The sequence below is a fragment of the Microbacterium salsuginis genome (assembly GCF_012524205.1).
Classification (GTDB): domain Bacteria; phylum Actinomycetota; class Actinomycetes; order Actinomycetales; family Microbacteriaceae; genus Microbacterium; species Microbacterium salsuginis.
The window spans coordinates 399444-455571 of record NZ_JABACI010000005.1 but is presented as its reverse complement, the minus strand read 5'-3'; the positions used below and the strand labels follow the sequence as shown (position 1 = coordinate 455571).

Sequence of the window (56128 nt, the reverse complement as noted above, 5' to 3'; positions counted from 1 at the left end):
GACCCTCCGCCTTGATGGTGAGGTGCGCGATCGCGCGCTCGGGGGCGACACGAGTCTCGTGCTCGCCGCGGACCGTGATGACGACGTCGTTCATGACGCCGACTCTACGCGGGCGGGACGCGGTCGATGCGAAGCGGAATGGCGGGGCCGAGGCATCCGTTATAGACTGATGTGCTCGGATGCCACGGCGTCCGGTTTGGAAACTCCACAGTGTGACAGCGGCCCCTTCGCAAGAAGGAACTCTCCTCCAACGAGGATCACGGGGATGATCGGTTTCGACATCGCCTGCGAATCTGCGTGCAGCGGGCCGAGGATGCAGGGTTATCTCGTGAACGCTCCCTGCAAAACAATAACTGCCGAAAAGAAGCAGTCCGCGTTCGCCCTCGCTGCCTGAGCAGCGAGCCCGACGCCGTCAATCCGTGACCGATCCCGTCACGGGTATTGGCGTCATTTAGGGATCTTGCTGTGTGACGTCGCCTGAGCGTCACACGGGACTTTCTTCAGGCTGGGCTTGTCGACTTAGGTGTCTGTGACAAAGGTCGGAGCCGAGTAGAACGCTTTCACAGACTGCGCCCGGAGAAACCGCAGTTACTCAGCGATGGACGGGGGTTCGATTCCCCCCATCTCCACCAACCGCTGTCACAGAAGAGGGGCCGAGAGCCGCGGAATCCCGCGGATCTCCGGCCCTCTTCGTTGGCGTGGAGTGTGGGCCGCGGGTGCGCTTGCCCACAATTTGCCCACACTTGAGGAGGATCGCGCGCCGGTCAGACCGACCACAGCCGAGTCACATCGGCGTCGAGTCCGCCTTGGTTCATCCGCGCCGCGACGTCGGCCAGGTCGTCCTCGAACAGGTCGGCGTAGGTGTCTAGAGTCATCGCCGCGGACTTGTGACCGAGCATCCGGTGCACCGCCTTTACGTTCGCGCCGGACGAGATCGCGAGGCTCGCCGCGGTGTGACGAAGGTCGTGCGGCGTCAGGCGTTCGATACCCGACCGCTCGAGGGCGGCGCTGAACCATGACGTCGTGCCGAGGCTGGTCTTCGCACGTCGCAGATGATTGCAGTCGGGGTCCGCGAACACGAGGTCGTCCGGCCCCTTGCCGTCGCAGAGCTCACGCAGCGGCGCTTCCAGGAACTCCGGGAACGGGACGATCCGCCGCTCCCAGTTCTTCGGCGCCCCGACGACGATGCGTCCTTCGACCTCGACGGCCGCGCGATTGACTTGGATGCGGTCGCGCTCGAAGTTGATGTCGCGCACGTACATGCCGATCGCTTCACTCCATCGGAGGCCGCAGTATGCGAGCACCACGATCAGCGTTCGATAGGTCGGCGTCGACGCCGCTTCGGCGAGCCGCACGACCTCGTCGTGCGTCAGGTACCGTCGCGGCTTCTCGGATCGTTTCGTCGGCAGGTTCTGCGCGCCCCGAGCGACGTTGCGGGGGATGCGTCCGTCACGGACAGCGGTGTCGAGGATGCCGGCAAGAACCCCGAGCGCGCGATAGACGACCGTCGCCGATCGCGGGCTCCCCGCCACGCCGCTGCTCTTCGTGCGGCTCGTGGAGCCGTACCCTCGGAGAGCTCACGAATCCACTGCTCCACCTGCGACGCTCGGATATCGCCGATGCGGGTGTCGGACCAGCGGGGGAGTACGTATACCCGCCACGAAGTCTCCAGCGAGCTGTACGACGAGGCTTTGAGCGAGTGCCGCTTGTTTCGCAACCACTCGGTTCCAAGTTCGCGGACGGTGGCTTTGGCCGCGGCGGGGTTCGTGTAGGAACCATCCGAGCGGGCGACCTCGGTGCGAGCGAGGAAGAGCTCTGCGTCGCGCTTCGTCTTGAATCCGCGCTTCTCGACCTGGCGGTGCGTGGTGTCGTCGCGCCATCTGACGCGGTAGCGCCGGCCCGCCGCTGCCTGATACGCCGCGATGCTTCCCATGCTGACCTCGCAGTCAGAGTAACTCACGGCGCCGACGCGACCCGCTGGCGACGCACTTATATCCGGGGCCCCACTCCGGTTGAGCGCGTAAGCGGATCCGTAAACGGGCACTGCCGAAGGCGGGACCATCGCGGGCGGAAAGATTGCCACGGGCAACCAGAAGAACTGACCCTTCGAGGCTCTGTCAGTATTGCGTCGTGACCGATTACGCGCCCACGTCCGAGGCCGATGCAACGTCGACCGCCGGTAGGCGGCCTTGGTTCCTACGAGGTCCCTTCTGGCAGTCGGTCCTGGGCCAGGCTCTGGGCACGGTGCTCGGCGGCTACCTCGCCGTCACGCTTGCACTGGCGGCGCAGGGCCTCACGCAGTTCACCGGGTGGAAGCTCGTGGGCCAGACGGCTCTTGTTATCGGCGTCATCCTGTTTGGGATCGGTGTGTTGATGATCTTCGCGGTTGGGCTTGGCGCCGTCACATGGCCGCTCCGCAAGCGCCTCGCCGATCGTCCGCTTCTCAAGCTTCTATTCGAGACCGCAATGATCCTCGTGCCTATCGGCGGAACGATGCTGCTCGTCGTTTGGGGCGGAAAATGGATCATCGACCAGATACTCGCATGGTGATCGTGGCGCCCTGACAAAGAGCGAGCGGAGAGAGAAGACTGCGCCCAGGTCCAAGTCGGCTTGAGGGGACACCCGCCGTTGCCCGCGCTCAAACCTGTGGTCGCTGACGCCATCGGCCGCATTCAACCGGTCGAGCACTTTCCGGTGGGTTGCGTCGCCGGAACGAGTGGCAGCACGCAACCCGGTTCGCGATCGACGGGCGAGGATCCATCAGCTTGCGCCGCAGTCGTTGAGGCATAGAAGGAACCCATCACTGTCGCTTCACGGCGCGCATCGGTCGGTCGTTATGGGCTGACACTCACAGTCACGACGGCGACGGCCGGGCCGCCGCATCTTTCGCTTCCACCGATTCGTTCCCAACCGGGTTCCACGTCCGTTTCGCTGACGATTTGCCCGTCGGCCGCCAGCGTACGCACAGTGACTTGATCCGGGGCCATCATGTCTGTTGAGAATGTCCAGGAGTCGCCGTCGTGTTCGGCCGCAGGGGCACATTCTTTCTCGGTGCACAGTCGCACGGAGTCGATCGCGGCTGTCTCGCCTTCGAGCGCGACAGTAAGCGTGTTCACCCAGCCGATAGCGGGACATGCGGACGGCAGGGCTGATGCGCAGCCAGTCAGAGACAGCAGGATAGCTACGCCAGCGAGTGTCGGGATGCTCACCTTCCTATGCACCATCTTCATTTCCTTAGACTCTTCGCTGAGTTGCGAGCATGCAACCCCGGCTTCCGCGCTCTACGGTTTCGTGGATGCTGAATTGGTGTCGAGAGTGGGCGCCCAAGTGATGTCTATCGACACGGTGCCGGTCGGGTGGATGGTTGATGGCGTGATGGAGGCGGGGCTCACGGCGCTCTCCTGGTCTCAGCGACCCTTGTAGGCTCTAGGTGCTGCCGGAGCAGCTCTTTGGCGCGGGCGTGACGGCTTCTGGCGGTGGATGGGTTGATTCCTGTGTGCGCCGCGGCTTGCTCGATGCTGAATCCATCCCAATGCACAAGCCGAATCAGTTCGGCAAGCTGCTCAGGCAGTGCTGCGACTGCGGCGCGCACGTCGTGGACGTCGTCGAGTTCTGAGCGGGAGTCGTGAAGGGCTTCCGTGAGCCGGCGCGTCAGCGCATCGCGGCGGGCTGTGCTTCGGTAGTGGTGACGGAGGGTGTTTCGGGCGATCCCGAAGAGCCACATCCGGGCCGGCTCTGGCTCGGAGGGCGCCCGTCGGGCGCTCTTCAGAGCGGCGATGAGAGTTTCGTTGACTAGATCTGCGGCGTCCTCAGCGACGTCGATGCGGTTAAGGAAGTACCCGAGCAAGCGAGGGGCGGTGTCGCGTAACAGCGACTCCGCGGCGGTCGTCACTGGTCACCGGAATTCATAGAGTCCGTGGTGCACTGGACGTCGCCGGTGGCGGACAGCTTCGGGTCATTCATGGCGGCGTGCATGCCGTCAAGCACCGTGCGCATCAACGCGTTGTGAAGGAGATTGGCATCGGACATCTTCTCCTGCGGCGCCAGACTCCCCGGGTCCTCGAAGTCCGCTGGATCTGCACCCTCGACAAGATCTCCGAGGCGATCAAGCTCACCCTGCCTAGCAAGCCTCATAGCAAGCCACTCGAGGTTTGGTTCTAGGTCGTCGACGTTCACCGTAGCGAGATACGTTCGCGTCGCGGCGACCTGATCCGGGTCCCAGTGGACAACTTCTATGCGACCCTCGCAATAGCCAAGATAGGTGCCGCTTGCGTCGTCCCACTCGCGAGTGAAGACCACATCCGGATTGTCTGCCTCCGTGACCCAGGGAGCCCACTGGGTGGCGACCGCCGCCCCCGCGCCAACCAGTGCCAGCAGCGCGCCCGCGATGGCCGCGGGAACCAAGAACTTTCGGTTCCGACCGTTGGCGTGTACTTCCGAGACTCGCGCATCAATCAGCTGGTGAAGAGCCCCAGTGATGCGTCCCGAGTCGTCTGCCGCCCGACAAGCAGCTGCACTCAGTAGCACATCGAGGTCATCGGACCGTTCGCCTGTTCTCACGTCCATACCGATACATGCCCGGAATCAACCGGTTCGTCCAAATGAGCACCAAGAGAATCCGTCAGGACCGCCGTGCTCCAGTTGCTCCAGCTGCGCTGCGTTCGGCATTGAGACGAATCCACCGATTCGGCGAGGGGATAATCCCACCCTGGCAAGAGCGTAAGCCACCCAGACGATGCCAGCGGCAGCCTCACAGTGACCGCTTCCCCACGCAGATTCCCAGCTCCAGCCGCCGAAGGTATCAGACGGGCGATGCAGGGTCCGTAATCGCGCGGCTGTGAGCCTCATCGGCAGATCGCACGTTGGATGTTCCAGAGCAGACGTCTTGACGTGGTGGTAGACGTCTGCGCTGACGCATACTCAGTGTCATGCGCTTCGCCGGAAGGATATCGGAGGATTCTCCCGACCCAGTGGCCGAGCAGTGGGAACGCATCAATGCGATGCCGTTCCGCGTGTTCGGCCTCGCGCCGCAATCGGGTTTGGAAGAGATGGACCCGTCGGGATCCGGCAGCGGCAGCGACGCCGCCGGTACCAGGGATGGCCATGTCGGTCTCACATACGTGCTGTTTCGCAATCCTGCGAACCGTTCCGACCCGGCCAACTTCGCAGAGCTCGACGATCCGATCCGCGAGGCGTTGGAACAGCGGCCCCCGTGGCCACTGCCCGCATGGTATCTCCGGCAGCTAGATCTGCAGAGATACCCAATGCTGTGGGAGGCGATTCGTACCTCCTGGTACCGCGATGCTGCTACGCCGTCCATCGATGAAGTCCTCGTCGACCACACCAACTACATTTTGATGAATCAGTTCCGCGTCGAGCGCGGCCTTATTGGCTCGATCGGCAGCCTCCCACCCGCCCCTGACGTGACAGCAATCAGCGTCCAACGGGACGCGACTCTCCGCGTCGACGGCATCGACCGACAGGCCGTGCGCATCGACACAGACCCGCACGTATTCGCCATTGGAGCCCCAATCGGCGACACCCTCGTCACCGTCGTGGTCAATCGCGACGAACTACCGCACATCAACATCGAAGTAGTAACTCGCGGCCGGGACACCACCCGCGCCGACTGACGGCACCAGGCAGGTGCCGCCCGGTCACCGGTCGCCGAGCGCGCCGACGTGAGGCTGAGTAACTGGGGGTCCAGGGAAGGGCTGCGCCTGAACCCTTCGAATCAAGCGGCGATAGCGGCGACCGATAGAGAATGGCATATGCGGTATCGGTTCATGAATGACTATGGTGCCCCGCGGCCGTTCTGGGGAGACGATGGCGCGTGTGGCGATGATGAACCGCTGCTACCTAGCGACCTCGAGCGCGAGGTGCGCGCATGGTCGACACAGTTCGAGCAGCTGTTCGATTGGCAGCACGGCTGGCCTGATGAGGCGACAGCGGTTGCGCACGAGGCGGAAGGTCGCCGCCTGTACGACGAGGTCCAGCGCGCGCTTCCCCACGACACCATCACCTTCCAGTACTGGGAAACGGCGTACCGAACCGACCGTTGACCGGTCCCGCCGCGCGCGTCCCATACAACACGGTCCATACACTTTCCACATGATTTCGCTTGTGTTGCCCGATCGATCACGCTGGCCCTCGTGGGTCGACGCGATCGATGAGTTCGGCGGGGCGGTTCTCCACGGCTTCTCGACGTTCGGGTTCGATGCCCAGGAACTACGGTTCCCAGACGCCTTTGATCGCTGGCTGAACCGTGAGATCCGGCAGCGCACCGAAGGCCAAGGTGGATTCGTGCCGGCCACAGTGTGGTGGATCGTGGACGACGTGGATCCGTCCTATGTTCTGGGGTCAATTCACCTTCGCCATGAGCTGAACGACGTCCTCCTCGCCGATGGTGGCCACGTCGGATACGGAATCCGACCCTCTGAGCGTGGCCGAGGTGTCGCGACGGCGGCTCTGGAGCTTTGCCTCTATCAAGCCCAACAGCGGGGCATCACCAGGGCACTCCTCGTCTGCGAAAGCGATAACCCGGCGTCACGGCGGACTATCTTGAGCGCAGGCGGAGTCCTGGAAAACACGTCCGGCACGTTTGAGCGGTACTGGGTCGCACTCAACAAGCCGCGCAATCCGTCGTCCGCCCGGCGAAACATCCGGGAGTAACAGACAGGAACTCGTTGCGCGAAGGCCGGTCCAATAGCGGGCCGGTCCATCCGTACGCCTACTTGGCGGCAAACATGAGTCGCTCCACATGCTCGGCGCCGTCCGTATACCAGACGAAGTCCGCGCTCGTAATGGTCTCCGCTGGCCGCTGTTCGAGGACTCTTCGACAGCGGTCATAGATCCTCGCCCAACTCACCTCATCGAGGCCGCCGGCATAGATGAGGGACATATGGAAAACCCAGTCTTCGAGTGGTAGCTCGCCGATCCGGTGAAAGTCAGTCGAATCAAGTAGTGACGTCAGGCCCGCGTACGCCGAAACAAGCGATGAGGTTCGCTTGAGCTCCGCATGGACAATTTGGAAAGGGGGCGGAAAGCCGTCGATGCCGACGACCTTCAGTTCGATCGGGGGCTGGACCTGAGCCCAGGTTGTGAGGGCCGCCTTCAGCTCGTCGACGCGGTCCGGCTCTAAGAAACCCCGAAGAGTGACGTGACCTGTATGGGGATAGCTAACGGGTTGTGCGATCGACTCCCGCAGAGACTCCCTGCTCACGTCCCAGAACGTCTCGATCTCATCCTCCGGTCGAAGAACCAGATACTGCTGGCCATCGAGCGACTCCAGTAGCGCCGGGTCCGTCATGAATGGTCTGGTCAAGTCCGCGACTCCGGTTCCTACGAGCGAGTGCCTCATGTTAACCCGTTCGCCAGTCAGAGATCCGCTTGCTAGCCCCCCAAAGCTCGGCGTCTGCAAGCCGGTCCTTCCTCGGGCGACCATGCTTCGCACTGCTGTCCGAACCCAGGCTGGACGCCAATACGCACTACGGCGTGATCAGGTCGCCGGGGTCTCGCAAGTAAACCAGCCGCAGCTCGACACCGTCCGGCACGGGTCTGCTGTAAACCCACACAGGCCGCCAGTCGAGAGGTGTGGGGCCGATCTGAATCGGCTGCTCAGATAACCCCATCTGTTCGACGAGTTGATGAGCTTTCTGACCCTCCGCCGGACGAACTGTCACATACGTTGTGGCCCGGTAGGGCTGGCGGTCGATCCGAGGTTCTCCCACGATTGTCGCGCCCGCCGGTGGTGTGATCAGTCATGACGGCGGCACAGCGTCTTTTGCGGTCCAGAGGCCGAGCAACTGCCAGATGACGTACCCGCCGACGATGATCAGGGCGATCGTCCATGCGATGATGCGTCGATCCTTGGCGTTCAAGGGCCGCGGCGCATCGTCGACGTCGTGGGCGTCCGCGTCCCGATGTGTGCTCAACACGCGCTCCCGAGCGATCACCCGCGCCCAACTCTTCATGGCCTCACCGTAGTGGCCCCCAGCTCGGTCGAGGAGCGTGAGCGATTGGTGTGACCAGCCTCGGGCAGTCAAAGACCGGGAGATGCCCGATTACCCCGCCCGATCCACTTGCGCGCCGACGTCCCGCAACGAGCGCGGGAGATGACCCCTCGACGGAAGGCCAGCGAGCACGCCAAGAACTGAAGACAAACAGAAGCGCAATGCACGCAGGCACTTTCTGTGGGCAGCCTGCGACCCCTTGAACCGAGTGCGATCGCGTGTCAACCTGGTTGCATGACTCGCGGGCGCTACAAACAGCGGAAAGTCGCGGCGGAACACGCTGCCGCCGTTGTCGTGGAGAGCGACCCGAGCCCCACTACTCCCGCACCTGCCGGACTAGTGGAACGCGACTCACCGGCGCCATCGCCGGTAGTCGGCGTTCCGGGTGGCAGTTCGTTTCGGCGACCCGGGCCCCTGCCGGACGGGGAGACTCGCGTCGCGGAAACAGTACGTCCGACACCGCGGGCGAAGGGTCCATCGGCGACGCCATGGGAGAAGAAGCGCGCTCAGCAAGCGGACCTCCGCCGCCTCCGCGATCTGTCGGAATCTCTCGTCCAGCTTCATCGAGAGGAAGCCAAGCTACTGCGCGAGCGCGACTCGCTCATCGCAGACCTGCGCGATCAAGGCGTGCCCTGGTCTTCACTGGCGATGCGCACGGGCCTCAGCCGCCAAGCGCTGAGCAAGCGCGGCGTCGCCGACAAGAGCTAGAGAGTCACGCGTCGCCAGCCGACGGGGTTGTCGGCCGGGGTGTTGGTTCGTCGTCCTGAGGCGACAGCTTTGCGGGCGGCGCAGCGGACTAGGGGGTAGAATATGACTCTGAAGTCATACTGCTGATCGGAGGGTGCAATGACTGCTTCAACGCTCATCCGCGCCGCTCGCAAAAGTCGGCGACTCACGCAAAAGCAACTCGCAGAGCGCACTCGCATCGATCAGAGCCGTGTTTCCAAATCTGAGGGCGGCCGCGATACGGAGTTCGCCACGGTAGAGCGACTGCTCGCAGGCGCGGGGCATCGGCTGTACTCCGCGCCTACCCAGCGCGACGACGCGGCGACTGCGGCTGACGAGATCCGGCGTCGGCTGGCTGAGGGCGATAAGGACCGCGCTCTCCGTGCGCTCCTGCAGCTCAACGACAACCTGCTGGCCGAGCGAGGACTGGTGCGAGGAATTCTCGGACTCGCCGAGCCGGCATCGACGCAGCATCAAGTGTGGGATGCCGCGCTCGCCGGCCTTGTCGCCTGGCGTCTGCGCGAGGAAGGTCTCCCGGCGCCTGAGTGGGTGTCAGATCCGAGCCGATATCTCCATGCGCCCGCGACGCTCGAGGTCGATCCGGCCGACCCGACTCCGCCCACGTCGGAAGTGCCCGACGAGTTCGCCGAGCGCGGCGTGCTCGTCTGGCGTGACACTTTCGCGAGCGTCTAAGCATGGCGACGACTCTCGGCCGAGAGGACATCCTCGACGGGCTCAGGGCGCTCATCACGGAGCTGCGCGCCTCTCACCAGGTCGCAGGTATCCGGATCGTCGGTGGAGCTGCCCTGGCGCTCCGCTACTTCGACCGTGGCACGACGCAGGATCTCGACTCGCTCCACATCGATCCGGGAAGCGACGACGAAGTCACAGCGGCTGCCGCGAAGGTGGCTCAGTCCCGCGGGTGGGATCCAGGCTGGCTGAACTTCGACGTCGAAAAGGCTGATGCGCTTCCGACGCTCGGCCGCAGGCCGGTCGAGTGCGAGACCATCTACGACCACGACGGCATCGTTATCCAGGTTGCGGCGAAGGAAGCGATGCTGGCGATGAAGCTGCGCGCCAACCGGCCCGGTCGCGATACGAACGACATCCGCCAGCTCCTGCGACTGTGCGACGTCACGACACTCGATGAAGCCGAAGAGCTCTACGAAGACTTCTATCCGGGAGATGCGCTTTCGGACCGCGCCGTGAAGATGGTCGCCTCCATCCTCGACGCCGGGTTGCCGGACGAGGTCCCCTCGCCAGGACCGATCGAACTCTAGCGACGAAACTGCGAGGACCCCTCGATGCGTGCTCCGACGGCGAGAGGATAGTGGTCGGACCCGGCTCCGTTCCCGCCGCTCGCTCTTTGCAGACTCCGCGCTGCGCGCTGCGCTTAGCAACCGCTCGACGCCGGGCACTGCGACGGTCCCGACACACTGACTCGGCCGATTGTCGGAGCACCGCAATCTGAGCAGGCGGGGGAGGCGCGGCATCCGATTTGCCCACAATTTGCCCACAATCGAGGAGAATCGGCACCGATCCAGACGGTTCGGGACGGTTCAAGAAGGCCTGAAAACTCGTGTAATTCCGCGGTTCTGGGCCCGATCCCGCGAAACGGCGCGAAGGCGTCGGCAGAATTCGATTCCCCCCATCTCCACCAGCCGCTGTCACGGAACAAGGCCCGGAGATCTGCGTGACAACGCAGTTCTCGGGGCCTTGTTCATTGTCGAGGTGCGCTAGCCCAATGGTGAGCGAGCGAACCGTGTCAAAGCCGCCGCAACCGCGCGACATCGTCACCGCATCGGACTTGAGGCCGAGTAGGCCATGGACGGCTTCGACGTACCGCCGGATCGACCGGTCTCGGGCATGCTCGCTTCAGATGCGAACGAGAAGCGCATCCATCCGGGCATCCTGAAGGGCGGGCTAACCGGGCATCGAGGGCGTGCGTCCTCGATGGACCCGGCCGCGACTGCAAGCTCTCGCGTGAGGACCCTCCCGCGTGCGGGGGAGGTCGATTGCCGACTTCGCAAAACGGGTAATGCAACTTCTACTGGCAACACGTGGTGTCCGTTTCCTCACTAACCTCCGACGCGGTCCTTTTTTGGAGCGCCACTATATGCAGCTGGCCATGAAAGAGGCTTCCCGGCAGCCGGTCCAGCGAAGTCCGTTTGCGTTGGGAGATCACCTCGGCTGAATCCATCCCGACGCGGTTGCCGGAAGTGGTTTGGCGCTGCGGGATCGATCTGAACCCGCTGTCGTTTGCCAACCCGGACGACGTGATTGGCTGCGGAGGCTCGTGTGGCCCGAACACACCGAACGCCGACAGCGGCTCGAGCGTGTCGCAGACATGCTGCGAGCGAGCCCACCCGGATCGAGCGCGGCGCTCCCCGGAGGATCGAAAACGCTTCATGGCAATGGTCGCTGGCCTAGATGCGACGTGGGTGAGCAACGAGGGGCCGGGGGCTGTTCCTTCGATTGGTGCTCGGATAGATCCCGCGGTCGAGATCGGCCACCGCTCCATCCTCGCGCGAGACAGCGAGCCCGTGGCCCTGACGGGTGGACACGGCCAGAGCTACAGCGCACTCTGCTAGATAGCGCTCCGGCGAGCACCCTGACGGCATCACATCCGCCGCTCTCGCAAATAGTAAATCTTCGAATGGTGACCCTGCGTAATCACGACCGGCGCATTTGAATGCGCTGTCCTGTCGCCCGTGAGTTCGGACGACAGGACAGCGGGGTGTTCAGTTCAGCCGTTCGCTGCGTCTTCCTCGAAGCACCTCCGGACGTCGAGGTCGCTCTCCTCGACCTGCGCCAAGACCGTGTCAGCGTCCTTGCCCGGCTGGATGCCGATATCCGTCAGGCACTCGCGATACTTGATGAATGTTTCGGAGTCGTACGACTTGGAGATCTGCCACCGGAAGTCGATTGGTGCGAAGTCGACGTAGCACTTGTCGTACACCGGCTCCGCTTCCGCCAGGAAGGAGAATTCGTGCACACCGCCGACAACGCGCTCGGCGGCAAGCGTGGCACCGCCTTCGTTCATGCACGCCTCGAACTTCGAATACGCGTCGTCGTACACCTGTTGTGTGACGACTTCCACACCCTCGGGCAGAGGTCCTGCTTCCGGGTTGAGTGCTCCACCGGACGCGGCCAGTCCGCCGACTGTCACGATGCCGGCCGCGGCCAGGAGCGCGCCTACGATGATCGTTCGCTTCTTCATGTCTCGCTCCTTACGAACTCGTCGAACCGACTTGGACGCCGCTGTGGTTGTAGGCCTTGTGGTATCCGTTCGTGGTTCCGCTCTGAGTCAGCGAGACCGAATACCCCTGAACTAGCTTCTGAGAGGTGAGGTAGGAGGGTCCCCCGGGGTACGCCTGGTAGCGGAGCTGGATGCCGGAGTTTCCGCCGCAGCCTAGGCCCGCGTACGTGTCCCCACCGGCGTTGGAGAAGGTGATTTGGTACGAGCGCCAGGATAGCTGCCCGCCTCCTGCGCAGTTCACCACCGGACTCCAGCCGAGGGCTGCAGCTCCCTGTGCACCTCCGAGTAGTGCCACTACGGTGAATGCGAGTACCGCCAAGACGCGCGGTGTCTTCCTGCGCTTATATGTCATGCTCCAACTCAACCTCCTCGTTGAAACACCCGAGACCGGGATCGCCTCCGGAAATTATCCGTATGACCTGGCATTTGTCAACAGTCCTGGGCACACGCGCTGGAGGTCCGTGGCATTGTGCGCCGTGCCGCCTGGGTGCGGTGCGACTATCGCCGGCATGCGCGATCGTGGTGGGATGAGCCGGGGAGCAGGTGATGCGTTCGGCCGCGGCACGCGCATCGGTCATTGTCTGATCGATGCAGATGTCTGCTGCGAACCGCGTTACCCGTTTCCGCGCTAACGCTGGGATCCGGGGGCCAGAAGCCGTGCGACTGCATGGCGCCGAGTGTCCTCGGGCGAGTTGAGAGGCGGCAGCAGCAGAGTCATCCTTCCGTGCTCTACTGCGCCCCCTCTGGACCCGACCGGTCCCAACGAACAGCGTCTGTGAGGGTGAAGCCTCGAGTGCACGGTGGGCATGGTCGGAGATCTCGGGATTCGACTTCTGAGCGCCAACCTCGAAGGACAGTGAGTAGGCGGTAGCGCGTCGTCCACGCCCATCGCCCTGAACGAGGGGCGAATGTCGAAGTGGATGTCGCTCACGATTCCGATCACTACGTCCGCCTCGGCAAGTTCACGAACGGTCACGGCAGCATCGATGGCAAACGGGTTCTGCCGCCAGTCCGATTCGGAGGCGTAGATCGCTTCGGAGAGCTGGTTATCGATACCGAGATCCGTCAACACGCCCATAGAGATGCTGCGATGGAGGACAGGATCGGTTCAGCGTCTCGCGCGCCACCGTTTACAGCGAGCTTCAGCATCGCCGTGGTGGAGTTCCTCGCATCCTGCGAAGCGCACATCTTCTAAGGTCCTTGGAGCCGCGGTCGCGCAACTCGGGCGCCCCATCCGACGCGGCCGCGGCTCGCTGGGAGATCCCGCCGCGCACCCTCGCGCATTGCCCAGACGACGACCTGTTTGCACAGAGTCATCCGCGATCAGCGCGGTCGCTTCGCAGTGGATCTTGCCACGATGGCAGTGCCGATGAATACAACCATCACGGCTCCAAGCCAGACCCACATATTCGTTTCGAATCCGAGAATGGACCGCTGGGCGGATACGCAGACGGAGGTCCCGGTCCCGTCGGCGTCTGAAATCACCCGACGCCGATGATCGGAGTGAAGAAGATTGACACGGCCATCAACGCTGCGGCGCCCGTCCAGACTACGCCTGCGCGGTTTCGCGGCCGGCCCGTTCTCATCGTCCAACACAACCATGTTCGGATCGGGCACGCGATAGGCGACCGACATCCGAGCGAACTCGAGTAGTTTCAACGTATGGCGAGAAAGCTTGGGCTGAGGTTCAGCGGCGCGGTCCTCATCATGATCTTCCTGGTCTGGATGCTCTTCAAAGGCACCGACGTCGTACGATCCTGGATCGAAGCAAACCAGGTGCTGGGTCTGGTCGCATGGGGAGCTGCCTGGCTTTGTCTGCTCGGTGGCGCCGCCCTCGTGGTGCGCGCCCTATTCCCCCAGCGCAGGGAGCCGGTAGCCGAGGGCGAGTAGTAGCGAAGTCCCGCTGGTTCCCGTCGTGCTTCTGTCGACCGTCGTCCCGACCCTATCCGCTCGCTGAAGGGTCCGAGGTGAACGGTGGGAAGAGTCGTTGAGGTCCGTCAGGCGTTGAGTTCCAGCCATTTCCCTTCGGAGACGACTCGCACCTCGCCTTCTTGTATGGCGAGCGCCGTGTGGTCGTCGATCGCGAAGGAGTGTCCCTCGATCTCCGCCGCCCAGCGTGCGGCACTGTCGGAGGAGTTGGAGTCCCAGCCGGGATAGTCCAGGTGCGGGAAGATCGAGAAGTCCACCAGGCCGAGTGCCTCATCACTGCCCTCGACATCCCATTCGACGAACTGTTTGCCGATGCGTGGCGTCATGACCATGCTGCCCGCACTCACCCCGACCCACACGGTATCCGCAAGCGAGGGCAGCAGGTCCGCCAGCCCCGACTCGCGCATCCAACGGCTGAGATAGATGGCCTCGCCACCGTCCACCAGCAGGGCGTCAGCAGCGGCCACCCACGACTCCCAGCGTTCCCGTCCGATGGTCGGCAGGGCGCTCAACTCGAGAACCCCGACCGATCTCCAGCCGAGCTCCGTCAAACCTTGCTGATCTGGCCATCGCCCGGCTGTCGACATCCACACTGTCTGCGGAGAGCACAGCGGGTGTCCCCATTGCGCCGTGGGAATGAGGAGCGCGTGGCATTCTTCGATCGGTTTGCCGAGCAGCTCGACGAGTGCTGAGCGGATTGAGGAGTTGGTGACGCCTCCCGACGTCAGCAGCATCTTCACGATCGAGCCCTCCGTGCCGAACTCGTCGTAGTCCACACCACCACCGGATACGGGCGCAAGTGGTTCACGGACTTCGGAACGGCAATGCTCGGATCTGCTGAGAGGCGCTCTTCCCTGTGCTCACGGAACGTTCCCGGCGGCGACGTCAGCCCTCGGTCCAGAGGTCGTCGATGGGGATCTCTCGCTGAAGGATGCGGGACGCGGCGCGATGACCCGAGAACATCGCCGCAGGCACGGTCGCTGGGTCGTCGGTCCAGGTGGCCTCTCCGGCGATGTGCAGCACGCCCCCGACCGTGTTCGCGAGGTCGTCGTGATCGCTGGTGTTCGAACCCACCGTCATGTACGCGTACGAACCCCGGGCGAAGGGATCGTCCTGCCACGCCGTCACGTGCACCTGTGTCGGCTGCTCCACCCGGGCGCCGTACAGCCGCCGCAGCTGCGCCAGGGCCGACTCTGCGATGCGATCGTCCGACCAGCCGCGAGTCTGTACGGCCGCCTCTCCGGAGAGGAACGTCAGCAGTGTGGGGGTGCCGTGCAGGCGGGTGAGGTCGTACCAGGAGTGCCACCAACGTCCCTCGGGGCCCTGCTGGCGGATCGCGTAGACGCCGTCGTCCCAGAACTTGGCGGGGAACCGCAGCACGACCTTCTCAAAGGCGTTCATCTTGAGTCGACGCAGCGCACTCGCCTGCGGCTCGGGCAAGGCAGGCTCGATCGCGAACTCCTCGGACTGCAGGACGCCGATCGGAACTGTCACGACCACATCGTCGGAGGTGGCCGTCGTGCTGCCGCTCGAGACCGTGGCACCCTGCGCGGACCAGGCCACGCGCGAGACGACGTGCCCGAGCCGGATGTCGAGACCCGTTGCCAACCGCGCGGCGAGTTCGTCGTAGCCGTCGGGGAAGACGACCTCGTCACCGTCGATGGAGTCGTCGTCGAGGCCGTGTGCAGCCAGCTGGTCGCGCTGAACCCCGTATTGCTCCTCGGCCCGGTGTTCGAGGAACTCGCGGACCCGCTGCGCTCGCTCGTGGTCCCAGCGCTGGGCATCCAGCGCCGTCTCAGTCACGTCACGGTAGGAGGCATCTGCCTTCGAGTCCGCGATCACCCGCGCCAGCGTGATGTCGACGGCGTCGATGTCGCCGACGAAGCGTCGGACGGCGGCATCTGAGAGCCGTTCTCCCGACGGTCCGTAGTAGGCGATGGGGCGGCTCGCAGGCTGGTAGGCGCCGACCGAGAACTCCATCATCGGCATCCCGAAGGCCGCCGCCGCGGCGGCGACGGGGCTGCCGGTCACGCCATGGATCCAGGAGGCGCCCAGGTCGGTGATGAGCCCCTGCGAGCGATCCGTGAGCACCCGTCCACCGACGCGCTCTCGCGCCTCGAGCACGACGACATTCCTGCCTGCGCGGGTCAGGAGCCGCGCGACGGTGAGACCTGCGATACCCGCGCCGACCACGATCGTGTCGAAATGATCCACCCCGGCCTCCTCCTCAGTGCTGGGCGCCCGTGGCATCGACGCTATCGGCCTGTCGGCGATTCGATGCGACGGGGGAGACGCCCGCTGCGGCTCGGGACGCCCGAGCGGCGAGGTCTGCGAACGCCCTGCCGAGCTCGGGCGGCTCGACGACGTCGATCTCCGCGTCGAAGCGCGCCAGAAGGGCGGCCAGCGCTGCCCACGACCACGCTCCGGTCTCGAACAGGCAGGAGTCGGCGTCGATCGGGGTGACGACACCGTCGCCCGCGAAGGGGAGCACGCGCGCAGCGGGAGCCCGCACGACCACAGTGGCCCGGCAAGGCCAGGCGTCGGCATCCGTCGCCCCTCGGAATCGGGCGCGCAGAAACCGGTGCGGGTCGCCGCCGGGCACGGTGCGTGGTGCGAAGCGGGCGCCGCGATGCGACCGCACACGCATGCGGTCGACGCGGTAGACGCGCCAGTCCTCGCGCTCCTTGTCCCAGCCGACGAGGTACCACCGGCCCCTTGTCGCCACGAGATGGTGCGGCTGCGTTCGCCGGGGCGCGGTGACATCCTCTGCCGGGGAGTCGAACTCTTCGCCGACGCGGGCGTAGTCGAATCGGAGTTCTTCGCGCGCGTGAATCCCTGCCGAGATCGCTTCGAGCACCGCGGCGTCGACGGGCGCTCGCTCGTCGACTGCCGCGGTGAACTCGATGGCGTCGTACCGGTGCCGCAACCGCGCAGGCATCACCTGCCTCACCGTCGCCAGCGCCCGCAGCGCCGCCTCTTCGATCCCGGCCGACGACAACGCCGCCGCACGAAGCGCCACGGTCACCGCGACCGCCTGCTCGTCGTCGAACAGCAGGGGCGGCAGCTCGCTCCCCGCCTCGAGGCGGTAGCCCCCGTCGGGACCCTTCGTCGCCTCCACCCGGTATCCGAGCTCGCGCAGCCGATCGACATCACGGCGCACGGTGCGCGGACTCACCCCGAGCCGATCCGCGAGGCGTGCGCCCGGCCAGTCGCGCCGCGTCTGCAACAGCGAAAGCAGGGTCAGCATACGAGAAGACGCCGTTGACATGACCTGATCATGCCGTGGGTAGAGGACACATTCTGGCCGCTACTCGGCGAATCATCGATGACGTGGCCGCCATCCGGAGGCCCGTAGACACAGACAGGACGAGTTCCATGACCATCGCAGTGACTCCCCACCTCAACTTCCGCGGCGCAGCACGGGAGGCCCTCGAGTTCTACCGCACCGTCTTCGGCGGCGAGCTCGCGATCATCAGCTACGCCGACATGGGCATGGCCGACGCCGACACCGCCGCCCTGGTGGTGTGGGGCCAGGTGTCGGCCGAGAACGGGTTCCGCATCATGGCGTACGACGTGTATGCGCACCTCCCGTGGGATCAGGGGCACGACCCCTTCTTCGTCTCGGTGCGCGGGACGGACGCCGCCGAGCTGACGCGCTACTGGAAGAAGCTGAGCGACGGGGCCACAGTGCGTCAGCCGCTCGACGCGTCGCCGTGGGCACCGCTGTACGGACAGCTCACCGATCGCTTCGGCGTCACATGGGTGCTCGACATCGCGGCGACGCACCCCGCCGGCTGACGGGTTCACGCGGGGCCCGGCCGTCGCCGGGCCTCGCGCTCACGACACTCGCCGGCGCGGTCGACCCGCAACGGCCGTGATGATCCCCAGCACGGCCAGCGCGAGCGGTACCCACAGCGCGGCGCGGTACGCGCCCAATGGCTCGCTGCCGGCGTTCACGGCGATGGTGAGCACGGCACTCGTGACGGCGAGGCCGATCGCAGCGCCGAACTGGAAGAAGGTGTACAGAATGCCGCTGGTCAGTCCCTGATCGCGATCCGCGATGCCGTCGGTAGCGGCAATCGTGAGCGGTCCATAGGCGAACGTGAACGCGAGACCCAGCGCAAGGAAGCTCGGGAACATCAGGGCATAGGTCCAATCGGGCCCCACCGGGAGGAACAGCAGGTACGACAGGGCCGCGAACATCAGTCCGCCGATCGCCACCGGCCACGTGCCGAATCGTGCGACAAGCCGCGGCGTGACGGTCGGCGCGAGGACCGCATCGATCGCCATCACGACCATTGCCAATGCGGTCTGTAACGCGGTGAAACCCCGCAGCTCCTGCAGATACAGCACGACGATGAATTGAAAGCCCATGAAGCCGGCGGCCAGGGAACCTGCGCCGAGGTAGGCGCGCAACAGGGCGCGTGAGCGAAGGAAGGCGGATGGGATGATCGGCACGGCCGCCGTGCGCTGGCGCACTCCGAAGGCGACGAGTGCGATGATCGCGCCCATCGTCGCGGCGATCACAATGGGCCACGCGCCATGGGAAGCCTGCTCGACGGCCAGCACCGTCATCACGATGCCCGCGGTGAGCGCCACCGCCCCGATGGCGTCGAAAGGACTCCGATCGCGCTCGGTGGTGTCGCGCGGGATGAGCGTGAGCGCACCGACGAGGATGAGCGCGCCCAGCACGACAGGTGCGAAGAAGACCCACCGCCACCCGATCGCTGTGAGCAGGCCTCCCGCGACGAGGCCGAGGGAGAAGCCGGCGGCGCCGATTCCCGCATAGATGAGCACGGCACGGTTGCGGGCCGACCCTTCGGCGAAGCCGGTCGTGATGATCGACAGCCCTGCGGGCATCATGAACGCGGCGGCGATACCGGTCGCAAACCGCGCGACGACGAGCATCCAGCCGTCTTCTGCGAACCCGCCGGCCATCGAGAAGACGATGAAGACGCTGAGAGCGATCAGGAACACCCGCCGCCGGCCGAACCGGTCGCCGACGCGGCCCCCGAGGATCATGAATCCGCCGTACGCAACGACGTAGCCGCTGAGGATCCACTGCAGCTGAGTGGTCTCGAGCCCGAGATCGCCGCGGATGACCGGCAGCGCCACGTTGAACATCGCGATGTCGATGCCCTCGAGGAACGCCGCGCCGCACAGGGTGATCAGCAGCAGGATCCCGCTGCCGCGCAGCTGAATGCCGGGCGAGCCGGCTTCGGTGGTCGTCGTCACAGTGCTCCTCAGGTGGTCGGTTACTTCTTGTGCCTGACAGCATCGTGCGTCATCATGGGCGCATGACGGAAGTACGCACTTCGGAGTACGTCGGTTCCTGCGAAGTCACCGACATGCCGAACGACCCATTCCAGTGGGACGCGAGGGAGGATTGCGAAGTTCGACAGATCCTGGATCGGATCGCCGACAAGTGGTCGCTGCTGGTCATGGCGCTGCTCGAGAACGGCACGCTTCGGTTCACGGAGCTGCTGCGCCTCGTCGACGGAGTGAGTCAACGAATGCTCACTGTCACACTCCGGCAACTGGAGCGCGACGGGCTGGTGTCACGCACCGTGCACCCGGTCGTCCCTCCCCGTGTCGACTACTCGCTCACCGACCTCGGTCGTAGTCTCAACGCAACAGTCCTCGCCCTCGTGACCTGGACCGAGTCACACCAATCCGACATCGCGGTCGCGCGCGCCCGGTACGACGAGTCTGCCGCGAGCTGACCCCCGGGCGGCCAGCGTGGATGCGCCGTGTCACCGCTCGTAGACGGCGACCATGTGCGCGAACGTCTCGATCGCACCTTCCAGTTGCGCCGGTGTGAGCGGCCCGATGATCCGAGCGGCCGACAGGAGTCCGATCGTCGCGCTCGACAGTGCGATCGCAAGGTGCTCCGGGTTGACGCCGTCCGCGAGCGCGTCCCGTCGCTCCAGCTCGCAGAGCCACGCGACGACGGAGCGATGGCGCGCGCGGTACCGGCCGTCGGCCACGGCGTCGACGTGGGATCCCAGAATGCCCCGATCATCCAGGAAGGCCGCGCTCATGAGCTCATCCGCCAGGAGTGCGCGCGCCGCCGCGCGATACGCCGCCGACAGAGAGGGACGGATGCCGAGCTCCGCGTCGACACGAGCCTGAAGGCGCGCAGTGGCACGGGTGAGAACTCCGTCGAGGATGTCGTGCTTGCTCGCGAACTCCAGATAGACCGCGCCCTTCCCGATCTCGGCTCCCTCGGCGACCCGCGCAACGCTCATCGCGTCGAATCCTCGGTCCAGGACGAGCGCTTCCGCGGCGTCGAGGATGCGTTCTCGCCGGTTGTCGATCAGGGGGCGTGGCATCAGCGGAGCCTGTCGAGGAAGCGGCGGACAGCCGGGAGCACGACGTCCGGACGGTCCCGCTGCACCCAGTGTCCGGCGTCCTCGACCGCCAGCAGCCTGGCATCAGGAAGCAACCGGGCTGCCACCCGCGCGCGGGCGATCGGCACGCCGCTGTCACGCGAGCCGTGTACGAGGAGGATCGGCGTGTGGATCGAAGCCAGCCGCGCCGTGTAGTCAGTGCGCAGGGTCGACCATCGGACCTGATCGCGCTGCCACTCGCCGAACACCCGCATGCCGTTCCCAGAGGCGGCTTCGGCGATGACAGCGTCGACGAGCGCCGGCGTGCGGGCGCCGGGATTCCGTACGATCTCCCGCAGCCCGCGCTCCATGGCCGAGGCGCTGCGGGAGTACGAGCGCGTGAGGGCGGCGAGCATGCCCGTGCGCAGCATCATCGCGGTCGCGAAGTGACTGAGGCCCCCCAGAGGGCCGTCGCTCAAGCGCGGCATGATCCCGAATGAGCCGAACAGCATCGCGCCCATGGCGTCGCCGGGACGCTCGAGGAGATGCCCGAGGGTGAGTCCGCCGCCCAGCGACAGGCCGCCCAGCACGTAGTCGCTCGGAGCCAGCGCATCGATGAGCTCGCCGACGTAGCGGACGAGATCGGCCTGCGTGAGCGGCCAGTCCGCCGGTGCGGAGTGGCCGAAGCCCGGGTGGTCGGGTGCGATCACTCGATACCCGTTGTCTGCCAGGACTGCTCCGAACAGCCCCCACGACAGCTCCGCGTTGTCTGCGCCGCCCCCGTGCAGCAGCACGACGGTCAGCCCGATCGGGCGCGCCGGCACCCACTCGAGATACGAGACGACGGCACCCGTCAGCTCGATCGTGTTGCGCGCCGCGTTCATCCGCCTCCGCTCGTTGTGACCAGTGTAGCGGGTCTGGTCACTACGGCGAAGTCAGGGGGAGTCAGGCGACCTGCTGCTCGTGGATCGGCGACTCTGACGTCTGTCCGTTGAGTTCGAGATACATGCGCCGCTCGGTGAGGGAGAGCGTCATAGCGTTGCGGCGCTCGAGCGCCGCCACAGCCTGGTCGATGAAGCCGGGATCGAAGCTGTAGAGCGAGATCTCGTCCGAACGGTGGATGCGCTTGCCGACCCATGGCGCGGCCACCTTCGCGGGGTCGCGGTGCGTGTAGACCACGGTACGAGCCGCCTGCATGCTTCCGAAATGCAGGCGCGCGGCATCGGGGGCCCCCACTTCGATCCACGCGGTGATCGTGCCGGTGAGATCGCGCACGAGCACGGCGGGCTCGTCGGTCGACGAGATCCCCTCGCTGAACGCGATGCCCTCGTCGAATTCGAGGCAGTACGCCAGGACCCGCGTCAGCATGAACGCGTCCGTCTCGGACGGATGACGCGCCACCCGCAGCGTGAAATCCTCGTACACCCCGCGGTCTACGTCTGCCAGCTGGACTGCGAAAGTGTGGATCGTTGCGCCGGCTGCCATGAGGTCCGAGCCTACTCGGCGGTCAGTGAGCCCCGCGCGCGATGACGGCGAACCGCGTCGCGATTCGCGCATCGTACGGAGCAATAGCGCTGCCGCCCGTTCCGGGTCACATCGACCACGACGTTGCGGCAGTCGTCGCCCGGCGCGCGACCGGCGGCGCATCGCGACAGCCGGTGCATCCCGCGCGTTGTCAGGTGCAGCGCCGTGCCCACGCTGATGACCGCTTGGAGCACACGCGAGAGCGTGTCGTCGTCGTCGCGATAGTGCAGATGCCAGCCTTCGCCGTCGTGATCGGTGAGCCGCGGGTAGGCCGCGACGGCCGCCATGTGGGCGTTGAGAAGCGTTGCGCGCTCGCGGGCATCGTCGGTGTCGACGACGCGCAGCCAATCGTCGATCACGTCGCGGGACCGCTCGTGGTCCTCGGGCGACTGGGCGAACTGCATCGTCATGCCGAAATCGCGTGTGCGCGAGACGATGCCACCACGGTCAGTGGGCCACTCGTTGGCGAGCGAGGCGGCGAGCAGGACCGCGTACTCACCGTAAGGGTTGAGATGCATAAGACCATTACAGCATCGTGTCGGGTATGACGACACTCCCCACCTCGCAGAACACCGGATCGTGCGACCTGCGCGACGTGCACGAACACGGTTGGATGATCGAGTCCGCGCACTCCACCTCGGAGGGACGCGTGCTGTATGTGAGGTGTGCGGAGTGCGGGACCAGGCGTGTCGACCTGCAGCAGTGGTCCGCGACACCACCGGAACCGCTCACCCGGACGGTCCCTGCTCCTGAGATGCAGCCGGCACCCGCGGCAGCGGCCAGGACCGACATTGTCGCGAAGGCCGATGACCGGGCCTAACCACAGGCTCCCGCGGCGCGCAAGAGCCTCGGCCGCGGCATCCGGCTGGTCTATCGTCGTGCGCAGAACACCGAATGCCATTCGAGCGAGGGGGAGACGATGTCACGCAATGCCCGCGAGTTGCGCTGCAGCCCGGAGGACGTGTTCGAGGTGCTCGGCGACGGGTGGCTCTATCCCTCATGGGTGGTCGGCGCGTCACGAATGCGGGAGGTCGATGAGAGCTGGCCTATGGCGGGCGCTGAGCTTCACCATTCCGTCGGCGTGTGGCCCGTGCTCATCGATGACAAGACAGTGGTGGAGGAGTTCATCCCCGCACGGCGCATGGTCATGCGCGCCCGCGGCTGGCCACTGGGCGAGGCGCGCGTGACGCTCGACGTGAAGCCGCGCGGTGACGGCTGCGTCGTGCGGATCCAGGAGGAAGCCGTCGCCGGCCCGGGGCGGCTGATCCCGGCACCGCTGCTCGACGTTCCGTTGGCGTGGCGAAACGCCGAGACGCTGCATCGGTTGGCGTACCTTGCTGAAGGACGGGGGTCGCGCACGAGCGGCGAGACCACGGCCGAAGAAGAGATCGACGCGGCGGGAGAGGGCGGGACGAGCGAGACGTGAGCGACGACACGCGCAGCACCGCCGATCTGGATGCGGTGGTGGTGGGGGCAGGGCCGAACGGCCTAGCCGCGGCGGTGACCCTCGCCCGCGCGGGTCTGCGAGTGCGCGTCTACGAACGTGCGGATCAGGCAGGCGGCGGCGCGGCGACGAAGGAGCTGACCTTGCCCGGCTACCGGCACGACGTGTGCTCGGCCGTGCACCCGCTGGCGTTCGAATCGCGATTCTTTCGCGAGTTCGGTCTGCGCGAGCGCGTGAAGTTCGTCACCCCCGAGATCTCGTTCGCGCACCCGCTCGATGGCGGTCGCGCCGGTATCGCCTATCACGACCTCAACCGCACACGCGAGATGCTGGGGCGTGACGGCGGCGCATACGAGCGACTGATGAGGCCGCTCGTCGAGCGCTCGACCGCGGTGGCGGAGTTCACCGGGGGCCCGCTCCTGCGTGTGCCGCGCGACCCTGTCACCGCGCTCGCGTTCGGGCTGCGCGCCCTGGAGCAGGGCAGTCCGCTGTGGAACGTGCGTTTCGGCGATGATGTCGCACCGGCGATGCTCACCGGCGTCGCGGCGCACACGATCCTGTCGCAGCCGAGCCTCGCTGCCGCGGGCGCCGGGCTCGCTCTCCACGCCTATGCTCACGCCCGTGGGTGGCCCATCCCCGTGGGCGGCAGCCAGGCGATCATCGACGCGATGGTCGATGATCTGCGCGCACATGAAGGCGAACTCGTCCTCGGACACGAGGTGGCGTCGCTGCGCGAGCTGCCGCGGGCTCGGGTCACACTGCTCGACGTCACTCCCCGCGCGCTGGTGCGCATGGCCGGCGACGCGATGCCGCCACGATACCGCCGTCCCCTCGAGCAGTTCCGTTATGGCGGTGGCGTCGCGAAGGTCGACTTCGCACTGAGCGAGCCGGTGCCGTGGGCCGAGCCGGAGATCCGAAGGGCCGGGACGGTGCATGTCGGCGGCACCAGGGCTGAGATCGCCGACGCCGAGAACGACGTCAACCGCGGCCGCCTTCCCGAGCGTCCCTACGTGCTGGTCTCGCAGCCTTCGCTGTTCGATCCCAGCCGTGCTCCGGCCGGAACGCACACGCTGTGGACCTACACTCACGTGCCGGCGCGGAGTCCGGTGGATCGGCAGGAGGCGGTGATCCGCCAGATCGAGCGGTTCGCGCCCGGCTTCCGCGACACGATCCTCGCCACGAGCTCGCGCAGCGCCGTCGACGTCGAGCGGCACAACCCCAACTACCCCGGCGGGGACATCGGTGCCGGGGCTCCCACGCTGTGGCAGATGCTGCGCCGTCCCGTGCTCAGCAGCGACCCGTGGCACACGCCGATTCCCGGCGTGTATCTGGCGTCGGCGTCGGCGTCGCCCGGCCCGGGCGTCCACGGCCTGGCGGGCTGGTTCGCCGCGCGGAGCGCGCTGCGTCACGACTTCGGCACACGGGCGTTGCCCGACCTCTCGCCGCACGGCTGAGAACGGCCCGCGAGCCCTGGTGGCAGCATCCGTCACACCGCCCTGCCGGTGCGCCTCGCGTGCGAGAATTCCGAGCAGTGGACAATCTCACGGTCATCCAGCGCTCACCCGACCCCGAAGAGGTCGACGATCGCTCGCGCACGCGCCGCTCGATCGCCGACAAGATTCGGGCGGTCGGCCAGAATCGCATCGGCGCCCTGCTGCTGCTGCTCGCGACCTTCGCGGCCATCGTGTGGGCCAACGTCGCCACCGGATCGTACGAGTCGTTCTGGGAGACGCACCTCTCGGTCGGCGTCGGCGACATCCAGCTCGACTTCACCCTGCACGCGCTCGTGAACGATGCGCTCATGGCGATCTTCTTCTTCACCGTCGGCCTCGAGGTGCGTCGCGAGTTCGCGATCGGCGAGCTCACGAGCTGGTCGCGCGCCATGGTGCCGGTCGTCGCCGCGATCGCAGGCCTCGCCCTGCCGGCACTGCTGTTCGTCCTCATCGCTCGCGGCTCCGGCTACGAGCAGGCATGGGGCGTGGTGATCTCGACCGACACCGCCTTCCTGGTCGGCGCGCTGGCGCTGGTCGGCCCGCGGGTCCCGGGCCGGCTGCGCGTCTTCCTCCTCGCGCTGGCGGTCGTCGACGACATCGGAGCGCTCTCGATCATCGCGCTCGTCTACACCGAGAACTTCCAGCCTCTGCCGCTTCTCATCGCGGCCGTCGGACTGGCAGGGGTGTTCTTCACGCGGTACCTGCCGACGGGGCGCGGACCCGTGTACGCGACCCTGGCCATCATCGTGTGGCTGGCATTCCTCGCGTCCGGCGTGCACCCGACTCTCGCCGGCGTCGCCATCGCGCTGCTCGTGCCGGTCTACCGTCCCGATCGTCGCGACGTCGAGCATGCCCTCGAACTCGCACGCACCTTTCGGCAGTCGCCGAACAGCGAATATGCGCGCGCTGCGGCGAACAGCCTGCGCGAGTCGATCTCGATCAACGAGCGGCTCCAGAGCGCCTACGCGCCGTACATCGCCTACGTCATCCTGCCGCTGTTCGCCCTCGCCAACGCGGGGGTGGTGCTCAGTCCCGAGATCCTGTCGGGCGCTCTCGTCTCGCCCCTCACCTGGGGGATCGTGGTCGGCCTCGTGGTCGGCAAGATGCTCGGCGTGTTCGGCTCCGCGGCCGTCATGAAGCTGCTGCGGATCGGCGAGTTCGGCCCCGGGCTCACCCTGGACCGCATCGCCGGCGGGGCGGCGCTGTGCGGCATCGGCTTCACGATCTCGCTGTTCATCGTGGACCTGTCGATCAGCGACGAGCAGGCTCAGAACGAGGCGCGCGTGGGCGTGCTCGCGGCATCCGTCATCGCATTCCTCTTCGCCACGCTCATCTTCCGGATCTCGGATGCCGTCCGCCCGGGCGGCGACACGCGCCAGACTCTCGCCCGCCCGGTCGACCCGCGCCGCGACCACGTCTTCGGGCCGGCCGATGCGCCCTACACGATCGTGGAGTACGGCGACTTCCAGTGCGGCTTCTGCCTCAAGGCCTCCGGTTCGATCCAAGAGGTCCACGGCGTGCTCGGCGACCGGCTGCGCTACGTGTGGCGCCACGCGCCGCTCACGCAATACCACCCCAACGCGCTCGCGGGGGCGGAAGCCTCGGAGGCCGCGGCTCTGCAGGGCCGCTTCTTCGAGTTTGAACGCGGTCTGTTCGCCGACCAGGAGAACCAGCGCCCCTCAGACATCGTCCGGCTTGCGCGCGACCTCGGCCTGGATGTCGAGCGGTTCGAACGCGATCTCACTTCGCCCGAGGTCACCGGCAGGGTGCAGGACGACATCCTGGATGCCGAGGCCATGGGCATCACGTCCGTGCCGACGCTGTTCATCAACGGCCGCCGGCACACCGGCCCGTACGACGCGCAGTCACTGATCCGCGCGCTCGAGCGGACGGCGCCCGATTCCGCGCAGATCGACCCCGAGACCCCCGCGGCTCACTAACCTGGTCGCGATGGACACCCACACGCTGGACCCTCTCCAGAACCCCGAGATGTCGGATGCGCAATGGCAGCGCCTGTGCGGCTTCGGAGTCGCCGACTCGGTCGCCGCGGGCGACTACCTCTTCCGATCCGGCGATCGAGACTACGACCTGATCCTCGTGGAGGAGGGCGAAGTCGAGGTCGTGCGCGACTCGCTGTTCTGGATCGAGGAAGCCGTTCTCGAGCGCATGGGACCACGCTCGTTCGTCGGCGAGCTGGGACTGCTCAACGGGCAGGGGGCGTTCCTGTCCGCCCGCGCGACCGAGCCCACCCGAGTGCTGCGCGTATCCCGCGCCGAGCTGCGCCGGCTCATGGCCGAAGACGACGATCTGTGCGACCTCGTCCTGCACGCACTGTGGGCGCGGCGTGAGGCGCTGCGGCGAGGCCCTGCCGCCCTGACGTTGAAGTTCATCGGCGAGAGCTCATCCCGGGACTTCCTGGCCTTGCAGCGGTTCGCGGAACGGCTCGATCTGGTGCACAAGTCGGTCGCTGTCTCGCCCGTTGAGATCGGCAAGCACGCGAAGCTCGGCGTCACCGCCGAGGACCTGCCGATCGCGTACATCCAGGGCGAGCCGATCATCCGTGCGACACCAGGGCTGGTGGCCGACCGGCTGGGCTTGAGCTACGAGTCCAACGGCGACGAGATCGTCGACCTCGTCGTGATCGGCGGCGGACCCGCCGGCCTGGCAGCCGCGATCTACGGCGCCTCCGAGGGGCTCAGCACGGTGCTGCTGGATGCCGTCGCGCCTGGCGGCCAGGCGGCTTCGACCTCGCGTATCGAGAACTTCCTCGGCTTCCCCTTCGGCGTCAGCGGCGGCGACCTCATCGGACAGGCGAGCCTGCAGGCTCTGAAGTTCGGCGTGCGCGTGTACGCGCCCTGCGAGGCGGTGGCCCTCGCGTCGGTCGACGATCTGCTCGACGTCACGCTGGCTGACGGCCGCGTGATCCGTGCCCGGAGCACCATTGTCACGTCCGGTGCCGCCTACCGTCGACTGAACCTCGATCGATGGCCGGACTTCGAACGCTCGGGCATCTACTACGCGGCGACCCAGCTCGAACTGCGCCAGGTGATGGAGTCGCCGGTCGTGGTGGTCGGCGGCGCGAACTCGGCGGGCCAGGCGTCGCTGTATCTCGCCGCGAACGGATGCCCCGTGCACCTGGTCGTGCGTGGCGAGGATCTCGGTCGCCGCATGTCGTCGTATCTCGTCGACCGCCTGCTGGAGGACCCGCGGATCCAGGTGCACACCGGCGCCAACGTGGTCGGGCTCGACGGCGGGGATCTCCTGGAACGCGTCCATATCGATCGAGTGGGCGAAGTCGACGCGCGAGGCCTGTTCTGCTTCATCGGTGCCGATCCAGCCACCGGCTGGCTGTCGTCGCTCGACCGTGATCCCGACGGGTTCCTCCGCACTGGGACCGACATCGCTTGGCAGCCGCTCGAGCACTGGCAGCGACTGGGAAGGGAACCGTTGCCGTTCGAGACGTCGACGCCGCGTGTCTTCGCTGCGGGCGACGTCCGACGCGGATCCATGAAGCGAGTCGCCGCCGCGGTCGGCGAGGGCTCCAGCGCGGTCGCGTCGGTGCATCGCGCCCTCGCCGGCTGAGCGCCGGCCGCTCAGGACGAGAGGAGAGACGGTGTCGGACGTCATCGATGTGTCGGCGGAGCCGAGCGGCACGGGGTGCCTGGAATGCGAGGACGAGCGATCCTGGTGGGTCCACCTGCGCCGATGCGCCGCGTGCGGTCACGTCGGCTGTTGCGACTCGTCGCTGGGGCGACACGCTTCCGCGCACGCGCGTGAGACCGGTCATCGCCTGATCCAGAGCTTCGAACCGGGCGAGGACTGGTGGTGGGACTACGCGAGTGAGGACTGGGCGAGCGGTCCGCCCCTTGCGCCCCCGACGAGCCGCCCCGACGATCAGCCCGCGCCGGGACCGGCGGGGCGTGTGCCGGAGGACTGGCGTCAGCAGGTCCGCGCCGCCGGTCGATGACGGCGCCGGGTACCGTGGATCGGTGACCCAGAACGCCATCGACGCGTCGAGGATCGACGCGTGCCTCGCTCGCGACCTCGTCGCGATCCAGTTTCCGCAATGGGCGGATCTGCCTCTTCGGCCGATCGAGCGTGGCGGCAACGATCATCGGATGTTCCGGCTGGGCGACGACCTGCTCGTGAGGCTGCCCGCGGCACCGGGCTACGTGCCGCAGGTGGCCAAGGAGCAGCGGTGGCTGCCGCGTCTGGCGCCGCATCTGTCGCTGCCCGTGCCGGAGGTGCGTGGGGTCGGGGCGCCGTCCGAGGCGTTCCCGGCGCCGTGGTCGGTGTACGGATGGCTGAGCGGCGAGCCCGCTGCGACGGCTCGACTGGACGATCCGGTGGCGCTGGCCGGCGATCTCGCCGATTTCCTGGTCGCCCTGCGTCAGGTCCCGGTGACGGCGGATGCGCCTCGGCCGGGTCTGCACAGCGCATTCCGGGGTGGCTCGCTCGAGCACTGGGACGAGGAGATGGGCGACATCCTGCATCGCGTGCACGGGCGTGAGCGCGACATCGCTGCGGGCATCTGGCGAGACGCCCTGGCCGCGACGTTCCTCGGACCCGACGTCTGGTTCCACGGCGACGTGTCGGTGAACAACCTGCTTCTCACGGACGGTCGCCTGTCGGGCGTGATCGACTTCGGCTGTTCGGCGGTGGGTGACCCCGCGTGCGACACCGTGATGCGGTGGACGCTCTTCCGGGGTCGGGCGCGCGAGGAGTTCCACCGACGGCTCGATGTCGACGAAGCCACGTGGGCGCGCGGTCGGGGGTGGGCACTGTGGAAGGGGCTCATCATGATCACCAACAAGCCGCCGGGGCAGGCGGAATTCGCGCGTCGCGTGCTCGACGAACTGATGGCGGGCGTGTAGCGGCCGATCTGTCAAGGGCTAGGTGCGTGCGGACGAGGGCCCGTACTGTCCCGATGATGGGACCCTTCCGGATGACTCGCGCCACTCCGTCGGAGAATTCGCCGGTGGTGGTGATCACGGGCGCGTCCAGCGGGATCGGCCGTGCGACAGCGCGCGAGTTCGCCCGTCGCGGGAGCCGGCTGGTGCTCGCCTCGCGAAGCGCCACCGCGCTGAAGCCGGTGGCCGACGAATGCCGCACCCTCGGCGCCCGAGTGCGCGCGATCGCGACGGATGTCGGGCGCGAAGAGGCGGTGGATGCCCTCGCGGCCGAGGCGATCGCCGAGTTCGGTCGTATCGACGTGTGGGTCGGCAACGCGGGGGTCATGAGCTACGGCGCGTTCGAACGGACGCCGTCCCGCATCTTCCGTCAGGTCGTCGAGACCAACCTCATGGGCCAGGTGCACGGAGCCCGCGCAGTCCTGCCGCACTTCCGCCGACAGGGACGGGGAACGCTCGTCCTCGTCGGGTCGTTGTACTCCCGCCTCGCATCGCCCGAGATCGCCCCTTACGTCACCAGCAAGTTCGGTCTGCAGGGATTCGCCGAGTCTCTTCGTCAGGAGCTGCGGGGGAGCGGCATCCGTCTGCGTCTGATCCTTCCCGCCACGATCGACACGCCCATCTACCAGCACGCCGCGAACTTCACCGGGCGGCGCGTGCACCCGCTTCCTCCGGCCACGTCGCCGCGACGGGTCGCCCATGCGATCGTGCGCGCACCGCACCGCCGTCGCTTCACGACGTTCGTCGGCAACGCGCAGCGGGCCGGCCTGATTCTTCACGGGGTGTGGCCGCGCGGCTATGACGCGGTCGTGTCGTGGCTGAAGCACCGCGTCGAGCTGCGGGTGGCCGGTGCACCGCCGACAGCGGGCACCGTCCTGTCGCCGAAGGACGGTGGGGATGCATCGACCGGCGGCTGGCGGTGGTGGCCGGGCCGGCTCGCCGGAGGGATGCTCCTGGCCGGCACGGTACTGGTCGCGGCCGCCGCCCTGCGCCGTCGCTGAGTCGGGAGCAGCCGTCGCAACCGTGCAGGCTCAGCGGAAGCCCTCGGCCTGGGTCCGCTCGTCAGCGACCCGCACCCCGTAGTGGTAGGCGAGCTTGCCGCCGAGCCATCCCGAGACGCCGAGCGCGCCGAGTGCCACGATGCTCAGGATGAAGCCGACGATGCTGACCTCGTCGTCATCCGCCGACCATCGCAGCAGCAGGTTGACGAGGAAGAGCACGGTCACGCCGAGGTTGAGCGCCATGTGCACGGTCGCCGTCTTGCGGGCAGCCGTGCCCCGTGCGAGCTGGGCGTAGTCGACGAGCCCGATGGCCGCCGCGAGCACCGCGCCGACGATGCCGATCAGGATCAGGACCCGTGCTCCCACGACGAAGGGCGCGGGGTCGTCCGACGCCAGCGCGATGATGTCGAACACCAGGCTGGCCGCCCACGTGCCGATCGGGATCGTCACCAGGATCGGATGGAACGGGTGCCCGTACGGCCCGGCGATCGCCGAACGGGGGCGTTTGGCGCGGTGCTGTGGCGTGGTCTCGGACATGGCGGCATCCCTCCAGGAGCTGGTGCGTCGTCGATAGACCCAGTGAAGCGCCCGACGTCGCAATCGCCAGGGGGCTTGCGCCATCCGGCATGAGCGTGGCAGTCGCCGGCGCGTGCGAACGCGGCCGCGCAGGCTACTCGCCTGAGTGGCCGGATGCCACCCCCTGAGAGCCTCGGACCGTCCTGCCTACTCTCGCCGGACGACGGCCGTTCCGGCCGGCGATGGGGGAAGAGTTCGACAAGGAGTGATGGATGTTCTTCCACAAGCAGGAGCTGCAGTTCACGGCGTCCCCGGCCAAGCCCGACGCCGTCTACGCCCGGCGGATGCAAGAGGTCCTCGGTGGTCAGTACGGCGAGATCACCGTGGCCATGCAGTACGGGTTCCAGTCCTGGAACTGCCATATCCCCGGCAAGTATCGCGACCTCCTCTACGGCATCGCCGCGGAGGAGTTCGGTCACGTCGAGATGCTGGCGATCATGATCGCCCAGCTCCTCGAGAAGGCGCCGGTGGAGCAGTCGGAACAGGCGGCGGCATCCGATCCGGTGCTGGGCGCCGTGATCGGCGGGATGGACGTGCAGTCCGCGATCGTCGCGGGCGCCGGCGTGCGCCCGGTCGACAGCAATGGCAACCCCTGGCAGGGCTCGTACATCACGGCGAGCGGCAACCTGCTCGCCGACTTCACCGCGAACGCCAACGCCGAGATGCAGGGGCGCCTGCAGGTCGCGCGCATCTACAACATGACCGACGATCCGGGCGTTCGGGAGCTGCTGTCGTTCCTCCTGGCACGCGACACGATGCACCAGAACCAGTGGATCCGCGCCGCCCAGGAGCTGCGGGATGAGGGCGTCGAGGACCTGCCGGTGCCGAGCAACTTCCCGCTCGGGCAGGAGCAGCGCGACGTGGCCTACGAGTACATCAACTTCTCGGACGGCGCCGCAGCCTCCGAGGGATCGTGGGCATCGGGGCCGACCCCCGACGGAAAGGGCGAGTTCACCTATCTCGACGGGCCCGAGACGTCCGTTCCGATGCCCCCGCCGACGCAGCCCGACCCGCGTCTGTACGGCACCGACGCCAAGCCGAACATCATCGACAAGGCGACCGGGGTGGTCAAGGACAAGCTCAGCGACAAGTGATTGCGCTGGCGGCCTTCGCGATCAGCTCTTCGGCCACTCGATCAGGAGCAGGTTCTGCTTGGTGTCCGCGAGCTTGACCCAGCCGTCCGCGAAGAGGTAGGTCATGCCATAGCCCTCCGCGTCGGCGGAGATCGTCGTGTCGGGGCTCTCCGTGATGTAGATGCCCTCCGGGCCCTCTTCACGGATCCAGCCCTGCTCGACGAGCTGTGACCGCGCGTCGGAGGCGTCTCCCTCGGAGATCGGCGCCCAGCCGAACATCTGGCCGTGATCGCCGGCCGGACCGTCGAAGTCGGCCCAGACGCACTGCAGCCCTTCGGCCACCTCGATGCTGCCGATGTAGAAGGGCTCGGCCTGCGAGGTCCAGCCGAGGCTCTCGAAGTCCTTCGAGACGGCTTCGCTGATCAGCGTCTCACACGTGGGGTCGTCGGTGGCGGCGGGCTCCGGCTCGGATGTCGCCGACGGCTCCGGCGCCGGCGCGGACGGCGTGGGGGCCACGTCGGTCTGTTCGGGCGGGGCCGCCTGTGGCGATCCCGCGCAGGCGGTGAGCGTCAGCGCGGCGAAGAGCGCGACCACGGCGGCGGTGCCGAGGCGGGAACGTGCGGGGAACGTCACGGGGTCTCCGGGGAGGTCGGGGGAGGATGTGTGGGGTGTGGGGTGGGGGTGGGGGATGGTCAGTGGGAATGGAGGAGGTCGAGGTACGCGTCGTGCAGCACGCGGTTCGTCGCGAGTGCAGAGCGCTCCGAGATCGAATCGCGGCCGTCGAACGAGGTGAACCGGCCGCCGGCCTCGGTGATGATCGGGACGAGGGCGGCGATGTCGTACTCCTGCACTCCGAACTCGGCGACGAACTCGAGGCGTCCCTCGGCCAGCAGCATGTACGGCCACGCGTCGCCGTAGCCGCGATCGCGCCACACGGCAGAGGTCAGGCGCTCCAGAGCGTCCAGCCGGCCGGCATCCCGCCACTGCGCGATGCTCTGGAAGCTCACACTGGAATCGGCGACGGATTCGACACTCGAGACGGCGAGCCGACGCCGGCCGGCCGGTGTGTCGGTCCAGGATCCGAGACCGGTCGCACCCCACCACCGACGCCCGATGGCCGGCTGGCTGGCCACCCCTACCCGTGGGACGCCGTCGATCGCCAGGGCGATGAGCGTCGTCCACATCGGGATGCCCCTGAGGTAGTTCGCGGTGCCGTCGATCGGGTCGATGATCCACTGGCGATTCGAGTCGCCCGTGACGCCGTATTCCTCGCCGAAGACACTGTCGTCCGGGCGCTCCGTCTCCAGCAGGACGCGGATCGCGCGTTCGGTCGCCAGGTCGGCCTCGGTCACATGCGTCGAGTCCGCTTTCGTGCGGATGTCGAGATCGGCGGCATCGAAGCGGGGCATGGATGCCGCGTCCGCTGCATCGGCCAGGCGCAGGGCGAGTGCGAGATCGGCCGCAAGATCCTCCTCGATCGGCGCGTCGAACGTCGGGTCGGGGAGGGCAGGAGTCACATCAGCCAGGATATCCGGCGCGCACCGGCCTCGATTTTCGTTGACGCAATCGTGATGGTAATGTTGACCCTCGGTTCGCCACGTCGCGGATCAGGCACCTCTAGCTCAATCGGCAGAGCAACTGACTCTTAATCAGTGGGTTCTGGGTTCAAGTCCCAGGGGGTGCACCACACATCACGAAGGGCGGCCCGGCGGGCCGCCCTTCGTCGTTCCGGCTCGTCGCGATTCGGTAACGACACCGCTTAGGGTGCCCTCTCGACTTGACCGGAGGGGGACCGGCTTCGTAGATTGCAAGAACCTGAATCGGATTTCAGGTTCTGCCTCCCGAGGCACCAGATCCTTCCAATGGGGAAAGGCACGCACATGCGGGATACGAAGAAGTCGCTCAGAGGTTCCGTGATAGTTTCCGTGGTCGCCACGGCCGCGCTGGCGTTGGCCGCCTGCGCACCGACGGCAGCTCCCGGCGGGGGATCCGATGAGGAATCGGCGCCGTCCGAAGTCACCGTCGGCATCGTCACCAGTGAATCCGGGCCGCTGGCGGGCTACGGCAAGCAGTACCTCGACGCCTTCGAGGCCGGGCTCGACTACGCCACCGACGGCACCGGCGAGATCGACGGCACGACGATCACCGTGGAGTACCGCGACGACGCGGGCGACCCCGACAAGGCCGTCACCGCGGTCAAGGAGCTGATCGGCGAGGGCGTCAACATCATCGCCGGCACCGCGTCGTCGGGAGTCGCCCTCGCGGTCGCCGAGCAGGCCGCGCAGAACCAGGTGCTGTACATCTCGGGCCCCGCGGCGGCCGACGCCGTCACCGGCATCAACGAGTACACCTTCCGCTCGGGCCGCCAGAGCGCGCAGGATGTCGCCACCGCGGGAACGTTCCTGGATGACATAGAAGGCAAGACCATCGCGGTCTTCGCGCAGGACAACGCCTTCGGGCAGGGCAATGTGGCGGCCGTCGAGGCGATCCTCGGCAGCCAGGGCGCCACGATCACGCCGGTGCTGGTGGCCGAGGACGTGACCGAGTTCACGCCGTTCGCGCAGCAGGTGCTGGCGGGCGCGCCTGACCTGGTGTTCGTCGCGTGGGCGGGAGCGACCTCGGGTGCGATGTGGCAGGCGATGAGCCAGCAGGGCGTGCTCGACGAGATCCCCGTGGTCACGGGCCTTGGCGACGCCGCGACGTTCGGCGCCTACGGTGAGGCATCCGAGAAGATCAACTTCCTCAACCACTACTTCCCGGGCGCTCCCGACAACGAGGTCAACACCGCGATGGTGGAGGCGATCGAGGAGGGCGGCGGCACGCCTGACCTCTTCAGCCCCGACGGCTTCAACGCCGCCATCATGATCGTCCACGCGATTCAGGAGGGCCAGGGCGACGTGGACGCCATGGTCGCCGCACTCGAGGGCTTCGAGTTCGAGGGCCCCAAGGGGGCCATGACGGTCCGCGAGAGTGACCACGCCCTCATCCAGGAGATGTATCAGGCGCGTCTCGTGGCCGATGGCGACACCTTCGTGCCGGAGCTCGTCGACACGGTGCCGGCCGAGGACGTCGCGCCGGCCGAAGCCGAGTGACACGGAGCACAGTCTCAGCATGAGCACTCCCGTTCCGCCCGCGCCCCGCCGCGGCTCCCGGCTGCAGGTCGAGTCACTCGGCCTGCAGATCGGGGGCGCGACGATCCTCAAGGACGTCCGCATCGACATCGCCGCCGGCAGCCTCGTCGGCGTCATCGGCCCCAACGGCGCCGGAAAGACCACGCTCTTCAACGTGATCTCGGGCCTGGTCAAGCCGACCACCGGGCGGGTGCTGCTGGACGACCGCGACATCACGGCCGCGTCCGTCCCCGCGCGGGCGCGGGCGGGACTGGGACGCACCTTCCAGACCTCGAGCATCTTCCCGCGACTGAGCGTGCTCGAGAACGTGCGTCTCGCGGCGCAGGTGTCGCTGGGCGGCTCCGGCTCTCTGCTGCGCTTTCCCCGGCGAACGGATGCCGCGACCGAGCTCGCCCTCGAGAAGCTCCGTGTCGTCGGGCTCGACCACAAGCACGCGTCAGCGGCCGGCGACATCTCTCACGGCGACAAGCGTAAGCTCGAGATCGCCGTGCTGCTGGCGACCGAGGCGAGCATCGTGCTGCTGGACGAGCCGATGGCCGGCGTCGCCTCCGGCGATGTAGCGGGGCTCGTGGACAACATCCGCGATCTGCACCGCGAGAAGGGCTGCACGGTGCTCATGGTCGAGCATCACATCGACGTCCTGATGGGACTGGTCGATCGTGTCGCCGTGATGTACTTCGGCAGCATCATCGCGTACGACGTGCCGCAGAAGATCATGGACGATCCACTGGTGCAGAGCGCGTATCTCGGGACGGCGGCAGCATGAGCGCCGGCGAGGCGATCCTGCGGGTGCAGGGACTGCGCTGCACGATCGCGGGCCAGCAGGTCGTCGAGGATGTGTCGTTCGAGGTTCCGGCCACGGGCATCACCGCGGTGCTCGGCCGCAACGGGGTCGGAAAGACGTCGACTCTTCGCGGCATCCTGGGTCTCATCCATCGCCGTGGCACCGTGACGCTCGCCGGCGAGCGCATCGACGGGCTGCCCACTCACCGCATCGTGCGGCGCGGCGTCGGCTACGTCCCCGAGGACCGCGAGGTCTTCGCCAAGCTGTCCGTTGCCGAGAACCTCGCCCTCGCGGAGCGTCAGAAGAATCCACGCCGCGAGCTCGTCGCCGAGCTGTTCCCCGACCTCGTCGCGCGCCGCGACCAGGCGGCCGGCACGCTCTCGGGCGGTCAGCAGCAGATGGTCTCTGTCGCCCGTGCCCTGATCAACGACAACCGGCTGCTGCTGGTCGACGAGCCGACGAAGGGACTGGCACCGAAGATCGTGACCGAGGTGGCGGCCGCTCTCGAGCTGGCGTCGCAGACCGTGCCCATCCTCTTGGTCGAGCAGAACCTCGAGGTTGTCCGCCGCCTCGCCGACGACGCGATCGTCATCGCGGGCGGGCGCGTGGTGCACGTGGGCAAGGCCCGCGACATCCTCGACGACGACGACCTGACTCGCCGCCTCCTCGGCGTGCACGCGGAGGCCGCAGCGTGAGCTCCATCGTCCTGACCCTGATCACCGGCGTCGGCCTCGGCGCCCTGTATTTCCTCGTCGCGAGCGGGCTCAGCCTGATCTACGGCCTGATGCACGTCCTGAACTTCGCGCACGGCGCCTTCCTCACCCTCAGTGCCTTCGCCGGCTGGATGGTCGCCCAGGCCCTCGGCACCGAGTCGTGGGGATCCTTCCTGCTGTCGGTGCTCGTCGGCGCCGGAGTGGGCGCCGTCTTCGCGACCGTGACCGAGCTCGTCCTCATCCGACCGCTGTACGAGCGCCACATCGAGCAGGTGCTCGTGACCGTCGGCCTCTCGTTCGCCGCCGTGGCGCTGTTCGAGGGGATCTGGGGTACCGACCCCATCCACATCGCCGGGCCGGCGTGGCTCCGCCAGACCACCGATGTGCTGGGCGCACGGATCCCGAACACCTACTGGGTGCTCATGATCGCCGCGGTGCTCGTGCTGCTGGCACTCGTGCTGTTCCTGCAGAAGACGCGCTACGGCATGATCATCCGAGCGGGTGTCGAGAACCGCTCGATGGTCACCGCGCTCGGCATCGACGTGCGCCGGTCGTTCACCCTGGTCTTCGCGATCGGCGGCGCGGCCGCGGGAATCGGCGGCGTGCTGGCCATGCACTACTCGACGTTCGTCTCCGCCCACCTCGGCCAGACGCTGCTGATCTTCGCCTTCATCGTCACGGTCGTCGGCGGCCTGGGCTCGCTGACAGGCGCGGCCGTGGCATCCGTCCTCGTCGCCGTCCTGCAGCAGTTCGCCAACTCCTACCTGGGGGGCACCGGCGACTTCATCGTCGTGATCCTGCTCGCGCTGGTGCTGCTCGTGCGCCCCACCGGACTCCTGGGGAGGAAGGCATAGTGTCTCGACACGTTCGACAGGCGGGCAGGTACGTTCCCGCGATCGTCGGCGCCGCACTGGTCGTCTTCATGGCGCTCCTGCCGATGCTGAACATCTCCATCCCCGGTGTCCTTCCGACGCCGACCTACATGCCCGGCACGCTCGCACTGCTGTCGCTGTGCATGGTGTTCGCCGCGCTCGCGCTGTCGTACAACCTGCTGCTCGGATCGGGCGGGATGCTGTCGTTCGGCCATGCGCTGTACTTCGGCGCCGGTGCGTACGGGCTGGGCATCGCGCTTGAGCACTTCGGAGTGCCGCTGTGGCCCGGCATCTTCGTCGCCCTCATCGGCGGCATGGTGATCGCCCTGGTCACCGGAGCCGTGTCGATGCGCGTCTCGGGCATCCCGTTCGCCATGGTCACCCTCGCCTTCGCCCAGGCCGGTTCGGTGCTGGTGCGCCGCAACTCGCAGGTCACGGGGGGCGAAGAAGGGCTGAGCCTGAACACCGAGATGGTGCCCGACTTCCTCATCGGCGTGGTCAACACGCGCAACCTGTACTGGTTCACACTCGTCGTGCTCGTCGTCGTCTACCTGGTGACGCTGTGGGTCGACACCTCGCGACTGGGGCACCTCGCACGGGCCACGCGCGAGAACGAGCAGCGAGTGCGGGTGCTGGGACTGTCGCCCTATCGTGTGAAGCTGATCGTCTTCGTGATCGCCGCGGCGCTGGCGAGCCTGGCGGGCGTGGCGTACATGCTGCTGCAGTCGGGCACGGTCCCGCGGGCGGTCTCGGCGGATCTCACGATCACGATCCTCGTGATGGTCGTCCTGGGTGGCGTCGGGTTCCGCTGGGGTGCGATCGTTGGCGGTGTGCTGTACACGCTGCTGGACCAGCGCCTCACGGTGCTGGCGGGGTCCGAGGCGATCGCCGGGCTTCCCGACGTGCTGCGCATCCCGCTGTCGGAGCCGCTGTTCCTGTTCGGTGTCCTGTTCATCCTCGTGGTGATGTTCCTCCCGGGTGGTATCGCCGGAACCATCGATGCCGCGGTCCGCCGACGCCGCGGCGAGAAGGTCCGCGACCCGCTGCGGCAGATGGACGACGCCGACGACACGGCGGACGCGCCGGCCGAGGCCCGCGTGTGACGGGGGTGGGGGCGTGATGTGGGATGCGGACGCCGTCTTCGATCCCGACGTCGAGGACGGGCCTCACACGATCGGCCGCTGGCTGATCGACCGTGCGGCGACGTCACCTCTGCGAACGGCGGTGGACGACCGTGGCGTCACGACCGACTACGGGACGCTCGCCGCGCGAGCGACCGCTCTCTCGGGACGACTGCGCCGTGCCGGCTACGCGGCGGGCGACCGCATCGCCACGGTGTCGGGCAACTCGACCGATCACGTCGTGGCCTTCTTCGCGTGCGCGCTGGCGGGCATCGCGTTCGTGCCGCTGTCGTGGCGGCTGACGACGCGTGAGCTGGCCGACGTCCTCACGCGGGCGGCACCTTCGCTCGTGCTGATCGAAGACGAGCATGCGGCACTGGCCGGCGAGGCGATGCGGGCCGTCGACGCGAGCACGCGGGGCGGCGGGGAACGGATGCTGCAGGTCGCGGCGCTCGGAACGACGGGAGTCGAAGCGAACGTACCCGCCTCACCCCGGCCGCGACCGTGGCGCCCGGTGCGCGACGACGATCCGCTGCTGGTGATCTTCACCTCGGGCAGCGAGGCGGCTCCGAAAGGCGTCGTGCTCACGCACGCCAACTGCTTCTGGAACAACCTGGCGCTGGCCCAGGCGCTGCCCCTGCACCAGGACGATGTCGTCCTCGCGATGCTGCCGCAGTTTCATGTGGCGGCGTGGAACTGCCAGCCGCTGCTGGCCTGGTGGGCGGGTGCGACGGTCGTCCTCGAGCGTTCCTTCCAGCCGGCTCGCGCGCTGCGCCTGATCGCGGAGCGGCGTGTGACGGCGATGATGGGAGTGCCGACCCAGTACGCGATGCTGGCGGCGGATCGCGAGTGGGAGACCACCGATGTGACGTCGCTGCGACTGGCGCTGGTCGGCGGCGCGACGATGCCGACCGCGTTGCAGACGGCGTGGACCGAGCGCGGCGTCCCTCTGACGCAGGGCTACGGGCTGACCGAAGCCGGGCCCAATGTGCTGCACCTTCCCGCCGGCGAAGCCGCCGCCGCGCCGGGAGCTGTAGGGCGCCCATACCCGCACGTGACGGTTCGGGTGGTCGACCCCGATTCGGGGCTGCCGCTCGACGGCGAGGCGACCGGCGAGCTGTGGGTGCGCGGGCCGAGCGTCTTCGCGGGGTATCTGGGCGACGACGACGCGACGGCACGCGCGATGAGCGGTGGCTGGCTGCGATCGGGTGACCTCGTCGCGCGCGACGCCGACGGCCGCTACCGGGTCGTCGACCGGCTGAAGGACATCTTCATCTCGGGCGGCGAGAACGTCGCCCCGGCCGAGGTCGAGTACGCGCTGTGTCTGCACCCGCTCGTTGCGGCGGCGGCCGTGGTGGGCGTGCCCGACCCGGTGTGGGGCGAGCGCGGGGTCGGTTTCGTCGTGCCGGTCGCCGGTGCTGCCCTGTCGAGCGACGAGCTGCTGGCCCACGCCCGCCGCAATCTCGCCGCCTTCAAGGTGCCGGTGCGCATCGAACTGGTGGATGAGCTGCCCCGTTCGACGATCGAGAAGCTCGCCCGATCCCGGCTTCGCGAGCGGGCACGGGCTGTCATGGCACGAGATCGCGCGGGGGAGCGCGACCGAACCACGAAGGAGGTGCGGCGATGAGCCTTTCCGGCGAACTCGTCGACGACGCGCAGGGCCCCGTCTCATCCGCGACGGGCCGTCCGCTGACCAAACGCGGCGAAGCCACGCGACGGCGCCTTCTCGAGGCGGCGGAGCTCGTGTTCGCCGAACAGGGCTACCACGAGGCATCCATCGTCAAGATCACCGAACGCGCCGGAATCGGCCTGGGCACGTTCTATCTCTACTTCGACAGCAAGCAGGCGATCTTCGAGGCGCTCGTGCTCGATCTGAACCGGCGTGTGCGCCACTCGATGTCGGAGTCCATGGAGGGTGCGTCGTCGCGCCTGGAGGCCGAGCGCGCCGGGTTCGCGGGGTTCTTCCGCTTCACGGCCGAGCACCCCGCACTGTACCGCGTCGTGCGGGAGGCTGAGTTCGTCTCTCCCGAGGTGCTGCGCCTGCACTACACGCGCATCGTCGAGGGCTACGAGGCGGGGCTGCGTGCCGCGCAGGCGGCGGGTGACGTGGACCGTGCGCTCGATCCCCAGACCACGGCATGGGCGCTCATGGGCATGGGTGAGCTGATCGGCATGCGCTTCCTGCTGTGGGAGCGGGATGCCGACGGCCGGCCGCCGTCGCAGCTGGATCCGGTCGTCTTCGCGGGCATGACCCGGTTCATCGACAACGCGCTCGCGCCACGGCCCGGCGCGACGCACGGGGAGGAGCAGGCATGACCGACAACGACCTGGCCGGCAGGCGGGCCCTCGTCACGGGCGGTGCCAGCGGGATCGGGCTGGCGTGCGCGCACGAGTTCGCGGCGCGCGGCGCACACGTGATCATCGCGGACCTGAACGCGCAGGCGGCGACGGATGCTGCCGCCGAGGTCGGCGGGGAGTCGTGGGTCGTCGACCTCTCCGACACGGCGGCCCTCGACGAGCTCGTGCTCGACGTCGACATCCTCGTGAACAACGCGGGCATCCAGCGTGTGAGTCCGATCCCCGACTTCGATCCCGAGGCCTTCCGGCTGCTGCTGCGCCTGATGCTCGAGTCGCCGTTCCTGCTCATCCGGGCGGCGCTGCCGTCGATGTACGAGCGCGGCTGGGGGCGCATCATCAACATCTCGAGCGCCCACGGGCTGCGCGCGAGCGCTTTCAAGTCCGCGTACGTGTCGGCCAAGCATGGCCTGGAGGGCCTGTCGAAGGTGACCGCGCTCGAAGGCGCGCCGCACGGCGTCACGAGCAACTGCATCAACCCGGCCTACGTGCGCACGCCGCTGGTCGAGAAGCAGATCGCCGACCAGGCGAAGGTGCACGGCATCCCCGAGGCCGAGGTCGTGGAGAAGATCATGCTCACCGAGACCGCGATCAAGCGGCTCGTCGAGGCGGACGAGGTCGCGTCGCTCGCCGGATGGCTCGCGTCCGACAAGGCGGGCATGGTCACCGGCGCCTCGTACACGATGGACGGCGGGTGGACAGCACGATGAGCGGCAGACGGATGCCGGGCGCCGAACCGTCGACGACGGACCTGGCACGAGCGGGTCACAGCTACCGGACCGCGGATATCCCGGTGTCAGGGGGCGCCTTGCGCGTCGGCATCTGGGACCCGGATCCTGCGGTGGCGGACGCACCGGACGTGCTCCTCATCCACGGGGTCACATCGTCGCATCTCGCGTGGCCGTTCGTCGTGGACGGACTGCCCGGGGTTCGCGCGATAGCGCCGGACCTGCGCGGGCGTGGTGCCAGCAACACCCTGGAAGGCCCTGCGGGCATGTCGGCGCACGCCGCCGACCTCGCTGCGGCGCTGGACGCCCTCGGCATCGAGCGCGCGGTCGTGGTCGGGCACTCGATGGGCGCGTTCGTGGCCGTCGTGCTCGCACATCGGTATCCGGAACGCGTCTCACGGCTCGTGCTCGTGGACGGCGGACTCCCGCTCGACGTGCCGGCCGGGCTGAGCACCGACGAGCTGGTCGCGGGGATCCTGGGTCCGACCGCCGCGCGGCTGTCGATGCGATTCGCCGACCCGGGGGAGTACATCGAGTTCTGGCGGCGGCATCCCGCCTTCCGCGCCGATTGGACGCCCGAGCTCGAGCAGTACCTGGCGTACGACCTCGTGGACGACGGGCACGGGGCGCTGCGCCCGGCGACGAGCTACGACACCACCGCCGACGACACGCGCGACATGAACACCGGCGGCGCGCTGCCGGCGGCGCTGGCTGGGCTGCAGCATCCCGTTCGCATGGTGACTGCGCCCCGCGGACTGCAGGACGAGCCGCCCGGACTCTACGCGCCCGAGCACCTGGCCCGCGTGCTCGCCGCTCATCCCGAGATCGCGCACGAGAGGCTCGAGGGACTCAACCACTACACGATCGTGATGTCGCCGGCCGGGGCGGACATCGTGGCTGCGGTCGTGCGCGAAGAGCTCGCGCGAGCCTGAGAGGTTCGGAGGCCGCCGCGTCAGCGACCGGCGGCGATCCGGGTGGTGAGCTGGTGCGCGTGCGCGAGGAGCGTGCGGCCCAGTTCTGGCAGACGGTCGGGTCCGAAGCGGAACTCCACGCCGGTGAGGCTCAGCGCCCACTGCGGATGCCCCTCCTTCGTGAACACCGCTGCGCCCACCCCGAACGAGCCCTCGACGATGAGCCCGGGGTTGACGGCATAACCGCGTTCGTGCGTGTCGCGCAGGCGGGCCCGAAGCCGCTGCTCACCGTGCGGAGCGCCCCACTCGGTGGCGAGCTCCGGGTGCCGCGCGAAGTACGCGTCCACATCGTGAGGTGGTAGGAAGGCCAAGATCGCCAGGCCCGCGGAGGCGACGCCGAGGGGGAACCGCACGCCCTCCGACAGGACGAACGAGCGGATCGGAAAGCTGCCCTCTTCGCGCAGGAGGCACACTGTCTCGTCGCCACGCCGCACCGAGAGGAACGCGCTCTCCTCGGTCCGCACGGCGAGCGACCTCACGATGTCTCGTGCGATCGCGGTGATGTCGTAGCGGGATGCCGCCACCGTGCCCATCAGGAAGAGCTCGGGGCCCGGCATCCATCGCCCGCTCTTGTCGTCCTGGTCGACGAGACCCTCGTGACGCAGCGCGGTGAGGAGCCGGTGAGCCGTCGGGCGCGTGAGGCCGGCCCGCCGGGCCAGGTCGGCGACCGACATCCCTTCGTCGCCGGCGGACGTGACCAGTCGCAGCAACTGGGCGGCCCGGGCCACGGACTGAGCTCCGGGAATGCTCCGCTTGGCGACGTTGTCCACGATATGGACGCTACGCCCTCGTCTCTCCACATGGCAAGCCGCGCCGTGACAGCAGGCCCCGATGCTCGCAGGATGGTCGAAGACATCACGAGCGAAGGAGCAGGATGATCGACAAGACGTGGGGCTCGGCGGTCGAAGCCGTCGCCGACATCCCCGACGGCGCCTCTCTGGCCGTGGGAGGGTTCGGACTCTCGGGCAACCCCATCGCGCTCATCGAGGCCCTGTTGGCGCAAGGGACGACAGACCTGAGCATTGTCAGCAACAACTGCGGCGTCGACGACTGGGGTCTCGGGATCCTCCTGAACGCCAAGCGCATCCGCAAGATGACGTCGTCGTACGTCGGCGAGAACAAGGAGTTCGAGCGGCAGTTCCTCTCGGGCGAACTCGAGCTCGAGCTGACGCCACAGGGCACGCTCGCCGAGAAGCTCCGCGCCGGCGGCTCGGGGATCGCCGCCTTCTACACGCAGACCGGTGTCGGCACCCAGGTCGCGGAGGGCGGTCTGCCGCGCCGCTACGACGGGCAGGGTGGCATCGCCGTCGCATCGCCGGTGAAGGACGTCCGCACGTTCGAGTTCGCAGGCGCGCCCCGCGAGTTCGTCCTGGAAGAGGCGATCGTCACGGACTTCGCGCTCGTCCATGCCCTGCGTGGAGACCGCCACGGCAACCTCGTCTTCAACAAGTCCGCGCGCAACTTCAACCCGCTGGCCGCCATGGCGGGGCGGGTGTGCATCGCGCAGGTCGAGGAGCTGGTCGAACCCGGCGAACTCGACCCCGACAGCATCCATCTTCCCGGCATCTACGTGCACCGCATCGTGGAGGTCGGAACCGACATCGAGAAGCGCATCGAACGTCGCACGGTCTCGGTCGCCCAGGCGGCCGCGCGCGAGATGCCGGAAGGAGCCTGAGATGGCGCTCACCCGCACCCAGATGGCCGCCCGCGCCGCACAGGAACTGGATGACGGCGCGTATGTGAACCTCGGGATCGGGCTGCCCACGCTCGTGCCCAACCACGTGCCCGAGGGCGTGACAGTCGTGCTCCAGTCCGAGAACGGGATCCTCGGCGTCGGCCCCTATCCGACCGAGGAGCACGTCGATCCAGACCTCATCAACGCCGGCAAAGAGACGGTCACGACTCTCCCCGGCGCGGCGTTCTTCGACTCGGCGACCAGCTTCGGGATGATCCGCGGCGGCAAGATCGACGCTGCCATCCTCGGTGCGATGCAGGTGTCTGCCACCGGCGACCTCGCCAACTGGATGATCCCCGGCAAGATGGTGAAGGGACCGGGCGGCGCGATGGATCTCGTCCACGGAGCGGCGAAGGTGATCGTGCTCATGGAGCATGTCGCCAAGGACGGCAGCCCGAAGATCGTCGACGAGTGCTCTCTGCCGCTCACCGGGCGCGGGGTGGTGGACCGCATCATCACGGATCTCGCCGTGATCGACGTGACCGAGCGGGGGCTGGTGCTGGTGGAGGTGGCGCCCGGCGTCACGGTGGCTGACGTGATCGCCGCGACCGAGCCCGACCTCGCCGTCGCCGAAGAGCTGAAGGTGGAAGCATGAACCAGGACATCGTCATCGTCGCCGCCGCGCGCACCCCGCAGGGGCGACTGAAGGGCCAGCTCGCACCGCTCACTGCGGTGCAGCTGGGCAGCGCCGCCATCCGCGGCGCGCTGGAGCGCGGCGGGATCCCGGCAGATGCCGTCGACACCGTGCTCGTCGGCCAGGTGCTCGCCGCGGGTGCCGGGCAGAACCCCGCGCGTCAGGCAGCCGTCGGCGCCGGCATCCCGTGGGAGGTGCACTCGGGCTCGGTCAACAAGGTCTGCCTGTCGGGTCTCACCGCCATCATCGACGGCGCCCGCATGATCGCCGTCGGCGACGCGACCGTCGTGGTGGCCGCCGGCATGGAGTCGATGACCCGGGCGCCGCACCTGCTCATGGGCTCGCGCGACGGCTGGACGTACGGCTCGGTCGAGGTGCTCGACCACATGGCGTTCGACGGGCTCACCGACGCATACGACCGCGAGAGCATGGGTGCGTCGACCGAGCGCCACAACGGGCGGCTCGAGGTCACACGCGAGATGCAGGATGCCGTCGCGGTACGGTCGCATCAGCGCGCCGCCGCGGCGCAGGCGGCGGGCCTGTTCGACGCCGAGGTCGTGCCGGTGCAGATCCCGCAGCGCAAGGGGGAGCCCGTCGTCGTGACGAAGGACGAGGGGATCAGGCCAGAGACCACCGTCGAGACGCTCGCCGGGCTGCGGCCGGCCTTCGCCGAAGGCGGCTCGATCACGGCCGGCAACTCGTCGCAGATCTCCGACGGTGCGTCGGCGGTCGTGCTCACCACCCGCGCGCACGCGGACGCGAACGGCTGGCCGGTGCTCGCCGCCCTCGGCGCCTCGGGACAGGTCGCCGGACCCGACAACTCACTGCACTCGCAGCCGGCGCGCGCGATCGAGAAGGCGTGCGCGAAGCAGGGGATCGCCGTCTCCGACCTCGATCTCGTCGAGATCAACGAGGCGTTCGGCGCCGTCGTGGCTCGATCGCAGACCGAACTCGGTCTCGCCGATGACGTCGTCAATCCGCACGGCGGGGGAATCGCGATCGGGCATCCGATCGGAGCGTCAGGCAATCGCCTCGTCGTCCACGCGGTGCACGAGCTCGTTCGTCGCGGCGGAGGCACCGCAGCGGTCGCCCTGTGCGGCGGCGGCGGTCAGGGAGACGCCCTGATCCTCACACGGTGAGAATCAGTACACGGTGAGACTCAGCCCTCGATGCGGCGCTTGACCAGCTTCTTCTCGCGACCGTGGACGGGGGAGTCGTTGGCGATGAGCTCGCCACGCGAAGCCCGCCGCACATCGACGATCGCACCGACGGCCAGGGCGAGCGAGATGCCCCAGCTGAGCCATGCGAGGGCGGTCCGCCATGTGAAGGGCTCGTTCTCGCGGAGACCGCGCAGCAGCGTCATGCCTCCGGTGAAGGCCGCGATGATCCCCGTTCCGAAGAGGTACTTGCGCATACGTTCACGCTAGCGCGCGCGGCGCGCAGTCATGGCCCCTTGACATCCGGCGTCTGCCACGTCAAGGGGCCACGGCCGATTCTCAGGGCGCGCTAGCCTGGGGTTTGCCTCGTCCCCCGCACCGTCAGGAGCCCGTGTGACAGCCCGCGCGACACCCCCGCAGACCACGCCTCGACGACAGGCCGACCTTGTCGTCGTCGCCAATCGACTGCCCGTGGACCGTGTCGTCGACGGCGACGGCGAGCCCTCATGGAGGCGGTCGCCGGGTGGCCTGGTCACCGCCCTCGAGCCGGTGATGCGGCGCGCCGACGGCGCGTGGGTCGGCTGGCCGGGCCAGCCGGATGTCGACGTCGAGCCGTTCGAGTTCGAGGGGACGCACCTGGTTCCGGTGGCGCTCAGCGCCGACGACATCGAGCTCTACTACGAGGGCATGTCGAACGACACGTTCTGGCCGCTCTACCACGACGTGATCTCGGAGCCGCGGTATCGCCGGGTGTGGTGGGACGCGTACGTGCGCGTCAACCGCCGCTTCGCCGAGGCGGCGGCCGCGGTCGCGGCGGACGGCGCGACGGTGTGGGTGCAGGACTACCAGCTCCAGCTCGTGCCTCGCATGCTCCGCGAAGCCCGGCCGGACTTGACCATCGGCTATTTCCACCACATTCCCTTTCCGGCATACGGCCTCTACTCGCAGTTGCCGTGGCGGCGTCAGGTGCTCGAGGGACTGCTCGGCGCGGACGTGATCGGCTTCCAGCGCGTCGCCGACGCGGGCAACTTCGCCCGCGCCGTGAGGCGCCAGCTGCGGTACGAGACCAAGGCCTCGGGCATCACCGTGCCCAATCCCGACGGGTCGAGTCGCCGCGCGCTGGCGAAGGCCTACCCCATCTCGATCGACGCCACGTCCTACATCGAGCTCGCCCGGCGGGAGGACGTGAAGGCTCGCGCCGTCGAGATCCGCGAGAGCCTGGGCAACCCGAAGAAGATCCTGCTCGGCGTCGACCGGCTGGACTACACCAAGGGCATCCGTCACCGCATGAAGGCGTTCGGCGAGCTGCTGGAGGACGGCAAGCTCTCGGTCGAGGACGTCACCCTCGTACAGGTGGCGAGTCCGAGCCGTGAGCGCGTCGGGGCGTACATGCAGCTGCGCGATGAGATCGAGCTGACGGTCGGCCGCATCAACGGCGACCACGACACGATGGACCACACCGCGATCCGCTACCTGCACCAGGCGTACCCGCGTGAGGAGATGGTGGCCCTGTTCCTCGCCGCGGACGTGATGCTGGTCACCGCGCTGCGCGACGGCATGAACCTCGTGGCCAAGGAGTACGTCGCGTCCCGCATCGACAACCGCGGCGTGCTGGTGCTGAGCGAGTTCGCCGGTGCCGCCGATGAGCTGCCCAGCGCGGTGCGCATCAATCCGCACGACATCGACGGCATGAAGGACGCCATCATGCGCGCGATCGAGATGCCCTCGGCCGAGCAGGGCCGCCGCATGCGAGCGCTGCGCAAGAAGGTGATCGACAGCGATGTCGCGCGCTGGTCGCAGTCCTTCCTCGATGCCCTCGCCGACGCGCGCGACCACCATCGGCCGACGGCTCCCGGCCGTCTGGAAGGACCCGGACGGTCGGATGCGACCACGGCGAGAGGGACGCGCTCGTGACGGAGGTCTCGACCGATGAGCGCTCAGCGATCGCCGGGATCGCGGCATCCGCTCTCCTGCTCGTCGCGCTCGATTTCGACGGCACGCTGTCGCCGCTCGAGGACGAGCCGATGGACGCGCGGATGCTGCCGGCCGCACGGGCCGCGATCGACGCGCTCGTGGCAGCGCCGCGCACCATCGTGGCCTTCGTCTCAGGCCGGAGCCTGGTCGACCTGCGGGTGATCGCCGAGCACGACGACTACTCGCAGGTGCTCCTGGCGGGCTCTCACGGCGCAGAGTTCTGGATCCCCGGCCAGGGGGTCGTCGCGCACGGCGAAGACCAGGGCGACGTCCGGCTGCGCGACATGCTGCGCACCCACGCGGAGGAGGCCACCGCGCACCTGGACGGTGTCTGGATCGAGCCGAAGACCTTCGGGTTCGGCGTGCACACCCGCCGCGCCGAGCCGTCCGCGGCCCATGAGGCCAATCGCCTCGTGGACGCGATCATCGCCGAGGAGGCTCCCCACTGGCGCCGTCGAACCGGCCACAACATCGTCGAGTACGCGTTCCGACACGAGGGCAAGGACTCCGCGATCGCCGAGCTGCGGGAGCGGACGGATGCCTCGGCCGTGCTCTTCGCCGGGGACGACGTCACCGATGAAGACGCGCTGCGCAGCCTTCGTGAGGGCGACTTGGGGGTGCACGTCGGAACCGGCCCGACGGCCGCCACCCTGAGCGTGCCCGACATCGAGGCGCTCGCGCGGCTGCTGAGCGTCATCGCCGCCGAGCGGAGCGCTCGGCGGCAATAGACTCGCAGTCATGCCCCAGCCTGACAACTCCATCGACATCAAGCCGCGCAGCCGCGTGGTGACGGACGGCATCGAAGCCACGACCTCGCGCGGAATGCTCCGCGGCGTGGGCATGGGCGACGAGGACTGGGACAAGCCGCAGATCGGCATCGCGTCCAGCTGGAACGAGATCACCCCCTGCAATCTGAGCCTCGATCGCCTGGCGCAGGGCGCCAAGGAGGGCGTCCACGCGGGCGGCGGCTACCCGCTGCAGTTCGGGACGATCTCGGTGTCGGACGGCATCTCGATGGGCCACGAGGGCATGCACTTCTCGCTCGTCTCGCGCGAGGTCATCGCCGACTCGGTCGAGACCGTGATCATGGCCGAACGCCTGGACGGGTCGGTGCTGCTCGCCGGCTGTGACAAGTCGATCCCCGGCATGCTGATGGCCTCCGCCCGTCTCGACCTGTCGAGCGTGTTCCTGTACGCGGGCTCGATCGCGCCGGGCTGGGTCAAGCTCTCGGACGGCACCGAGAAGGAGATCACGATCATCGACTCCTTCGAGGGCGTCGGCGCGTGCCTGGCCGGCCGCATGAGCGAGGCCGATCTCAAGCGCATCGAGTGCGCGTTCGCGCCCGGTGAGGGCGCCTGCGGCGGCATGTACACCGCCAACACGATGGCGTCCGTCGCCGAGGCGCTCGGGCTCTCGCTGCCGGGTTCGGCCGCGCCGCCTTCGGCCGATCGCCGCCGCGACTACTTCGCCCACCGCTCGGGCGAGGCCGTGGTCAACCTGCTGCGCATGGGCATCACGACACGCGACATCCTCACCAAAGAGGCGTTCGAGAACGCGATCGCGCTGGCGATGGCGCTCGGCGGCTCGACGAACGTGGTGCTGCACCTGCTCGCGATCGCCCGCGAGGCCGAGGTCGACCTGAGCCTGCACGACTTCAACCGCATCGGCGACAAGGTTCCGCACGTGGCCGACATGAAGCCGTTCGGCAAGTACGTCATGAACGACGTCGATCGCCACGGAGGCATCCCGGTGATCATGAAGGCGATGCTCGACGAGGGCCTGCTGCACGGCGACGCCCTGACCGTGACGGGCAAGACGCTCGCCGAGAACCTCGCCGACCTCGATCCCGACCCCATCGACGGAACCGTCATCCACACCTTCGACAACCCGATCCACGCCACCGGAGGCATCACGATCCTCCACGGCTCGCTGGCGCCCGAGGGAGCGGTCGTCAAGACCGCCGGCTTCGACGCTGCGGTCTTCGAGGGGCCCGCGCGCGTGTTCGAGCGCGAGCGCGCCGCGATGGACGCGCTCGAGGCAGGGCAGATCGAGAAGGGCGACGTCGTCGTCATCCGGTACGAGGGCCCCAAGGGCGGTCCGGGCATGCGCGAGATGCTCGCGATCACCGCCGCCATCAAGGGCGCGGGGCTCGGAAAAGATGTACTACTCTTGACGGACGGACGATTCTCAGGCGGCACAACCGGCCTGTGCATCGGCCACATAGCACCCGAAGCGGTGGACGCAGGTCCCATCGCCTTCGTGCGCGATGGTGATCTGATACGGGTCGATATCGCGGCTCGCTCTCTCGACCTACTCGTCGACGAAGCTGAGCTCGACTCCCGCCGCTCTGGCTGGGAGCCGCTTCCCCCGCGCTATACCCGTGGCGTCCTTGCCAAGTACTCCCGACTCGTGCGCTCCGCTGCGGAGGGCGCGACCACGGGCTGAACGCGGCTACCGACACATCCCTCCGACTGATCCGAGGACTCACCATGCCCGCCGAAACCGCTGCGGCCGTTCCACGGCCACCCGCTCGCACCGCCACCGCGCCCGTGCTCACGGGCGCAGAGGCGGTCGTCCGTTCGCTCGAGATGCTCGGCGTCACCGACGTCTTCGGGCTGCCGGGCGGCGCCATCCTCCCCGTCTACGACCCGCTCATGGACTCGAGCGCGCTGCGCCACATCCTCGTGCGTCACGAGCAGGGCGCCGGCCACGCCGCCGAGGGCTACGCGGCGGCGTCGAACCGGATCGGCGTCGCCATCGCGACGTCCGGCCCCGGCGCCACGAACCTGGTCACCGCGATCGCCGACGCCTACATGGACTCGGTGCCGATCGTGTGCATCACCGGCCAGGTCTTCTCCAACCTGATGGGGACGGATGCCTTCCAGGAGGCCGACATCGTGGGCATCACGATGCCGATCACCAAGCACTCGTTCCTGGTCAAGGACGCCGCCGAGATCCCCGCCGCGATCGCCGCGGCGTTCGAGATCGCCGGCACCGGACGCCCGGGACCGGTCCTCGTGGACATCACCAAGGACGCCCAGCAGGCCGAGGCGCCGTTCGTGTGGCCGCCGAAGATCGACCTGCCCGGCTACCGTCCGGTGACCAAGGCGCACGGCAAGCAGATCCAGGCCGCCGCGCAGCTGATCGCCGAGGCCAAGAAGCCCGTGCTCTACGTCGGAGGCGGCGTGATCCGAGCGCAGGCGTCGGCCGAACTGCGGACGCTCGCCGAGTCGACGGGCGCTCCCGTGGTCACGACGCTGATGGCGCGTGGCGCGTTCCCCGACTCCCACCCGCAGCACCTGGGCATGCCCGGCATGCACGGCACGGTGCCGGCGGTGCTGGCGCTGCAGGAGGCCGACCTGCTCGTCTCCCTCGGCGCCCGGTTCGACGATCGCGTCACCGGCAAGGCGGCGCTGTTCGCCCCGAACGCGAAGGTCGTGCACGTCGACATCGACCCGGCCGAGATCTCGAAGATCCGCACCGCGGATGTGCCGATCGTGGGTGATCTGAAGGACGTGCTGGTCGATCTCGATGTCGCCTTCCGTGCGGTCAGCGCCGGGAGCAGTCCCGACACCGCGGAGTGGTGGTCTTTCCTGGACGGCCTGCGCGACGAGTTCCCGCTCGGCTACACCCAGCCGTCGGATGGGCTCATGTCACCGCAGTACGTGATCCAGCGGATCGGCGAGCTCACGGGCCCCGAAGGCATCTATGCCGCGGGTGTGGGACAGCACCAGATGTGGGCGGCGCAGTTCATCAAGTACGAGCGCCCCAATGCGTGGCTCAACTCCGGCGGCGCCGGCACGATGGGCTACTCGGTGCCGGCCGCCATGGGCGCGAAGGTGGCGGAGCCTGATCGTCACGTGTGGGCGATCGACGGCGACGGCTGCTTCCAGATGACCAACCAGGAGCTTGCGACCTGCGCGATCAACAACATCCCGATCAAGGTCGCGATCATCAACAACTCCTCTCTCGGCATGGTGCGCCAGTGGCAGACGCTGTTCTACAACGGGCGTTACTCGCACACCGACCTCAATACCGGCCACGACACCGTCCGCATCCCCGACTTCGTCAAGCTGGCCGAGGCGTACGGCTGCCTCGCGATCCGCGTCGAGAAGGAGGAGGACGTGGATGCCGCGATCAAGACCGCGCTCGAGACGAACGACCGCCCCGTGGTCATCGACTTCGTCGTGAGCGCCGACGCCATGGTGTGGCCGATGGTGCCGCAGGGCGTCAGCAACAGCTATGTCCAGTACGCGCGTGACCACGCGCCCGCCTTCGAGCAGGAGGACTGACACATGCCCAGTCACGTGCTGAGCCTCCTGGTGGAGGACAAGCCTGGTCTGCTGACCCGCGTCGCCGGCCTCTTCGCGCGCCGCGGCTTCAACATCGAGTCGCTCGCGGTGGGGGTCACCGAGGTTCCCGGGCTGTCGCGCATCACGGTCGTCGTCGATGTCGAGGAGCTGCCGCTGGAGCAGGTGACCAAGCAGCTGAACAAGCTCGTGAACGTCATCAAGATCGTCGAGCTCGACCCGGCGTCCTCCGTGCAGCGCGAGCACATGCTGGTCAAGGTTCGCGCCGACAACCAGACCCGTTCGAACGTGCTCGAGGTCGTGAACCTGTTCCGCGCACAGATCGTCGACTACGCCCCCGACGCGCTCGTGGCCGAGGTCACGGGCGACAAGGGCAAGGTCGACGCATTCCTGCGTGCCCTCGAGCCCTTCGGCGTCAAAGAGCTGGCCCAGTCCGGCCTGGTCGCCATCGGCCGCGGCGGCAAGAGCATCACCGAACGCGTGCTGCGCGGCTGAGCCGCGGCATCCGATCGATCTTTCTGAACCACAACCCAAGGAGAAACACGAAGATGGCTGAGATCTTCTACGACGCCGACGCCGACCTGAGCATCATCCAGAGCAAGAAGGTCGCGATCGTGGGCTACGGCTCGCAGGGCCACGCGCACGCCCAGAACCTGCGTGACTCAGGCGTCGAGGTCGTCATCGCCCTCAAGGACGGCTCGAAGTCCACCGAGAAGGCCCAGGAGGAAGGCTTCGAGGTCAAGTCCGTCGCCGACGCCGCCGAGTGGGCGGATCTCATCATGATCCTCGCGCCCGACCAGCACCAGCGGTCGATCTTCACCGAGAGCATCAAGGACAAGCTGACGCCGGGCAAGACGCTGGCCTTCGCCCACGGCTTCAACATCCGCTTCGGCTACATCCAGGCGCCCGAGGGCGTCGACGTGATCCTCGTCGCGCCGAAGGCTCCCGGCCACACGGTCCGCCGCGAGTACGTCGCTGGCCGCGGCATCCCCGACATCATCGCGGTCGAGCAGGATGCCTCGGGAAACGCGTGGGCGACCGCGCTGTCGTACGCCAAGGCCATCGGCGGCACGCGTGCCGGCGTCATCAAGACGACCTTCACCGAAGAGACCGAGACCGACCTGTTCGGCGAGCAGGCCGTCCTGTGCGGTGGTGTGTCGCAGCTCGTCCAGTACGGCTTCGAGACGCTGACCGAGGCGGGCTACCAGCCGCAGATCGCGTACTTCGAGGTCCTGCACGAGCTCAAGCTGATCGTCGACCTGATGTGGGAGGGCGGCATCGCCAAGCAGCGCTGGTCGGTCTCGGACACGGCCGAGTACGGCGACTACGTCTCGGGCCCGCGGGTCATCGACCCGCACGTCAAGGAGAACATGCAGGCGGTGCTCGCCGACATCCAGTCGGGGGCGTTCGCCAAGCGGTTCATCGACGACCAGGACAACGGCGCCGTGGAGTTCCACGAGCTCCGCGAGAAGGCCGCTCAGCACCCGATCGAGTCCGTGGGCAAGGACCTGCGCGCTCTCTTCGCCTGGAAGCAGCAGGACGAGGGGTACGTGGAGGGTTCTGCCGCGCGCTGATCCGTCAAGACCGCCGTCCGATCCGGCACGGCTCCGACCGGCCGTCCTCGCCCCCACCACGGGCGAGGGCGGCCGGTCCTCTTTCGTCGACGTTCTAGGATTCTCGGCATGCCCGCATCGCGTGTCGTCGAGATCGCCGTCCAGGACCCGTCCGGCGCGCGGGCGGCCGTGGAGTCCGGAGCCTCGCGGCTGGAGCTGTGCCAGGCGCTCGAGGTCGGCGGCCTGACGCCGTCGCTGGGGGTGCTGGAGTCCGTGCTCGCCGCCGTGGATCCGGCCCTGGTGAACGTGCTCGTCCGGCCGCGAGGCGGCGGCTTCTGCTACGACGCGGAGGAGGTCGCGCTCGTCGAGGCCGACATCCGCGCGTGCGTCGATCGTGGCGCGGGCGGCGTGGTGGTCGGCGCACTCGACGCAGAGGGTGCGCTCGACGTCGCCGCCCTGCGCCGGTGGCGGGATGCCGCAGGTCCGGCAGCGCTCGTGTTCCATCGCGCGATCGACGCGGCGCGGGACCCTGATGCAGTCTTCGACGCGCTGCGCGACGAGGGCGTCGATCGTGTACTGACCTCGGGAGGCGCGTCCAGGTCCATCGACGGGGTCGCGCGGCTCGCGTCCTTCGCCGAGCGAGCCGGCGGCGTGATCGAGGTCATCGCGGGCGGCGGTGTCCAGCCCGGCGACATCCCGGCGCTCTTCGACGCCGGGGTGGATGCCGTGCACCTGTCGGCGCGCCGCCGTGCCGGCCTCGGAGCCCGCTCGGGTCCAGGCGGCGGCGGGGCCGGGCACGACATCACCGATGCCGGGATCGTGTCGCAGGCGGTGGCTGCCGCGGCCCGGTGAATCCGGCCCCGCGCTGGCCCCGAGGACACCGACCGCTTCACGTCCGGGTGATATCGCGTCGGCGCAGCCCGGCGGACGCACCGATGACGAGCACGGCAGCGAGCACAGTGGTGACGAGCACTGGTAGCAGCTCGAAGGTGCCGAGGGGCAGGGGTGGCATGTGGGTGTACGGCGATACCCGCAGCACGCCGCTGTCGAGGTAGCCGAGCTCGACGAGGAGCTCGAGGAGGAAGAGGATTCCGAGGGCGGCGTACGCGACCGGTCCGGCGATCCTCGGCACGAAGCCGTAGAGGAGGGCGGCGAGGGCGGCGATGAGCCAGATCGCAGGCAGCTTCACGAGGGCGGCGGCGATCATCGCAGCCAGTTGGCCGGGTTCGCCTGTCGCGGTTGCATACATCAGACCGAGGCCGAAGCCGAAGGCGACCTGGATCACGGCGGTGCCGGCGAAGGCCGCGACGAGCGCACCTCCCGCCCACCGCATGCGAGAAACGGGGGCTGTGAGCACGTTCTCCGCCCTGCCGCTGCTCTCCTCCCGGTGCAGCCGGAGGATCGCCTGGATGCCGTACAGAGTCACGACCTGAGCGAAGACGTAGACGACGAGTGCGATGAACGCGAGCGCCGGATCGGGGCCGTCGGCGAGGCCGCTGAGTGCGTCGCTCTCCCGCAGTTGCTCCGCCGTGTTCTCTGCGAGGGCGCCGATCAGCGACCCGAAGGCGAAGAGCGCGAGCGACCAGGCGATCAGCTGGCCGAGGCTCAGTCTGAGGGTCAGGCTGATCGTGCCTCGCAGTCCACGCGCAGCCCGCGGTCTCCCGTTGCGCTCGGGCAGCAGGCCGGCGCCGACGTCGCGCGCGTTCAGCAGGGTGGCCACGGTGAGGAGAACCGCGCTGAAGACGAGTGCCAGGAGGACGGGACGGACGTCGTCGGCCGCGTACGGTTCGATGCGGCTCAGCCAGCCGTAGGGG

58 protein-coding genes, 1 tRNA gene, 1 other RNA gene and 1 pseudogene (2 of these 61 only partly in view) are annotated in these 56128 nt (G+C 67.9%); 39 read left to right on the top strand and 22 right to left on the bottom strand.

Features of this window, described 5'->3' with window-relative positions; translation table 11 throughout:
• Nucleotides 1–94 carry the 5' portion of an SIMPL domain-containing protein gene (locus tag HF576_RS18240; RefSeq protein WP_168914242.1) on the bottom strand. 581 nt of this gene lie to the left of the window's left edge, so only the first 94 of its 675 coding nucleotides appear in the window; the start codon lies at nucleotides 92–94; the stop codon falls past the left edge of the window.
• 167 nt (nucleotides 95–261) lie between these two features.
• Between HF576_RS18240 and ssrA the strand changes: the two genes are divergently transcribed.
• Nucleotides 262–632: a transfer-messenger RNA gene (gene ssrA / locus HF576_RS18235) on the top strand.
• 132 nt (nucleotides 633–764) lie between these two features.
• Here ssrA and HF576_RS20470 read toward each other — a convergent pair.
• Together HF576_RS20470 and HF576_RS20820 are read right to left on the bottom strand one after the other, a co-directional pair.
• Nucleotides 765–1532 (bottom strand): tyrosine-type recombinase/integrase, encoded by a 768-nt coding sequence (locus tag HF576_RS20470; protein ID WP_343234341.1) that lies wholly within the window; start codon nucleotides 1530–1532, stop codon nucleotides 765–767.
• Nucleotides 1533–1828: 296 nt separating this feature from the next.
• Nucleotides 1829–1933, bottom strand: a pseudogene (locus HF576_RS20820) (hypothetical protein); the annotation flags it as partial.
• 197 nt (nucleotides 1934–2130) lie between these two features.
• On the opposite strand from HF576_RS20820, the gene HF576_RS18225 reads away from it, so the two are divergent.
• Complete coding sequence (locus HF576_RS18225) at nucleotides 2131–2550, top strand: hypothetical protein (protein ID WP_168914241.1); 420 nt, start codon at nucleotides 2131–2133, stop codon at nucleotides 2548–2550.
• 838 nt (nucleotides 2551–3388) lie between these two features.
• On the opposite strand, the gene HF576_RS18220 is transcribed toward HF576_RS18225, so the two are convergent.
• On the bottom strand, nucleotides 3389–3892 hold the full coding sequence (locus HF576_RS18220; protein ID WP_168914240.1) for a sigma-70 family RNA polymerase sigma factor: 504 nt from the start codon (nucleotides 3890–3892) through the stop codon (nucleotides 3389–3391).
• Nucleotides 3889–4566: a hypothetical protein gene (locus tag HF576_RS18215; protein ID WP_168914239.1), complete on the bottom strand. Its 678-nt coding sequence runs from the start codon at nucleotides 4564–4566 to the stop codon at nucleotides 3889–3891. The genes HF576_RS18220 and HF576_RS18215 overlap by 4 nt, the downstream gene beginning before the upstream one ends.
• Nucleotides 4567–4928: 362 nt before the next feature.
• On the opposite strand from HF576_RS18215, the gene HF576_RS18210 reads away from it, so the two are divergent.
• The 3 genes from HF576_RS18210 (at nucleotide 4929) to HF576_RS18200 (ending at nucleotide 6672) form a co-directional block, all read left to right on the top strand.
• Complete coding sequence (locus HF576_RS18210) at nucleotides 4929–5633, top strand: hypothetical protein (protein WP_168914238.1); 705 nt, start codon at nucleotides 4929–4931, stop codon at nucleotides 5631–5633.
• 138 nt (nucleotides 5634–5771) lie between these two features.
• Nucleotides 5772–6062 (top strand): hypothetical protein, encoded by a 291-nt coding sequence (locus HF576_RS18205; protein WP_168914237.1) that lies wholly within the window; start codon nucleotides 5772–5774, stop codon nucleotides 6060–6062.
• 49 nt (nucleotides 6063–6111) lie between these two features.
• On the top strand, nucleotides 6112–6672 hold the full coding sequence (locus tag HF576_RS18200; RefSeq protein WP_168914236.1) for a GNAT family N-acetyltransferase: 561 nt from the start codon (nucleotides 6112–6114) through the stop codon (nucleotides 6670–6672).
• Between the two features lie 58 nt (nucleotides 6673–6730).
• Here HF576_RS18200 and HF576_RS18195 read toward each other — a convergent pair whose 3' ends face one another.
• Together HF576_RS18195 and HF576_RS18190 are read right to left on the bottom strand one after the other, a co-directional pair.
• On the bottom strand, nucleotides 6731–7309 hold the full coding sequence (locus HF576_RS18195; RefSeq protein WP_240949010.1) for a 2'-5' RNA ligase family protein: 579 nt from the start codon (nucleotides 7307–7309) through the stop codon (nucleotides 6731–6733).
• 451 nt (nucleotides 7310–7760) lie between these two features.
• Complete coding sequence (locus tag HF576_RS18190) at nucleotides 7761–7973, bottom strand: hypothetical protein (RefSeq protein WP_168914235.1); 213 nt, start codon at nucleotides 7971–7973, stop codon at nucleotides 7761–7763.
• 885 nt (nucleotides 7974–8858) lie between these two features.
• Between HF576_RS18190 and HF576_RS18185 the strand changes: the two genes are divergently transcribed.
• The 3 genes from HF576_RS18185 (at nucleotide 8859) to HF576_RS20900 (ending at nucleotide 11430) form a co-directional block, all read left to right on the top strand.
• Complete coding sequence (locus HF576_RS18185; protein WP_168914234.1) at nucleotides 8859–9431, top strand: helix-turn-helix domain-containing protein; 573 nt, start codon at nucleotides 8859–8861, stop codon at nucleotides 9429–9431.
• Nucleotides 9432–9433: 2 nt separating this feature from the next.
• Nucleotides 9434–10018, top strand: a complete 585-nt coding sequence (locus HF576_RS18180) for a hypothetical protein (RefSeq protein ID WP_168914233.1) — start codon at nucleotides 9434–9436, stop codon at nucleotides 10016–10018.
• Between the two features lie 944 nt (nucleotides 10019–10962).
• Entirely contained in the window at nucleotides 10963–11430 is a 468-nt protein-coding gene (locus tag HF576_RS20900; RefSeq protein ID WP_205835396.1) for a DUF2332 family protein, read from the top strand.
• A gap of 54 nt (nucleotides 11431–11484) precedes the next feature.
• Here HF576_RS20900 and HF576_RS18170 read toward each other — a convergent pair whose 3' ends face one another.
• Nucleotides 11485–11958 (bottom strand): hypothetical protein, encoded by a 474-nt coding sequence (locus HF576_RS18170; protein ID WP_168914232.1) that lies wholly within the window; start codon nucleotides 11956–11958, stop codon nucleotides 11485–11487.
• Nucleotides 11959–13659: 1701 nt separating this feature from the next.
• On the opposite strand from HF576_RS18170, the gene HF576_RS18165 reads away from it, so the two are divergent.
• Nucleotides 13660–13887 carry a hypothetical protein gene (locus tag HF576_RS18165; protein WP_168914231.1) on the top strand — a complete coding sequence of 76 codons (228 nt, stop codon included), beginning with the start codon at nucleotides 13660–13662 and terminating at the stop codon, nucleotides 13885–13887.
• A gap of 107 nt (nucleotides 13888–13994) precedes the next feature.
• Here HF576_RS18165 and HF576_RS18160 read toward each other — a convergent pair whose 3' ends face one another.
• From HF576_RS18160 to HF576_RS18150, 3 genes are all read right to left on the bottom strand, one after another.
• Nucleotides 13995–14666 (bottom strand): Type 1 glutamine amidotransferase-like domain-containing protein, encoded by a 672-nt coding sequence (locus HF576_RS18160; protein ID WP_168914339.1) that lies wholly within the window; start codon nucleotides 14664–14666, stop codon nucleotides 13995–13997.
• Nucleotides 14667–14811: 145 nt separating this feature from the next.
• On the bottom strand, nucleotides 14812–16140 hold the full coding sequence (locus tag HF576_RS18155; RefSeq protein WP_343234340.1) for a flavin monoamine oxidase family protein: 1329 nt from the start codon (nucleotides 16138–16140) through the stop codon (nucleotides 14812–14814).
• Between the two features lie 13 nt (nucleotides 16141–16153).
• The gene (locus HF576_RS18150; RefSeq protein ID WP_240949009.1) at nucleotides 16154–17173 is read right to left on the bottom strand and encodes a helix-turn-helix transcriptional regulator; all 1020 of its coding nucleotides are present in this window, start codon (nucleotides 17171–17173) and stop codon (nucleotides 16154–16156) included.
• A 128-nt stretch (nucleotides 17174–17301) separates the two neighbouring features.
• Here HF576_RS18150 and HF576_RS18145 point away from each other — a divergent pair, with 128 nt between their 5' ends.
• On the top strand, nucleotides 17302–17724 hold the full coding sequence (locus HF576_RS18145; RefSeq protein WP_168914228.1) for a VOC family protein: 423 nt from the start codon (nucleotides 17302–17304) through the stop codon (nucleotides 17722–17724).
• A 39-nt stretch (nucleotides 17725–17763) separates the two neighbouring features.
• On the opposite strand, the gene HF576_RS18140 is transcribed toward HF576_RS18145, so the two are convergent.
• Nucleotides 17764–19161: an MFS transporter gene (locus tag HF576_RS18140; protein ID WP_205835395.1), complete on the bottom strand. Its 1398-nt coding sequence runs from the start codon at nucleotides 19159–19161 to the stop codon at nucleotides 17764–17766.
• Nucleotides 19162–19223: 62 nt separating this feature from the next.
• On the opposite strand from HF576_RS18140, the gene HF576_RS18135 reads away from it, so the two are divergent.
• The gene (locus HF576_RS18135) at nucleotides 19224–19649 is read left to right on the top strand and encodes a winged helix-turn-helix transcriptional regulator (protein WP_168914227.1); all 426 of its coding nucleotides are present in this window, start codon (nucleotides 19224–19226) and stop codon (nucleotides 19647–19649) included.
• Nucleotides 19650–19679: 30 nt separating this feature from the next.
• On the opposite strand, the gene HF576_RS18130 is transcribed toward HF576_RS18135, so the two are convergent.
• The 4 genes from HF576_RS18130 to HF576_RS18115 form a co-directional block, all read right to left on the bottom strand.
• Nucleotides 19680–20258 carry a TetR/AcrR family transcriptional regulator gene (locus tag HF576_RS18130; RefSeq protein ID WP_168914226.1) on the bottom strand — a complete coding sequence of 193 codons (579 nt, stop codon included), beginning with the start codon at nucleotides 20256–20258 and terminating at the stop codon, nucleotides 19680–19682.
• Nucleotides 20258–21139, bottom strand: coding sequence for an alpha/beta fold hydrolase (locus HF576_RS18125; RefSeq protein WP_168914225.1), 882 nt, complete (start codon nucleotides 21137–21139; stop codon nucleotides 20258–20260). The genes HF576_RS18130 and HF576_RS18125 overlap by 1 nt, the downstream gene beginning before the upstream one ends.
• Nucleotides 21140–21200: 61 nt before the next feature.
• Nucleotides 21201–21740, bottom strand: coding sequence for a YaeQ family protein (locus HF576_RS18120; protein WP_168914224.1), 540 nt, complete (start codon nucleotides 21738–21740; stop codon nucleotides 21201–21203).
• Between the two features lie 11 nt (nucleotides 21741–21751).
• Complete coding sequence (locus tag HF576_RS18115) at nucleotides 21752–22297, bottom strand: CGNR zinc finger domain-containing protein (protein ID WP_168914223.1); 546 nt, start codon at nucleotides 22295–22297, stop codon at nucleotides 21752–21754.
• A 401-nt stretch (nucleotides 22298–22698) separates the two neighbouring features.
• Here HF576_RS18115 and HF576_RS18110 point away from each other — a divergent pair, with 401 nt between their 5' ends.
• The 7 genes from HF576_RS18110 (at nucleotide 22699) to HF576_RS18080 (ending at nucleotide 30627) form a co-directional block, all read left to right on the top strand.
• On the top strand, nucleotides 22699–23205 hold the full coding sequence (locus HF576_RS18110) for an SRPBCC family protein (protein ID WP_168914222.1): 507 nt from the start codon (nucleotides 22699–22701) through the stop codon (nucleotides 23203–23205).
• A complete protein-coding gene (locus HF576_RS18105) occupies nucleotides 23202–24677 on the top strand; it encodes an NAD(P)-binding protein (protein ID WP_168914221.1) in 1476 nt (491 codons plus the stop codon). Before HF576_RS18110 ends, HF576_RS18105 begins: the two co-directional genes overlap by 4 nt.
• A 77-nt stretch (nucleotides 24678–24754) precedes the next feature.
• Nucleotides 24755–26656 carry a Na+/H+ antiporter NhaA gene (gene nhaA, locus HF576_RS18100; protein ID WP_168914220.1) on the top strand — a complete coding sequence of 634 codons (1902 nt, stop codon included), beginning with the start codon at nucleotides 24755–24757 and terminating at the stop codon, nucleotides 26654–26656.
• A 10-nt stretch (nucleotides 26657–26666) separates the two neighbouring features.
• Nucleotides 26667–28298 carry an FAD-dependent oxidoreductase gene (locus HF576_RS18095; RefSeq protein WP_168914219.1) on the top strand — a complete coding sequence of 544 codons (1632 nt, stop codon included), beginning with the start codon at nucleotides 26667–26669 and terminating at the stop codon, nucleotides 28296–28298.
• A gap of 31 nt (nucleotides 28299–28329) precedes the next feature.
• Nucleotides 28330–28683, top strand: coding sequence for a UBP-type zinc finger domain-containing protein (locus HF576_RS18090; RefSeq protein ID WP_168914218.1), 354 nt, complete (start codon nucleotides 28330–28332; stop codon nucleotides 28681–28683).
• A 22-nt stretch (nucleotides 28684–28705) separates the two neighbouring features.
• On the top strand, nucleotides 28706–29590 hold the full coding sequence (locus HF576_RS18085; RefSeq protein WP_168914217.1) for a phosphotransferase: 885 nt from the start codon (nucleotides 28706–28708) through the stop codon (nucleotides 29588–29590).
• A 104-nt stretch (nucleotides 29591–29694) separates the two neighbouring features.
• Nucleotides 29695–30627: an SDR family NAD(P)-dependent oxidoreductase gene (locus HF576_RS18080; RefSeq protein ID WP_168914216.1), complete on the top strand. Its 933-nt coding sequence runs from the start codon at nucleotides 29695–29697 to the stop codon at nucleotides 30625–30627.
• Between the two features lie 30 nt (nucleotides 30628–30657).
• Here HF576_RS18080 and HF576_RS18075 read toward each other — a convergent pair whose 3' ends face one another.
• Nucleotides 30658–31164 (bottom strand): DUF2231 domain-containing protein, encoded by a 507-nt coding sequence (locus HF576_RS18075; RefSeq protein ID WP_168914215.1) that lies wholly within the window; start codon nucleotides 31162–31164, stop codon nucleotides 30658–30660.
• Between the two features lie 251 nt (nucleotides 31165–31415).
• Here HF576_RS18075 and HF576_RS18070 point away from each other — a divergent pair, with 251 nt between their 5' ends.
• Nucleotides 31416–32297, top strand: coding sequence for a manganese catalase (locus HF576_RS18070; protein ID WP_168914214.1), 882 nt, complete (start codon nucleotides 31416–31418; stop codon nucleotides 32295–32297).
• Between the two features lie 21 nt (nucleotides 32298–32318).
• Here HF576_RS18070 and HF576_RS18065 read toward each other — a convergent pair whose 3' ends face one another.
• Both HF576_RS18065 and HF576_RS18060 read right to left on the bottom strand, forming a co-directional pair.
• Nucleotides 32319–32909 carry a hypothetical protein gene (locus HF576_RS18065; protein WP_168914213.1) on the bottom strand — a complete coding sequence of 197 codons (591 nt, stop codon included), beginning with the start codon at nucleotides 32907–32909 and terminating at the stop codon, nucleotides 32319–32321.
• Nucleotides 32910–32968: 59 nt separating this feature from the next.
• Complete coding sequence (locus tag HF576_RS18060) at nucleotides 32969–33793, bottom strand: inositol monophosphatase family protein (protein WP_168914212.1); 825 nt, start codon at nucleotides 33791–33793, stop codon at nucleotides 32969–32971.
• A gap of 94 nt (nucleotides 33794–33887) precedes the next feature.
• On the opposite strand from HF576_RS18060, the gene HF576_RS18055 reads away from it, so the two are divergent.
• The 10 genes from HF576_RS18055 to HF576_RS18010 all read left to right on the top strand — a co-directional run bounded on the left by HF576_RS18055 (nucleotide 33888) and on the right by HF576_RS18010 (nucleotide 42912).
• Nucleotides 33888–33963 (top strand) — tRNA-Lys (locus HF576_RS18055).
• A 193-nt stretch (nucleotides 33964–34156) separates the two neighbouring features.
• Nucleotides 34157–35368: a substrate-binding domain-containing protein gene (locus HF576_RS18050; RefSeq protein WP_168914211.1), complete on the top strand. Its 1212-nt coding sequence runs from the start codon at nucleotides 34157–34159 to the stop codon at nucleotides 35366–35368.
• Between the two features lie 19 nt (nucleotides 35369–35387).
• Nucleotides 35388–36173, top strand: a complete 786-nt coding sequence (locus HF576_RS18045) for an ABC transporter ATP-binding protein (protein WP_168914210.1) — start codon at nucleotides 35388–35390, stop codon at nucleotides 36171–36173.
• Entirely contained in the window at nucleotides 36170–36886 is a 717-nt protein-coding gene (locus HF576_RS18040; protein WP_168914209.1) for an ABC transporter ATP-binding protein, read from the top strand. The genes HF576_RS18045 and HF576_RS18040 overlap by 4 nt, the downstream gene beginning before the upstream one ends.
• Nucleotides 36883–37758 (top strand): ABC transporter permease subunit, encoded by an 876-nt coding sequence (locus HF576_RS18035; RefSeq protein WP_168914208.1) that lies wholly within the window; start codon nucleotides 36883–36885, stop codon nucleotides 37756–37758. Before HF576_RS18040 ends, HF576_RS18035 begins: the two co-directional genes overlap by 4 nt.
• Before the next feature lie 68 nt (nucleotides 37759–37826).
• Nucleotides 37827–38879: a branched-chain amino acid ABC transporter permease gene (locus tag HF576_RS18030; protein ID WP_205835466.1), complete on the top strand. Its 1053-nt coding sequence runs from the start codon at nucleotides 37827–37829 to the stop codon at nucleotides 38877–38879.
• A gap of 16 nt (nucleotides 38880–38895) precedes the next feature.
• Nucleotides 38896–40524 carry a class I adenylate-forming enzyme family protein gene (locus HF576_RS18025; RefSeq protein ID WP_168914336.1) on the top strand — a complete coding sequence of 543 codons (1629 nt, stop codon included), beginning with the start codon at nucleotides 38896–38898 and terminating at the stop codon, nucleotides 40522–40524.
• Nucleotides 40521–41213, top strand: coding sequence for a TetR/AcrR family transcriptional regulator (locus HF576_RS18020; protein ID WP_168914207.1), 693 nt, complete (start codon nucleotides 40521–40523; stop codon nucleotides 41211–41213). Before HF576_RS18025 ends, HF576_RS18020 begins: the two co-directional genes overlap by 4 nt.
• A complete protein-coding gene (locus HF576_RS18015; RefSeq protein ID WP_168914206.1) occupies nucleotides 41210–41962 on the top strand; it encodes a 3-hydroxybutyrate dehydrogenase in 753 nt (250 codons plus the stop codon). Before HF576_RS18020 ends, HF576_RS18015 begins: the two co-directional genes overlap by 4 nt.
• 83 nt (nucleotides 41963–42045) lie before the next feature.
• Entirely contained in the window at nucleotides 42046–42912 is an 867-nt protein-coding gene (locus HF576_RS18010; protein WP_343234339.1) for an alpha/beta hydrolase, read from the top strand.
• 20 nt (nucleotides 42913–42932) lie between these two features.
• Here HF576_RS18010 and HF576_RS18005 read toward each other — a convergent pair whose 3' ends face one another.
• Nucleotides 42933–43721 (bottom strand): IclR family transcriptional regulator domain-containing protein, encoded by a 789-nt coding sequence (locus HF576_RS18005; protein WP_168914205.1) that lies wholly within the window; start codon nucleotides 43719–43721, stop codon nucleotides 42933–42935.
• A 104-nt stretch (nucleotides 43722–43825) separates the two neighbouring features.
• Between HF576_RS18005 and HF576_RS18000 the strand changes: the two genes are divergently transcribed.
• The 3 genes from HF576_RS18000 to HF576_RS17990 are packed head-to-tail and all read left to right on the top strand — an operon-like array spanning nucleotide 43826 to nucleotide 46459.
• Entirely contained in the window at nucleotides 43826–44626 is an 801-nt protein-coding gene (locus HF576_RS18000) for a CoA transferase subunit A (RefSeq protein WP_168914204.1), read from the top strand.
• 1 nt (nucleotide 44627) lies between these two features.
• On the top strand, nucleotides 44628–45281 hold the full coding sequence (locus HF576_RS17995) for a CoA transferase subunit B (RefSeq protein WP_205835393.1): 654 nt from the start codon (nucleotides 44628–44630) through the stop codon (nucleotides 45279–45281).
• A complete protein-coding gene (locus tag HF576_RS17990) occupies nucleotides 45278–46459 on the top strand; it encodes an acetyl-CoA C-acetyltransferase (protein WP_168914203.1) in 1182 nt (393 codons plus the stop codon). Before HF576_RS17995 ends, HF576_RS17990 begins: the two co-directional genes overlap by 4 nt.
• Before the next feature lie 20 nt (nucleotides 46460–46479).
• On the opposite strand, the gene HF576_RS17985 is transcribed toward HF576_RS17990, so the two are convergent.
• Entirely contained in the window at nucleotides 46480–46734 is a 255-nt protein-coding gene (locus tag HF576_RS17985; RefSeq protein WP_168914202.1) for a hypothetical protein, read from the bottom strand.
• A 136-nt stretch (nucleotides 46735–46870) separates the two neighbouring features.
• Between HF576_RS17985 and HF576_RS17980 the strand changes: the two genes are divergently transcribed.
• From HF576_RS17980 to HF576_RS17950, 7 genes are all read left to right on the top strand, one after another.
• A complete protein-coding gene (locus HF576_RS17980; protein WP_168914201.1) occupies nucleotides 46871–48391 on the top strand; it encodes a trehalose-6-phosphate synthase in 1521 nt (506 codons plus the stop codon).
• Nucleotides 48388–49179: a trehalose-phosphatase gene (gene otsB, locus HF576_RS17975; RefSeq protein WP_343234338.1), complete on the top strand. Its 792-nt coding sequence runs from the start codon at nucleotides 48388–48390 to the stop codon at nucleotides 49177–49179. Before HF576_RS17980 ends, otsB begins: the two co-directional genes overlap by 4 nt.
• A 10-nt stretch (nucleotides 49180–49189) precedes the next feature.
• Entirely contained in the window at nucleotides 49190–50896 is a 1707-nt protein-coding gene (gene ilvD / locus HF576_RS17970; protein WP_168914200.1) for a dihydroxy-acid dehydratase, read from the top strand.
• A 44-nt stretch (nucleotides 50897–50940) separates the two neighbouring features.
• A complete protein-coding gene (locus tag HF576_RS17965) occupies nucleotides 50941–52743 on the top strand; it encodes an acetolactate synthase large subunit (protein ID WP_168914199.1) in 1803 nt (600 codons plus the stop codon).
• A gap of 3 nt (nucleotides 52744–52746) precedes the next feature.
• Nucleotides 52747–53256 carry an acetolactate synthase small subunit gene (gene ilvN / locus HF576_RS17960; protein WP_168914198.1) on the top strand — a complete coding sequence of 170 codons (510 nt, stop codon included), beginning with the start codon at nucleotides 52747–52749 and terminating at the stop codon, nucleotides 53254–53256.
• Between the two features lie 53 nt (nucleotides 53257–53309).
• On the top strand, nucleotides 53310–54335 hold the full coding sequence (gene ilvC / locus HF576_RS17955; RefSeq protein WP_168914197.1) for a ketol-acid reductoisomerase: 1026 nt from the start codon (nucleotides 53310–53312) through the stop codon (nucleotides 54333–54335).
• 108 nt (nucleotides 54336–54443) lie between these two features.
• A complete protein-coding gene (locus tag HF576_RS17950; RefSeq protein ID WP_168914196.1) occupies nucleotides 54444–55166 on the top strand; it encodes a copper homeostasis protein CutC in 723 nt (240 codons plus the stop codon).
• A gap of 37 nt (nucleotides 55167–55203) precedes the next feature.
• On the opposite strand, the gene HF576_RS17945 is transcribed toward HF576_RS17950, so the two are convergent.
• Nucleotides 55204–56128 carry the 3' portion of an ABC transporter permease gene (locus HF576_RS17945; RefSeq protein WP_168914195.1) on the bottom strand. Its footprint extends 656 nt past the window's final position, so only the last 925 of its 1581 coding nucleotides appear in the window; the start codon falls outside the window, past its right edge; the stop codon is at nucleotides 55204–55206.

Coding starts and splice junctions, on each gene's coding strand:
- HF576_RS18215 (WP_168914239.1), bottom strand. CDS start 4,566: ATGGACGTGAGAACAGGCGAACGGTCCGATGACCTCGATGTGCTACTG.
- HF576_RS18210 (WP_168914238.1), top strand. CDS start 4,929: ATGCGCTTCGCCGGAAGGATATCGGAGGATTCTCCCGACCCAGTGGCC.
- HF576_RS18205 (WP_168914237.1), top strand. CDS start 5,772: ATGCGGTATCGGTTCATGAATGACTATGGTGCCCCGCGGCCGTTCTGG.
- HF576_RS18200 (WP_168914236.1), top strand. CDS start 6,112: ATGATTTCGCTTGTGTTGCCCGATCGATCACGCTGGCCCTCGTGGGTC.
- HF576_RS18195 (WP_240949010.1), bottom strand. CDS start 7,309: ATGACGGACCCGGCGCTACTGGAGTCGCTCGATGGCCAGCAGTATCTG.
- HF576_RS18190 (WP_168914235.1), bottom strand. CDS start 7,973: ATGAAGAGTTGGGCGCGGGTGATCGCTCGGGAGCGCGTGTTGAGCACA.
- HF576_RS18185 (WP_168914234.1), top strand. CDS start 8,859: ATGACTGCTTCAACGCTCATCCGCGCCGCTCGCAAAAGTCGGCGACTC.
- HF576_RS18180 (WP_168914233.1), top strand. CDS start 9,434: ATGGCGACGACTCTCGGCCGAGAGGACATCCTCGACGGGCTCAGGGCG.
- HF576_RS18170 (WP_168914232.1), bottom strand. CDS start 11,958: ATGAAGAAGCGAACGATCATCGTAGGCGCGCTCCTGGCCGCGGCCGGC.
- HF576_RS18165 (WP_168914231.1), top strand. CDS start 13,660: ATGGCGAGAAAGCTTGGGCTGAGGTTCAGCGGCGCGGTCCTCATCATG.
- HF576_RS18150 (WP_240949009.1), bottom strand. CDS start 17,173: ATGCTGACCCTGCTTTCGCTGTTGCAGACGCGGCGCGACTGGCCGGGC.
- HF576_RS18145 (WP_168914228.1), top strand. CDS start 17,302: ATGACCATCGCAGTGACTCCCCACCTCAACTTCCGCGGCGCAGCACGG.
- HF576_RS18135 (WP_168914227.1), top strand. CDS start 19,224: ATGACGGAAGTACGCACTTCGGAGTACGTCGGTTCCTGCGAAGTCACC.
- HF576_RS18130 (WP_168914226.1), bottom strand. CDS start 20,258: ATGCCACGCCCCCTGATCGACAACCGGCGAGAACGCATCCTCGACGCC.
- HF576_RS18125 (WP_168914225.1), bottom strand. CDS start 21,139: ATGAACGCGGCGCGCAACACGATCGAGCTGACGGGTGCCGTCGTCTCG.
- HF576_RS18120 (WP_168914224.1), bottom strand. CDS start 21,740: ATGGCAGCCGGCGCAACGATCCACACTTTCGCAGTCCAGCTGGCAGAC.
- HF576_RS18115 (WP_168914223.1), bottom strand. CDS start 22,297: ATGCATCTCAACCCTTACGGTGAGTACGCGGTCCTGCTCGCCGCCTCG.
- HF576_RS18110 (WP_168914222.1), top strand. CDS start 22,699: ATGTCACGCAATGCCCGCGAGTTGCGCTGCAGCCCGGAGGACGTGTTC.
- HF576_RS18095 (WP_168914219.1), top strand. CDS start 26,667: ATGGACACCCACACGCTGGACCCTCTCCAGAACCCCGAGATGTCGGAT.
- HF576_RS18075 (WP_168914215.1), bottom strand. CDS start 31,164: ATGTCCGAGACCACGCCACAGCACCGCGCCAAACGCCCCCGTTCGGCG.
- HF576_RS18070 (WP_168914214.1), top strand. CDS start 31,416: ATGTTCTTCCACAAGCAGGAGCTGCAGTTCACGGCGTCCCCGGCCAAG.
- HF576_RS18050 (WP_168914211.1), top strand. CDS start 34,157: ATGCGGGATACGAAGAAGTCGCTCAGAGGTTCCGTGATAGTTTCCGTG.
- HF576_RS18045 (WP_168914210.1), top strand. CDS start 35,388: ATGAGCACTCCCGTTCCGCCCGCGCCCCGCCGCGGCTCCCGGCTGCAG.
- HF576_RS18040 (WP_168914209.1), top strand. CDS start 36,170: ATGAGCGCCGGCGAGGCGATCCTGCGGGTGCAGGGACTGCGCTGCACG.
- HF576_RS18030 (WP_205835466.1), top strand. CDS start 37,827: ATGGCGCTCCTGCCGATGCTGAACATCTCCATCCCCGGTGTCCTTCCG.
- HF576_RS18025 (WP_168914336.1), top strand. CDS start 38,896: ATGTGGGATGCGGACGCCGTCTTCGATCCCGACGTCGAGGACGGGCCT.
- HF576_RS18020 (WP_168914207.1), top strand. CDS start 40,521: ATGAGCCTTTCCGGCGAACTCGTCGACGACGCGCAGGGCCCCGTCTCA.
- HF576_RS18015 (WP_168914206.1), top strand. CDS start 41,210: ATGACCGACAACGACCTGGCCGGCAGGCGGGCCCTCGTCACGGGCGGT.
- HF576_RS18000 (WP_168914204.1), top strand. CDS start 43,826: ATGATCGACAAGACGTGGGGCTCGGCGGTCGAAGCCGTCGCCGACATC.
- HF576_RS17995 (WP_205835393.1), top strand. CDS start 44,628: ATGGCGCTCACCCGCACCCAGATGGCCGCCCGCGCCGCACAGGAACTG.
- HF576_RS17990 (WP_168914203.1), top strand. CDS start 45,278: ATGAACCAGGACATCGTCATCGTCGCCGCCGCGCGCACCCCGCAGGGG.
- HF576_RS17985 (WP_168914202.1), bottom strand. CDS start 46,734: ATGCGCAAGTACCTCTTCGGAACGGGGATCATCGCGGCCTTCACCGGA.
- ilvD (WP_168914200.1), top strand. CDS start 49,190: ATGCCCCAGCCTGACAACTCCATCGACATCAAGCCGCGCAGCCGCGTG.
- HF576_RS17965 (WP_168914199.1), top strand. CDS start 50,941: ATGCCCGCCGAAACCGCTGCGGCCGTTCCACGGCCACCCGCTCGCACC.
- ilvN (WP_168914198.1), top strand. CDS start 52,747: ATGCCCAGTCACGTGCTGAGCCTCCTGGTGGAGGACAAGCCTGGTCTG.
- ilvC (WP_168914197.1), top strand. CDS start 53,310: ATGGCTGAGATCTTCTACGACGCCGACGCCGACCTGAGCATCATCCAG.
- HF576_RS17950 (WP_168914196.1), top strand. CDS start 54,444: ATGCCCGCATCGCGTGTCGTCGAGATCGCCGTCCAGGACCCGTCCGGC.